The organism is Pedobacter sp. 05T44 (assembly GCF_056395985.1).
This window is the reverse complement of record NZ_JBFTKO010000018.1, coordinates 1-57671: the sequence shown is the minus strand read 5'-3', so window position 1 is coordinate 57671 and position 57671 is coordinate 1. Positions and strand designations below refer to the sequence as shown.

Genomic DNA, 57671 nt, shown 5'->3' with positions numbered 1-57671 from the left:
CGTATCCATCCCTCAAATTTTTGATCGTTACCGCCAGCGACTGTTCATTCTGCCTGGTATCACCACGATAATTGCTGAAATCGCGTTCTCTTTCAATACCCGGAGGAACAACATATGGTATTGGGGTACGTTTTCCATTTTCTTCAATGTTCACTGTGGCTACTTCAATTGTCGAATTATCGGCTCCTATTGGTTGTAACACCGGATCAACAATTACCTGTGCAGGATCGTTATTTGCATTATACTGGCGCCATTCACCTCTTATCAATTGGATCTTTCCAAACCTTAGCACAGTGGTATCGGCATAATTGGTCAGGAACATTCTAATGAAACGAATCGACTTAAAATCCTGGATATTTCCAACCTTTTGCTGGTATTGTGCCAATGGAATTCGGATCTGATACCAGGTAACAGGTTGTGTTTGTCCATTAGCAAGTTTAACCTGCGAGGTCACCTTGTCAGTAACAAAATTTTGTCCAACCATTAAATCTCCCGGACGCATAGATACCTTATATTGAAAATACTCGTCAGACTGGGTCATGTTATTATCTCTGTTGATGTCCTCTCCATCCGGTAAAGAAGTAGAAGCTGAATTCTCTACACCAAAATCTTCCTGAGATTGTTCAGGGGTCTTAGAGTTTCCTTCAGTACCATTATATCTCTGGTAACGTTTTAAAATTCCGGCACCAGCCTGATCGAGTGCATTACTCCGATAATAGGAATAGTCATCTGATGATGGGTCATTTTCTAATTCAGCAGCAGCATCAGGATTTAACTGCCCCTTTATTTGATTAATAAGCGAGGCGAATTTGGCACGTTCATCATTATTCGACAACCCGTCCAGCCCTACATCCTGGGTTCTTCTGGCAGCTGGATCATTGTCAAATGCCTGAACCACCGGTTGCAGCTTAGGTACCCTGCCCCAATTTGTTTCATCAAATTTACTTGGATCTCCATTTGCAGGCAACCCATTTTCTAATGATTTACGTCCGTCTTTCAGAATGTCTTCTGAAATATTTCCAACATTAAAATACAAATCACCTCCGGCAGAATTTGGTTTATAAATATTTGGGTCCATAACCCATAATTCTATAAACTCTATATTCAAAGCCTCAAAATCATTGGTTTCAATTCTTCTGAACAAACCACCCCATCTCGATTTAGGATTATTTAACAGACCATTAGAACCAAATCCTGTTGGTGCATAATTATAAGGTCCTCTCACCGTCGGATAAAAAGCAACATCTAAAGTTGGCAGGGTGATAGATTGACCGGTACTTGTTTCTTTAAAAGGGAAAACCTCCTGCTCTATAATTTCGCGCACATAATGATTCGACAATTCTGTACGGTTGCTTCTTATGCTGGCAGGTAAATTACTCGCATTCCTATTGTAAAAGGTCGGGTCAATATTATAAAATGCAATACGCGCCCTATTGTAGCCGTACGCAAGGTCATTAGTCAAATTTGATTCAGGGAACAGTTGAGGGGTACCCGATAACTGCCATGCTACAGCACTTTTAAGATCTATTATTGATCTCGAGGCTTCAAAATCATCCAGGTAACTTACGCCACCTTTTTGACCTCCAAAGTTAAGCGCATTCGGGTGGCCAGGTAACAATTGGGCAAACTCTCCCGAAAAGGTAATGCTCGAAGGGGCTTTGGTAGAAAGGAAAGGTAATTTATCAACCAGCTTAGTTAAAAACCTTGAGGGTGAACTGTAATTAATATCCAGCCCCCATATGGTATTGGAAATCGGTTCCTCTCCAATGTTTACTTTTGGTGTTAGCGGTTTTTCAGAAAGGTTCATGATTGTACCTCCCAAATTCAGTTTATTATTTACTTTATAGTCCAGCCTTGCCCCAAATAACGACCGCTGCTGCAACCCAAAAAGTTCATTATTTTCTGTTGATATTCTTATCGGCTGGCCTGATATTAAAATTCCCGTATTCAATATCTTCACCCTTCCTCCCTGGTAGTCTACTGTAAAATCCACTCCTTCCTGTAAAGGAATTGTTCCGGCAAAAACCCTCACCGATCCCTCCGGCACATTGATGGCATTTAAGCTAAACTCCGAGGCAATATCAGATTGGTAACTTCCTTTAATGATATACCGGTTCTGTTTGGTAAACAATTGCTGCGCCACAACCTTGGTCGAGTCGTACAATGCAGTGTAAGTGTATTTATCAATAAAAGCTTGTTCGGTTGGTAAAAACTGACTGGCCAGATCTCTTCCAAATGGCTCAACAAGCGGAAAAATTATTCTCCCATTTAATGGATCTATAGTAATGTATCCATTTTTTGTGTTTGAAAGCACGTAGGCCGTATTTCCATTGGTATTATTAATTGTATTGGTATTGTTAAAAGCACTATTGTTCCCAAATGTGTTTGAGGAGTTCTGATTAGAATTTGAATTAAAAGGGTTATTCTCTGCCTGGAAGTCAAAAATCCCATCCGGTTTTGCTTCATCCTGCTGATTTAAACGATCCAAACCCCCTACCTGTATCCATAACTTATCTTTTAGTGGCCGCTTAAATTCATCCAGTTTCTCACCCTCAGTAATAACTGGTCTCTCAATACCTGTTTTCTCGTCTATTCTAAAGATATCCAGCTTAAAGTTTTGTTGACTGATTTGGTATCCACCTATAGAATAAATATTTTTCATCATCAGTCCCCATGTAGGCAGGTTAACTTTAGTCGTTTCATTCTTTAATAACTTTGCGAACAAAACTTTAGGGCTCCCCTGGTCAAATGGAACATCGGTAGTGAACTCACCAACCTGATATTCTACCCCATTGTAAGTATAGCGGTACGCAACGGCAAGCACTTCGTCTGTATTCAGGGAATTATTTAAGGAGATATAACCCAGTTTAGGATGAAAGGTAAACTCTCTTTCAGTTAGTTTTCTGGCATAAGTGAGTTTCGCGTAGTTGTCTGTTCCCTTGCTTTGCTCAAAGAAAGAAATAACTGCATTAGAGTTGGTTTGTCTCGCATCTGCCGGCAACCTATCCAACAAATTATTTGAATGCCTTGGAAACTGAGCATTCTTAAATGCCGAAGGCAGTACTGAGGTTCCTCCGGTCAGGGTAGCATTGTATGGCCTGTTCTCTCCCAAATCCATAAAGGCAAGAACATCTCTGGAATCCTGAGTATTGCCGGCCTTATTGGTAACCCATACTTCTATTTTTGTAATGATAACACCCGAAGTAATGGTAGGCGGATTGGATAGGGCCTTATTGTAATTGTCCCTGAAATACTGGGCAAGGAAATAGTGTTTGTTTGCTTCGTAATTATCTGCACTGATCCTGTATTCGTTTTGCTGTGCACCATTATTAATCTGTATTTCTCTCGACTGCGATTTTTGCTGGGTAAAAACAGTATTTACGTTCAGTTTACCAAACTGCAATTGTGTTTTTATCCCAAATAAGGCTTGTGTTCCGCTAATTAAGGTCGTATTTAAAGGAAGGCTCACATTACCGGCCTCTATTTTCTTTATAATATCATCATCACCACCTGTATAATCCAACTTAATCTGGTTCTCAAAATCRAATTGAGCTTCAGTATTGTAGTTCATATTAACCTTCAGCTTGGTACCGATATTACCAATCACATCCATCTGGATCCGCTGGTTAAAGTCAAAATTACCCTGCACCCTCTGGCGTTCATTAAACAGGGGGTTTTCATTTCTGTTTATTCTACCCAAAAAGGTAAGTTCCGCTTCCCCCCTCGGTTGGATATTGATCGTATTCCCGCCAAATATTTTCTCGAAGGCTTTACTATTGATACTCAAACTAGGAATGATCCCGGTTCTTCTTACATCATTGATCTCCTCATTCGAAAGTGTCCTCCAGTTTTCACGCTTAATTTCACTGCTTATCAACCGCTGATATTCGGCGATGGTTAGGTATTGAGGGGCAGCTATTAACTTATCGCCCACCAGCTGTCTAATAATGTATCTTTTATTTATGGCATCATACTCAACCTCACGTTTCACATTTTCCGGCAAGGGCTTAAAGGAATTTGACGGTGGCCTTATTCCCAGCCGCTGCTTTTCTTTTAACCCGAATAAATTTCTTGACGTATCAGTGGCAGCCCGCCCAACCACTACCTGAGAGACAGCATTTTTTCCCCAAAAGAGTATAACCAAGAGGAGAGATAATATTAGCGTTAATTTGTTTTTCAAGAGTAAAAAAAGTTATAAATTTTTTAGGGCTAGCTTAATCATTTGTTCTACTGATAGATCCTGACCACCCACCTTCACTGCATTATCAATTGCCTTTTCAGATGCAGGTTTAGCAAACCCGAGCATCATTAAAGCCGATAAAGCTTCTTCCTTTACAGTATTGTTTAAAGGGGCCGCAATTAACGACCCCGTTCCTTCCTTCTTTAATTTATCCTGCAACTCAAGCACAAGCCTTTGTGCAGATTTCACACCTATCCCCTTAATACGTTGTATAAGCGGAAGGTCGCCGCTGATAATAGCCGACTGAATTTCATTAGGGGTAATGGATGAAAGCATCATTCTTCCTGTATTTGGTCCTATACCAGATACCGAAATCAGGTGCAGAAATAACCTTCTTTCACCTTCATCAGCAAAACCATACAAAGTATGGGCATCTTCTTTAATATGAAGCCATGTATAGATTTTACATCGCTCCGCATCAGCAAGACTGCTGTATGTGTTTAGAGATATATTAATATGGTAGCCTACGCCACCGGCTTCCACTACAATATACGCGGGGCATTTAAAGGTCAACTTACCATCAATATATGCAAACATATTTTATCTTTTTGAAATTCTTTTTAATAGACCTTTTTTCGGATTTGCTTCTTGTTCTTTAGCCTGTACGTCTAAAACTGCAATGGTTACCATGTTTACAATTTCTCTCACTGAACTGCCAAGCTGTACAATATGTACCGGTTTTTTCAGACCCAGCAAGATCGGGCCAACGGCTTCCGCTTCTCCAAGTTCCTGTAATAACTTATAAGCAATATTACCAGATTCCAGATTAGGAAAAACCAGTGTATTCGCTGGAGCGCCTATTAACCTGCTAAAAGGGAAATTGTCTTTTAACATCTCATTATTAATGGCAAAGTTCCCCTGCATCTCACCGTCCACCATAATATGCGGATATTTCTCGTGTAATATCTTTACAGCTTTCCTAACCTTTTCCGGTACAATACCTTCATTAGAGCCAAAGTTAGAGTATGAAAGTAATGCCACCCTTGGCTGTATGTTAAATTTACTTACAGATCTTTCTAAAAGCAAAGTTAAATCTACCAATTCTTCTGCAGTAGGATCAACATTAACAGTCGTATCTCCGAAAAATACAGGTCCCTTTTTGGTCATCATCATGTACATGCCTGCAACACGGTTTACACCCTCTTCTGTACCAATAACCTGCAAAGCTGGCTTAATTGTCGACACATAATTCTTAGTCAAACCAGAAATCATTGCATCAGCTTCTCCAAACTCAACCATAGAAGCACCAAAATAATTCCGGTCACGCAGAAATTTGGTAGCCTCAATTAAAGTCACCCCTCTTCTTTGTCTCTTCTCATATAATGAGTTCGCATACTTGCTCATGCGCTGCTGCTCTTCAAAAGGGTCAATTATGGTAACGCCCTCTAATTCCAGTGCATTTTCCTCAATTATTTTCTTAATGATTTCCTTGTTTCCAAGCAGAATCGGAATAGCTATATTCTCATCTTTTACAATTTGGGCAGCTTTTAATATTTTATAGTTGTCAGCTTCAGCAAATACAACGCGCTTAGGATCAGATTTAGCCTTATTTGTAATTGCACGCATAATTGCATCATCACCACCCAATCGATGTTTCAATTCCTCAGTATAAGCCTCCCAATCGGTGATCACCTTACGCGCCACACCCGAGTCAATTGCTGCTTTAGCAACTGCAGTAGATACATTCGTCATTAAACGAAGATCCATTGGTTTTGGAATAATATAATCTTTACCGAACTTAATGTTGGTTTCATTGTAAGCCATATTAACCGCCTCAGGTACTGGTTTTTTAGCCAGCTCGGCAATTGCTCTTACTGCAGCGATCTTCATGGGCTCGTTAATAGCAGTAGCCCTCACGTCAAGCGCGCCTCTAAAAATATATGGGAATCCCAAAACATTGTTCACCTGGTTAGGATAGTCAGAACGGCCGGTAGCCATAATGATATCCTTACGGGAATTGAGTGCCAGCTCATAAGCAATTTCCGGGTCTGGATTTGCCATAGCAAACACGATAGGATTTTTTGACATTGATTTCAGCATATCTTCTGTTACACAATTAGCAGATGATAAGCCAATGAACACATCACTATCCTTCATTGCCTCCGCCAGTGTATCTAAATTTCTGGAAGTTGCAAATTCAGCTTTGATTGCATCAAGGTTCTCACGTGTATCACGGATCACACCAGAGCGGTCACACATCACAATATTCTCTTTTTTAGCACCTAAAGAAACATATAAGCGTGAGCAGGAAATGGCAGCAGCACCTGCCCCATTCACTACTATCTTAACCTTATCCATTTTCTTTTTTTGCAGCTCGCATGCATTTAGCAATGCCGCCGCCGAAATAATAGCAGTTCCATGCTGATCATCGTGCATAACCGGAATCTTCATTTCTTCCTTTAAACGACGCTCTATTTCGAAGCACTCAGGTGCCTTAATATCTTCTAAATTTATGCCACCAAAAGTAGGCTCAAGGGCTTTTACGATCTTCACAAAATCATCCACATTAGTGGTGTCCAGTTCCAGATCAAAAACATCAATATCAGCAAATATTTTAAAAAGGAGACCCTTTCCTTCCATTACAGGTTTTCCTGCTTCCGGTCCAATATTACCTAAGCCCAATACAGCAGTACCATTACTAATCACAGCCACTAAATTCCCCTTAGCTGTATATTTATAAACGTCTTCAGTATTTTCAGCAATCTTTAAACATGGCTCTGCAACCCCAGGTGAATAGGCAAGCGCCAGGTCTCTTTGAGAGTTTGTTGGTTTTGTTGGGATAACCTGAATTTTCCCAGGGCGCCCTTGCGAATGGTAATCTAAAGCATCCTGCTTCCTGTTTATTTTAGTCATAAAATTGTCAATTGTAAAGGGTCAAAGTTACAATTMTTTTATTAGGGCTTAAAATAAAAAAAAGGCAATTAAATTACGGATTTCGCGTGTTTAAATGCAATTATGAACAAAATGAACAGGAAAATAAACAAACTGAACGCTAGCTTTTCAGTCGACGGGGGGTGTCATCATCGGTATGTGCACTATACACTTTTATTTTCTGTCCCGGAACAATCGTTAAACTTCTTAATTTATTCCAGACTTTAAGATCCTGAACTTCAACATGATATTTATTGGCAATCTCTCCCAAATTTTGTCCGGGTTTAACTTTATGATAGAAAAAGACCGGTGTTGATTTCGCATTCCTTACCGGTCGACGCTCTTCATTTGAAGCCAGTACCACTTTCATGTTGGTTTCTGTCTCAGGGTTCAGCACCTCGTAGATTCTGGCAAAGTTAGCCAGGCTCACTTTTGGAACAATCACACGCTTCGGCATCGATTCTGTTCCGTTAACGATCTTCTTCTTGTAAGAAGGATTTAACGTGCAAAGCTCCTCTTCATCCATATTCAAAGCGCTAGCTAAAGTAGGGATAGAAATAAAACGATTAACCTGAATAGTATCTGTAATCTTGATATAAGATGGTCGCTGTGAACTAATATGGTGTTTATCTGAACACTTCATTACATACACAGCAGCAATAAACGCAGGCACATAATTTCTTGTTTCGGTTGGCAAAAATCTTCTAAGCTCCCAGAAATCAGTGGAGTTGGCTTTCTGCATGGCCCGCTTCACATTTCCCATTCCACAATTATAAGCGGCAATTGCCAGAAGCCAGTCCCCCAACTCTTCATAGGCATCTCTGAAATAGGCTGCCGCAGCATAACTTGCCTGTATAGGATCCTTTCGGTCGTCAACAAAATTATCCATATTTAAGCCATACTCTCTGGCAGTACCAAACATAAATTGCCATAATCCGGTAGCACCAACTCGTGAAACTGCATGTGGGTTCATAGATGATTCTATGATCGGCAGGTATTTGATCTCCTCCGGGATGTTAAGGCTTTTAAGTGCTCTTTCAAAAATCGGAAAATAGTAGTCAGACATGCCCAGCATTCTGCCCATCATTTCCTTCCTTCCGCTATAGATGTCTATGTACTTCTGTACGTATTCATTGTAAGTAAGCGGAACAGTCTTCTCAATAGAATCTAATCTGTTCTTGTAGTTGTAATTATAGTTATTAAACAGGGGCGTTTCATCAACCTCAGGTACTGAAGCTGTGTCATTCAAAATTAAGCCATGTTGTTGGGCTGATGCTGAAAAGCTAATTAATGCTAAAATGCAATAGGATACGAAGTGTACTTTTATTTTCATAGGCATTTCATTCTGCTTCCAAGGCTTTTCTAAAAAAACCTCCTTAGTTTAAACTATCATTTAAAAATGTTTGGGACAAGGAAAGTAGTTCTTCCTCCCTAAAATGTTTGGTCATCAATTGAATACTTAACGGCAAACCATCATCATTATTGCCCAAAGGTATTGCTACCGCCGGAATCCCGGTTAAAGAGGCCAATACAGTAAATATATCTGCCATGTACATCACCAATGGGTCATCTATATTATCACCAATTTTAAAAGCTGGTGTTGGCGTTACAGGAGTTAAAATCACATCAAACTCCTTAAGCATCTCTTCCATTTTCTCCCTGATCAACCTTCTTACCTGCTGTGCTTTTTGATAATATGCATCATAATATCCGGCACTTAAAACAAAGGTTCCCAACAATATCCTTCTTTTCACCTCTTCCCCAAAACCCTCTGCTCTTGATTTTTTATAGAGTTCATTTAAACTCCCGGCTTCCAGGTTACGGTGACCATAATGCACGCCATCATACCGGGATAAATTAGATGAAGCCTCCGCCGTAGTAAGCACATAATAGGCCGGCACCAGATAGTCCAGCAAATCGAACGACACATAATCTACCGTATGCCCCTGAGCTTTAAATCGCTCAATGGCTTTCAATATCGAATCCTTAATTGCAGGATCCAGTGCTTCGCTTTCCAGGGTTTCCCTGATCACTGCAATTTTCTTTTTTGTCCCATTGCCCAAGGCTGCAGCATAAGCAGGTACTTCTTTTTTAGAAACGGTGCTATCATAATCGTCAGCTCCGGCCAAAACCTCTAACAATACTGCCGCATCACTAACTGAAGATGTAATGGTACCTACCTGATCAAATGATGAAGCATAAGCAATTACACCATATCTCGATATACGGCCGTAAGTTGGCTTAAAACCAATACATCCGCAAAAAGCAGCTGGCTGTCTAACAGAGCCTCCGGTATCAGTGCCTAAGGCCGACAGGCACAAATCTGCCTGAACTGCAACTGCCGATCCTCCTGATGATCCTCCCGAAACCCTTTCAGTATCTGCAGCATTACTTACCGGACCATAATAAGAGGTTTCATTAGACCCGCCCATAGCAAATTCATCACAATTTAACCTGCCAATAATAACAGCATCTTCACTGATCAGTCTTTCCACAACGGTAGCAGAGTAGGGAGATACAAAACCTTCAAGCATCCTGGAAGAAGCAGTAACCATATGGTCTTTATAAGATATATTATCTTTTATACCAATTACCATCCCCGCAAGCTTACCCGCAGTTCCATTATCGATTTTTTTCTGTACAAGCTTCGCCTGCTCAGAAGCCGAATAAAAAAACACCTCATTGAATGCATTGAGGTGTTGATGAGCTTCTATTTGCTTAAAATAATAATCTAACAACTCAGGTAAGCTGAGCTTTTTTTGACCAATAAGAGTTTGTATCTCTGTTAAGGAGCTATACTTCTTCAAATTCAAGAATACATTAAGATTAAAAATTAGGTTCTAAAACCTATAACGGTTTGTTGGTGCGGTTTCTTTCAACCGGTTCATTATCATCAACTCCGTCTTTACCATCTTTAAATTCTTTAATGCCTTTTCCCAGACCTTTCATTAGTTCCGGGATCTTTCTACCTCCAAAAAGCAAAAGTACTATTACAAGAATAACGGCTATTTCCATGCCACCTAACGCGGCTGATATCGTTGTGTTTAACATGATATTTTAGTTAAAGTTTAGTTTTATCTGTTTCTATTTTTGTGTTCTCTGTATCGTTATTCGCAGCAACAAGGTCCTGCTTTTCAAAATCCGATGAACCCCTGCTCTCCTCTACAACCTGTGCTTGTGKCTCCGKAGTAGTTTCAGAAGGATGATGACGATTGGCATTGGTGTCATTAATAACCGATTCGATATCATCAACAATACCTACGGAATTTATGTTACGATGGATTTCTCTTTTAACCCCTTCTGAGGCATCTTTAAAATCTCTGATTCCTTTCCCCAAACCTCTTGCTAGTTCTGGTAATTTTTTACCTCCAAATAACAAAAGTACCACCGCCAGGATGAGCATAATCTCGCCGCCACCCATGTTCAGGAATTCTATTAACGTCCCTCTATACATTTTCTTACTGATTTATAATTAATTAATACAAATATAAACATTTATAATCCACAATATCCTATTTTGCTATCCATGCTTCAGGATTCTGCGCTGCCATCCCTCTTCTGATCTGGAATTGCAGCTGAGGTGTACCTTCGGTTGTACCCACAGTACCTATTGTTTGTTTTGTAGTCACTTCCTGGTCTTTAGATACACTTACCGACTTCAGGTTCTGGTAAACCGTGAAATATTCACCATGTTTAATCAGCACAAAATACCTACCATATTGCTCCATAACCGTAGTAACCTTACCATTAAATACCGCACGTACAGCAGCTCCTTCAGCAGTTTCAATATTTACACCATCGTTGGTATAAGATGCCTGCCCTTCCATATGTCTTCCAAAACGTTCCGTAATTGAACCGGTAGCAACAGGCCATGGCAGTGAGCCACGGTTACTTTCAAATTGTGATGATAGCCTTGCAGCTTCCGGTGTTGCCGTCAGATATCCGCTGTTTGTTTTTGCTTTTGGCGCAGCGGCAGTTGGAGCAGGTTTATTTTCTGCTTTTGCCTTGGCGGCGGCAGCTCTTTCAGCGGCCAAACGCGCCTCTTCTGCCTCTCTTCTTGCTTTCTCTATCTCCCTTGCAATTGCTGCGCGGATATTTCTATCCAGCTGGGCAGATATTTTTTTCCGCGTTGCGATGTCTTGTCTATACTGCTTCTCTTCCCTGCTAAACTTATTCAGTACCTGAGATTGTTCACTCTTATTCTTGCCAAGCTTATTTTTCTCCTGCTCCTGTTCATGCAAAAGATTGCTCTTCTCCTTAAGGTTTCTATCTAAAATCACGATCTTATAATTAAGATCCTTCTGCTTACCCTGTATATAGTCGGCCTGTTTTTTACGGTACTGGCCAAACTGCTGTAAATACTTAATCCGCTTATATGCCTGATTAAAGTCACTTGCCGCAAAAATGAACATCATCTTATCATAAGAGTTCCTGTTCCTTTGCGCAAACCTGATCATACTTGCATATTCTTTTTTAAGCTGCCCCAGCTGTCCTTTTAAATTATGAACAACGTTCGTGTTTTCATGAATCTGATTGTCAAGATTTTTCATCTCCGAATTGATCACAGAGATTTTGCTTTGCATTAAGCCAATTTTGGCATTTAGTGCATTGATCTGGCTTAAAGTAAGCTTTTTGTTCTTTGCTGCTTTATTTGCATTTTTCTGCAACAAATCAATTTCGCGCTGTATGGCTTCTTTTTTTCTTTTCAACTCTGCACTACTTTGTCCGAAAACAACAGAGGCAGATAGTAAAAATAAGAGGAGTAAAAGTAATTTGTTTAGCTTCATTGCATCAAAAGTATAAAAAATCAGTTTATTACCTCATACTTATTTGGAACATTAAACGGAAATTCAAGAGCAAGATTGCTTTCAATTTTCGAAAAGTCCAAATTGATATTAATTCTTTTATCCCCGGCCATAGAGTTAATTTTCAGATTAGTGGGAAAAAGAGCGCCATTAATATTCTGATATTCCCCGTAAACAACCCGCAAAGATCTTCCGGAAGCAATATCATTTAAATTGTTTTCATTAACCTTTAACAAGGTATTAAAAATCACTCTGTAAGCCAGGCCTTCATTTACGCCACTAAGGGTCCAAACGCCGTTTTCCTGTGCTACCAGTGTCTCATCTCTAAAGAAATCTTTAACCGTATTTCCAGAGAAAATAGCTTGTAACAGCTCAAAATTAACCTGTTTATTGGTATAAGTATGTACGTAATTAAAAGGCTTCTTTAAATAAACCCCCTGTAAATTATTTCTGACCTTAATACTATCCGGAGTAATTAATGCCCTTGCCACTTCGATACCTAAAGCGGTAATACTTACCCAGATTTTTTTATTTTTCTCTATCCTGATGTTCATGTTCACATTATTTGTGTTCCCATTGATATCAAGACTAGCCTTTGCTTTAAGCGAAAGCGTACTAAAAGAAATATCCTTCGCTTTTAGCACCGTTATCGTTTCTGATCTCTTGTTGTCAGCCGGAGTTTCCACTACCTTTGGCGGCTTAACAATGGCTTTCTTGGTTTTACAAGCCATTCCCACCGAAACAAGAGCAACAAACAGCAAGCTATTGAATATATTTCTTCTCATTAATCTTCTTATTTAACTTCTCTGAATTACTTCCGGCGCTTTTGGCCTTCTTCCACTGTGCCAATCCCAAATCTTTATCACCCTTCAGAAATAAAACATCACCATAGTACTCTATATATAACGGATTTTCTGCATCCAGTTGCAATGCTGTTTTGATATTTGTTAACGCCAATGCATTTTGGTTGTCATTTTGAAGGGCCAATGCCATGTAATAATATAAAATAGCTTGATTCGGATAAACCGACAAAGCATCATCAGCAGTTTTGATTGCATCCTTATATAAACCAAGCGAAGTCTGTATATTCAACATCTGTTCCCATACTGCATAGAGCTGATCGGTCATCTTTAATACAGATTGGAACTGTGTCAATGCGCCCTGCAGATCTCCTTGCTGATAAAGTACATCACCGTATAAAGCAAAAACTTTAGGATCATCCGTATGAACCTTCGTTGCAATCATTGCCAGTTCAGCAGCAGCATCCACCCTTAACTGATCTTTCTTGCCACCCAAAAGCATCACTACAATTTTAACTTTTTGGTCAACAGGCATCATAGTGTTTCCAAAAGCCTTTTTTAGAGATATCTGTGCTTCTGTATTATTCTTTAAGGCACTATAAACGTCAGCCATCGCCAGATCCACCTCAAAATTATCCGGTTCCAGTTCTTTTGCTTTCTTAAGTACTGCCAAAGCTTCAGCGTTCTGGTTTTTTTGTATCAATACCCCACTTGTATATAGCAAGCCCTTAACATCCTTTACATTTTCAGCTAGGATCTTCTCAACTTCTTTCTTATCAAGCCCGTCATCTTTCCCCATACTCGCGCGCTGCCTGGCTTCGGTTAAAGCATCTGAAGGTCCGAACTTCTTTTCCAGTACATCATACCCTTTCAAAGCGGCGTCTTCTTTACCCGCTAGAAGCAAAGCATTGGATTTATCAAAATAATAAGAGTCTTCATCAGGAGAAAGCGCAATTAACTTATCAAAAACGCCAACCAGATTATCCATATCTCCTTTTCGCTTATAAAGCTCTGCCAATAATTTCCAGAACCAAATGTTATTAGGACTCAGCGCAGTAGCCTTTTTAATGGCCATTTCTGATTCCATCAGTTTATTTTGTCTGAAATTCAACGTAGCAATCTCAAAATAAGCAGCAGAATTGTCAGGATCGATCTTCAACAACTTATCAAAGTTCTCAGCTGCCTTCGGATAATTTTCATTTAGCTTTTCCTTTAAACCTGCAAAGAAKAGTGTTTTTATAGCCATGCTGTCCGTTGCAGAAACCACAGGTTCCTGGGCAAACACCGATGTGCTGCCAGTAAGCAATATCATTAAAAACCACTTACCTCTTCTCATAACAAATTATTTGCCTGTATGCCCGTAACCACCAGCTCCACGCGTTGTATCGCTCAACTCGCCTACCGATTTCCAGCTTACCTTTTCATGTTTTGCAATAACCATTTGGGCTATTCTATCACCATCATTCACCACAAAATCTGTATCAGACAGATTAACCAACAACACTTTCAGTTCACCGCGATAATCTGCGTCAATAGTACCCGGCGAATTCACAATACTGATTCCATGTTTATAAGCGAGGCCACTACGTGGGCGTATCTGCGCTTCATAACCTACAGGAAGTTCAATATGTAAACCTGTTGGAATCAAAATACGTTGTAAAGGTTTAATCGTAATATCAGTTTCTATAAAAGCGCGAATATCCATACCTGCAGCATGTTCAGTTTCATATTGAGGCAATGGATGTCCGGAATTGTTTATAATGTTTATGTTCATTTTTAGTTCTTTTTTAATAGCGCCATCAGTTCTTTTTTCTCCGCATAAAATGCAGCCAAAGCAAACAATATCAGCAACCCATTACCGATAAACATGTTCCTGTTAAACACACTAAATGAGATAAAAACGATTACTATGGCGGCAACAATATAAGCTAAATTCTTTTTTATTTGATAAGGAATGGGATAATTACGCTGTCCCCATAGATAGGACATTACCATCATACCTGCATAAGCGACAAATGAAATCCAGGCTGATGCCATATAGCTATATTTTGGAATAAAGATCCAGTTCAATACGATAGTCAGCACCGCACCGATACCTGATATGTACAAACCATATTTGGTCTGGTCAGACAATTTGTACCAAACCGACAAGTTCATATAAATACCCAAACTAAGGTAACCAAATACCAATGGGGGGACTACTCCCAGTCCAGACCAATAGATGTTTTGAACCACATGATTGTTAACTACGCGAGTTTCCGGCCCTACAATTATCGTAGCCAGAATATTTACGTTGGCCACCAGTGCCACTGCTATAATCACCACCGTAATTACAAAATAATTCATAATCCGCGCGTAGGTCTCTTTAGCATTTTTATTTTTTGAATGATTGAAAAAGAAGGGCTCTGCTCCCAACCTAAAGGCCTGTACAAATATGCTCAGGAATAATGCAATTTTTGCACATAAACCGTAGATGCCCACTTCCTGATCACTGATGCTGGCAGGCAGCATATGCTTAAGCATGGCCTTATCTAGTGCTTCGTTAATGATAAAGGAAATGTTGGCGATCAGTACTGGCCAGCTGTATACAAACATTTCTCTAAACATGCCCAGGTCAAACTTCAGCTTGAGCTGCAAAATCTCTGGTAATAGTAAAAATATGGTACACACGCTCGCAATCACGTTCGATAAAAATACATAACCTACCCATTTGGGTCTGTACCAACTTGCCATCCATTCCCCCCCAGGCAGCTTGTGGCTAATGATCATCGGAATGAGAAATAGGAAGAACACATTAAAGAACACAACGATAAAAATATTCAAACACTTTATTGTTCCAAACCTTATCGGCCTACCTTCGGCACGAATCTTCGCAAAAGGAATTACACAAAAGGCATCCGTTATCAGGATCGTCAGGAAACACTTTACATAGAAAGCATAATCTGCATGATCTTTAACATCTCCAGTCTGCATAAAATCGATAATGCTGTTTAAAAAAAGTAAGGAGAACAACAAAAATACAATAGAGATGGCGATCACTGCCCCAAAAGCATTGTTATAAACCAATTGCCTGTTATCATTCTTTTTCTGCAGATACCTGAAAAAGGTAGTCTCCATCCCAAAAGCCAGTATTGGATTAATAATAGCAGCATATCCATACATGGCCGTAAAAATGCCATTGCCACCAACCGGCAATGCTCTCGCGTAAATGGGCGTTAATGCAAAGGCAATCATCCTGGAAAGGATTGTACTGAGGCCATAAATAGCCGTATCACCAGCAAACTTCTTTAATACCGACATCTACTTCTTAATGATTTCAAAATTCTGATAGTTTTTCACCTCACCGGGTGTAACCGCTACATTTTCAATTTTGGCCCGGTCTGGCCCCTCATTGCACCATTCTACAAAAACTTCAAGTAAAGTATCATCACCCTCTGCTTCCAGATATAATGAACCATCTTTTTCATTCCTTACCATACCTCTAATGCCCATCTGATCAGCAACAGCCTTAGTGGTAGCCCTGAAAGATACCCCTTGCACCTTTCCTGTTATTTTAATATCTATATGTTTCGTTTCCATGTAAACTTTAAACCTTTAACGGTAATCGCTAAATTCTAATGCGCTTAACCTATTTTTTTCTTCTAAAAATTCTGACCAAATACTGTGTAGTATAACTGCTGCCGGCTTAATATCTTGTAGCATGGCCGATACCTGGCCTATTTCCAACTCGCCCTCATCCATATTTCCTTCAAACATACCCAGTTTAGCGCGTGCCTTTCCCAGAAGATGCTTCAATGCCTCAACACTTGCACCTTCCGACTCTGCTTTGGCTACTGCGTCTGCAAATTCATTTTTCAATAACCGTACAGGGACCAGTTTTTTCAGCGTCAGCTTAGTATCTCCCTCCATTGCCTCTACTATCCTATGTTTAAAACTGGGATGAGCTGAAGACTCCTCGGCAACAGCAAATGCCGATCCTATTTGCACCCCTTCGGCACCCAATGCAAAAGCCGCAAGCATTGCCCTGCCACTTCCAATCCCCCCGGCAGCAATCACCGGAACTTTAACCACAGCTTTAACCATGGGGACTAAACACATTGTCGTCGTTTCTTCTCTTCCATTATGCCCACCTGCTTCAAACCCTTCGGCCACAATGGCATCTACTCCGCAAGCCTCTGCTTTTAATGCAAATTTTGTATTGGCAATAACATGCGCCACCGTAATTCCCTTTTCTTTTAAAAACCCCGTCCAGCTGGCAGGATTTCCTGCCGATGTAAATACCACTTTTACCTGTTCAGCAACGATAATATCCATTACCTCCTGCACATTAGGATAAAGTAACGGAACGTTTACCGCAAATGGCTTTGACGTCGCCTTTTTACACTTTTGGATATGCTCCAGCAACACCTCAGGATACATAGACCCGGCGCCAATAATGCCCAACCCGCCTGCATTAGACACTGCAGAAGCCAACCTCCATCCACTACACCAAACCATGCCGGCCTGGATGATTGGATATTGAATACCAAAAAGAGATGCAATTCTATTCTTCATCAAATGCAAAGAAAAGACATTTATCTAAATAAAACTTAAAACAATCTTTCTACTCTTGATCCCAGCATTATTATCCCGCTTATCTCTTCAAAATCAACAAGGTTTATGCCCGGCCTTTTTCCCGGCTCCAGACTACCGTAACGCTGTTCAACCCCTAAAAACTCAGCCCCGTTAATGGTGCCCCATTTTAAAAGATCATCAAAGTCAATTCCAAAATTGATTTGCAGGGTCTGCATCTCTGCAAATATGCTCAGCCTGTTGTTACTGGCTAAACTATCTGTCCCCAGCGTAATTTTAACCCCGGCAGTCCTCAGGATATCTACATCCGGGAGTCTGTTTTCTATATACAAATTCGCATTCGGGCAAAGGCACCAATATAAATTAGGATGATATGCTTCTGCAAATTCAACATCTGCTTTTGAGGTAAAAGTATTATGTACCAACAGTGTTTTCTGTTTACCAGATAACAGTGGTAAAAATGTTTGTAAAGATGTTTTACCAGAGGCTTCATAAAAGTCAATATCCAGGCCCAGAACTTTATACAATTCCAAAAATCCCCCTTCCTTGCGCTCAAAAAATAGGTTTTCATCTTCCGTTTCCTGATTATGAATGCTGAGCAGCTCACTACTGGTTTCACCATTACTACGCAGCTCTTTAAATAACTCAGCCGAAACTGAATATGGGGCATGCGGAACAATTGAGACCTTAAGGGGATCAAACTTCTCCTTAAATTCAAGTGCACGATTTATAGATTCTTTTGCCGTTAAGGGATTAAAACCCATAACTTCCAGGAAAGTATGGTAATAAATAGGGCTTCCAAGCTTGGTTCCCCTTGAAATGATCTGATTCGAAATATCACCAACAGCAACTATTCCATTCTCAAACATTTCCCTGTCCGCTCTCAGCATGGCCAGATCCAGCGCATCTTCATCAGATGTCCTCAATTTCATTATGGCTTGGACAAAACCCAATAACCCGGTACGTGTTTCTATCTGGCCTTTTAGATGCGACAATTCCAAATGGCAATGTGTATTCACAAATCCCGGCACTAATAAGCCCTCATAATGGGTTATGTCCTTTATTTTCTCTTTCCCGGCTTCCTCAGGCGTTAAAACACTGGTTATTGTACCATCAATTTCAACTCCTATCACCCCATTTTTTATTGGGGGGCTAACCACAGGAAATACGTAAGACGCAGATATATAAGAAATCATAACTACAAAGAACGGATAATAAGCGCAGAAATCTATAAATTAGTACCCGCTAAAGCTATTTTATATCAATTTGCAAAACATCAACAAGCCTATAAATGAATCGGATAGACAGACTTTTTGGAATACTTGTCCTACTTCAGACAAAAAAATATGTTACAGCCGACAAAATTTCGGATCAATTTGAGATCAGCATCCGTACCGTTTATCGCGACATTAAAGCACTTACTGAACAGGGAATTCCAATTAGCTTCGAGCAGCCAAAAGGCTACTTCATTGTCCAGGGATACTTTCTCCCACCCGTATCGTTTAATTCTGAAGAAGCCAATGCTTTATTAATTATGGAACGTCTGGTTTCCGGCTTCACCGATCAATCTATTCTTAAACATTATACCACTGCCTTAAATAAGGTCAAAGCGGTATTGCGCAGCAATCAGAAAGAGAAACTGGAACTGCTGAACAACAACATGATACTGCAACTGCCCGATTCAATAAAAAATGAATTTGAATACCTTTCGGCCTTACAAAACGCCATTTCCTCGCAGTGCATCATAGAAATTGCATATACAAACAACAAAGTGCAAACCACTAAAAGGGAGCTGGAACCAATTGGACTCATATTTTATGCATTCAGCTGGCATTTAATCGCATGGTGCCACCTCCGCTGCGAATACCGTGATTTCAAGGTATCCCGAATTGAGTCCGTAAAAAATTTAGAAATCCCATTCCGAAAAACCGAGCACATGCAATTAAGTGAGTATATGAAGCTCCTTCCAGTCAATTATTAAAATAAATTTTCTTTCTCAAAACAGACTGCCATAGGGTTGTCAGTTGCCCTCATTTACTTTGTTCTACAAAACAAAAAACAAAGTTATGAGCAGAATTAAAATGTATTTAAAGGAACTGGAACAAGAGGCTTTAACCACGCGCAAAATGTTGCAAAGAGTGCCAACTGATAAGTTTGAATGGCAGCCACATGAAAAAAGCATGACCATTAAGCGACTGGCCACTCACATTGCGGAACTGCCAACCTGGATTACAATGGCCATCAAAACCGACGAGCTTGACTTCGCCGATAACCCTTATCAACCTGCTGATGTAAATACTACTGAAGAATTACTGGCTTATTTTGAAAGTTCACTGGCCGATGGCAGATCTGAGCTTAAAGAAGAAAACGAAAGTCTTTTAGATAAGGACTGGACCTTAAGAAATGGACAACAGATTTATAGTGTTGAACCTAAAGCAGATGTAATCCGAATGAGTATTAATCAAATTATCCACCATAGGGCTCAACTAGGGGTGTTTTTAAGGCTTCTTAACATCCCAATTCCAGGAAGTTTTGGTCCCAGTGCTGATGAAATGGATTTTTAAAATGATTTGCTTTATTTTAAAATGGGGTCATTTTGTGATCAGAATGACCATGCTTTTCTTCCTAAAATAAGTTGCTTAAAAATATTTTGATAGCATATTTGGTTATAAATTGATTCCTTTGTAAAAAAGAAATCAATTTATAACTCCAATATCCATGTCTGATTCTAGCATCCGATTAAATAAATACATTAGTGAAAGCGGTTTATGCTCCCGTAGAGCGGCCGACAGATATATTGAGCAAGGCAATGTATTTATCAACAGCAAACGGGCTAAGGTTGGCGACAAGGTCATCTTTGGAGACATTGTTACGGTTAACGGACAGACTATTGAACCTAAAGAGGTCGAGAACTCTGTTCTTATTGCTTACAACAAACCTGTTGGCATTACCAGTACTACTGAGGCTGGTGTGAAAAGCAATATTGTTGACCATGTAAATCATAGTGAAAGGGTATTCCCGATCGGGCGTCTGGATAAAGACTCTCAAGGCTTAATCTTCCTTACCAATAACGGCGACCTGGTAAACAAAATACTCAGAGCAGGTAACAATCACGAAAAAGAATACATAGTTACTGTAAATAAACCTATTACTGAATCATTTTTAACCGGCATGGCCAAAGGTGTACCGGTATTGGGCGTAATGACCAAAAAATGTAAAGTAACTCAGGAAAGTCCTTTTGTATTTAAGATCATACTGATTCAAGGGCTAAACCGACAAATCAGACGGATGTGCGAGCATTTTGGTTTTGAAGTAACCAAGCTGGAACGTGTTAGGATCATGAACATCAGTATAAAAGGCATTCCTGTTGGCGAATGGCGCGAGCTCACCCCAGCAGAGCAGACTGAGATATTTAACATGGTTGCAAAATCAAGTTCCGAAAGTGCCGCTCCTAAAAGAGTAAATAAAAAACCTAAAGCCAGGGCAGAAGAAGATTTATCCGAAAATGTAACTCCAAGAAAATCTTCAGGCAAACCTGGAGGCCCTAAAAAACCTAATAGCAAGGCATCGTCAGGTACGGTAAGCAGAGCAGATCGTCCCGCTGGTGGCAAAGGTAAATCAGCACCAAAATCTGCCGGAGGTTTCAAATCCGCTGCTTCAAGTACTGACTGGAACAAAAACAACGGACCAAGCAAAAGACCGGTAAGACCAACAAAAGGCAGATCCGGTGCCCCGGCTGCAAAAACCAGAAGTCCCAAACGCTAATAGTTGCTGGTTTCAGCTACCCTCCGCGTTGAAATGAATTATCAATGACGGGGAAAGAATATTTTTTAGGTAGCTTTGCAACCAAATGCTTACTACAAAGAAAACTGATATACGTTCATTAAACCTGGCGCAGCTGCAACAGCACTTTACCGCCATGAAAGAACCTTCTTACAGGGCCAAACAGGTTTACCAATGGCTTTGGGAAAAATCAGCACGCACATTTGCAGAGATGAGTAATCTTTCCAAAGAGCTTAGAATTAAGCTTGATGAAAATTATGCCATCAACGTAGTGGAGGTTAACAACTCTCAATTCAGTAATGACCATACCATCAAAAATACATTCAGGCTATATGACGGCAACATTGTAGAAGGTGTTTTAATTCCAATGGACGACCGCATGACCGCTTGTGTAAGCTCTCAGGTTGGCTGCAGCTTAACCTGTAAATTCTGTGCAACAGGCTATATGGATCGTAAACGTAACCTCAATGCTGATGAGATTTATGACCAGGTAGTATTAATTGACCAGCAGGCTAAGCAAAATTACAATGCCCCATTGACAAATATCGTTTACATGGGTATGGGTGAGCCCCTGCTTAATTATGCCAATGTATTAAAGTCGATAGAGCGGATCACCGCTCCCGATGGCTTAAATATGTCGTACAAGCGAATCACCGTGTCTACAGCAGGCATCTCTAAAATGATAAAAAAATTGGGTGATGATGGCGTTAAATTCAATCTTGCCCTGTCATTACATGCTGCCAATGATAAAAAGCGCAATGAGATTATGCCTATCAATGAGCACAATACCCTAAAAGCGCTTGAAGAAGCATTAAAATACTATTATTCCAAAACCAAAAACGCAGTAACCTACGAATACATTGTGTTTAATCACTTCAATGATGAAATTGAAGATGCCATGGAACTTGCAAAGTTCTGCAAACATGTTCCCTGCAAGGTTAACCTGATTGAATACAATCCGATTCAGTTTGCTGATTTTGTGAATGCTGAAGGCGATAAAATCGATGCGTTCTCTAATTACCTGAAAAGCCAGGGCATCACCACAAATATCCGACGCAGCCGCGGTAAAGATATTGATGCGGCTTGTGGTCAGCTCGCCGTAAAACAGCAAAATTAATCATCAGGTCCAGCCACTTAAATCCTAAAAAGGGAAAAACTAGCGAATGAACTTAATTAAACATCGCTGTCTTTGCATAATAAATTTATCTAAGTTTGTTAAATGCGTTTGTCTCATCTGTTTTTTGCGTTCCTTTTCCTGGCATTTACGGCCTGCCGTAAATCCGAAGGAATAACTACGGATGCTAAAGCAAAGCTCTCTTTTTCTACCGACACCCTCCTCTTCGATACGGTATTTACTGCTGCAGGATCTACCAATAAACGGATTAGGGTTTATAACCCAAATGTAAAAACGGTTAACATCAGTGAAATCAAACTCGGTGGTGGTGCCGGCTCTAATTTTAGCCTCATCATAAACGGACAATCTGTTAACCAGAAATCCAACCTTCAAATTGACGGTAAAGATTCTATCAGTATCTACGTAAAGGCTACCATTGATGCAAACAACCAAACAGAACCATTTATTGCGCAGGATTCCATTGTGTTCAATACAAATGGGAACCGGCAATCTGTTGCACTTATAGCTTACGGACAAAATGCCGTTTTTTTAAACAACCAAACCATCACGTCAAACACCACTTGGAATAGTGCGCTGCCTTATATCATCTACAAATCTGTAACGGTTGCCCCACAAACTACACTAACAATCCTCCCCGGCACCAAAGTGCTTTTTCATGAAAATTCAGGAATGAATATTAAAGGAAAACTGTTAGCGACCGGCACAGCCACCAATCCCGTTTTATTTTCGGGAGACCGAATGGAAGGCATGTATGCCGAGGAACCCGGACAATGGCATGGTATCCATTTTTATAGCAGCAGTTCCAATTCAAAACTCCATTACACCCAGATCAAAAATGCAGTAATAGGCGTCACTGTCGATTCTCTTTCCACAAATAACACACCCAAACTAGTACTTACCAATAGCATCATAAAGAACATGACCATTGCCGGTCTTGCAGGCTACAATGCTGAATTGGATGCATTTAACAATCTGTTTTACAATGCCGGTCAATATCTTTTGTATGGTGTTTCCGGAGGAAGATATAACCTCAAGCAAAATACATTTGCCGGCTACAATACAAAGTTATCGCGCAGAACACCATGTCTGTATTTCTCTGATGCAGGGAGCGGATATCCCTCAAAAAATTTAAAAATCCTGCTGGTCAATAATATCATTTGGGGAAGCTTAACTGAAGAGTTTCTTGTTGATAAAAAAAGCACTGCAGCTATCGAAACGGAACTGAGCAACAACGCGATTAAAACGATGCTAAAAACCTATGAGGGCAGTTTTAATCTGTTAAATATTGATCCCGGTTTTATAGATCCCATCAAATACAATTTTCTGCTTCAGAACAATAGCGCTGTATTACATAAAGGCCGCGATTTAAGTGCCGACCCTGCTTTTAATCTTTTCTTAAACAAAGACCTTAATAACGGGCCCAGAACATTCCCTTCAGAACTCGGGTGCTACCAGCATAATTAAAAAAAAACACCTCAATTATAACAATTTCAAGATAAGGTCGTTTATGTTAATGAGAGCGTTAATTTAGATGGTAAGGGTCGGTATTCTTAATAGAAATACCGGCCCTTTACTTTTTTCACTTTTTATTGTCAAATAAGTCTTTTATTTTTTGGCAATTAAGAAATAATTCGTTCCTTTGTTACGAGAGCGTTAATTTAAGGGTCGATAATTCCATGCAAATGGACTATCGGCCCTTTATCTTTTACAGCAAATCCAATTCAATTTTACTACTTAGAGAAGTTTATAGCGATAATATTCTTTATTTCTTCCGGCTTAAATGGCTTCAATATATGCCCATTCATCCCGCAAGCTTTGAACTTGCTATTTTCATCCTGAAGTGTAGATGCAGTAAGCGCAATTATAGGAATGGTTTTAAAATACTCATCATCCAGCTCCCTTATAATACTTGTGGTCTCAAACCCATCAATACCTGGCATTTGAATATCCATAAAAATAAGGTCAAAGGTTTTTGTCATTACCTTCTCAATGGCTTCCCTACCATTTCTGGCAAATTCAAGGTCAAATCCCCATTTACTAAGTATGCGGTTTGCAATCAGAATATTAATTTCATTATCATCAACAACCAATATCCTTTTTCCAATAAATGAGGCCGGCGGTTCTACTGATTTAACAAGTCCGGTCTTTTGTGTCGCTTTGCTAAATTGAATATCGAAAGAGAATTCGGTCCCTTTTCCTTCCTTGCTTTTTACTTTAATGTCCGACTTATATAACTTTAGCAGCTTTTTGGTAATGGCCAAACCAAGACCTGTGCCTCCATACTTCCGTGATATATCAGTTTTAGCCTGAGTAAATGTTTCAAAAATGTATGATTGTTTATCCTCAGGAATTCCAATACCATTATCCTTTACCACAAAGCGCATCACCACAGCTTCTTCATTTTCGCTGACAAGCTCAATCTTTAATTCTATCGTCCCATAATCTGTGAACTTAATTGCGTTTCCAAGTAAGTTCATCAGGATCTGATACAATCTGGTCTTATCCCCAAGAATATTCACCGGAATCTGATCATCACATGCCAATGTCAGCTTGTCCCCTTTTTGCGCGGCATTAATTTGTAAGGAGTTCACAATATCGCAGGCCAGGCTTTTAATGTCTAATGGTATAGCTTCCAGTTCCAGATTACCGGTTTCTATTTTTGTAAAATCCAGGATGTCGTTAATAATATGCAAAAGGTTTTCCGCAGAAAATTTAAGCACATTCAGATCTTCCAGCTGCGATGCCTTAGGATCATTATCTATCAGCAAATGGGTCATCCCAATAACTGCATTTAATGGGGTCCTGATCTCGTGGCTCATTACAGAAAGGAACATCTCCTTCGCCTCACTCAGCTGCAACGCCTGCTCTTTAGCCTCGAGCAACTCATGCTCTATTTGCTTACGCTGAGTGATATCCGAGATCAGATCAATCTGACGTTCAAGCGAACCCTTATCATTTATAATTGGGGTATTGGAAACCGAAAGCCAGATAGATTGGCTGTCCTTGGTTTTGGCTTGTACCTCTATCTCATAAGATTCATTTTTCAGTGACTTTGCCCGGGAGCTTAAGATCAGCTCTTTATGCGCTTCGTCTTTAGAAAGCACATCGCCCAGTTCCTTGCCCTTCAGCTCGGCCAAAGAATAACCGGTTAACTTTTTAAGGGATTGGTTTATCCAGGTCGTTTTGCCTTCGGCATCTGAGATGTTAACTCCAGTATTGGTTTTACTGGCTACCAAAGACAGTACCTGCAGTTCTTCTTCTGCCTTTTTCTTTTCAGTAATGTCTATAATGATCTCCACCTCCATATCAACCTTTCCTTTATCATCCAGCACCACTGTATTGTAAATAGACAACCAAATGGGTTGTCCGTCTTTCCTATACGAAAGGAGGTCTACCGTAAAAGACCTGTTTTGTTTGATCAGGAGCCTTGCTTTTTTCAATAGCTCCAAATCCGTTTTGGGGCCAATGATCAAATCACCCAGGCGCTTCCCCTTCAAATCATTGATGGTAAATCCCGTGATCTTTTCAAAGGCATCGTTCACCCAGGTTACATGGTTATTGGCATCGCTGATCACCACCGCATTATTGATCTTACTGGCTACAAAAGACAGCCTTACCAACTCACTCTCTACCCGTTTATTTTCGGTGATGTCTCTTCCATAGGTATACCAGCGTCCCTGGCGGGCCACCATATTCCAGCTCAGCCAACGCAACTGGCCATGCTTGCTCTTTACCCTGAATTCTACATTGAATTCTTTAACCTTTTTCTTTAGTCCTTCTTCAATAATTTCCACCAACCTGCTGATGTCTTCTTTATTGCAAAACTTCCAAATACTTAGTCCTATAGATTCGGGAACCGTATAACCAAGTATACTGGTTACCGCATCATTTATAAACAGGATTTTACCTGAGTAATCTAAAATACAATGAATCTCTGGCGAAACTGTCGAAAGATTTAGCAGTTCCTCAAAACGATTGGTTTTGGCTTCCAGCTCTATTGTTTTTTTTCTTAAAGTAATATGGGTAATGGTTTCATTGGCAAGTGTTACCAAACCATCTTTCTGGTCATTGGTTAAGCATCGTGAGACTACATCAAACACTGCAATAACACCTATTTTAAAACCATTTTCATCCAGAAGTGGTGCGCCTGCATAGAAACGGACACCGGGTTTACCGGTAACCATAGGATGATCTTTAAATCTTTTATCGGTTAAAGTATCCTGTATTTCAAGTATCTCATTTCCTTTAATGGTTTCTGCACTAAAAGACACCTCCTTTGAAACGTCTCCATTGCCGATACCGATAAAGGATTTCAAAAAGAGCCGGCTTTCATCAACCAGAACAATAACCGCAATAGGTGCATTACATATTAAAGTAGCAAGCTTGGTAATATTGTCGAACTTCTCCTCTGAAGGGGTGTCCAAAATATTATACTCATGCAATACTTTAATACGCTCGCTTTCACTGGCAGACGAATCCCGGCTCTTCGATAACATTTAATTTACAACTCCCTTTCTATTTATATAGGGGGAACTTACTTACCAATTCAATTACCTTCTGTTTTACCTGCTTAAGGTTATTTTCGTCCTCAGCGTTGGTAATTACCTGGTCAATCAGATCAACAATAAGTTCCATTTCTTTTTCTTTAAATCCTCTTGTAGTTATAGCAGCAGTTCCTACGCGTATACCCGAAGTAACAAATGGAGATTTATCATCAAAAGGAACCATATTTTTATTTACCGTAATGTCGGCTTTTTCAAGCGCATTTTCAGCAAGCTTCCCTGTGATATTTTTATTTCTTAAATCAATCAGCATCAGGTGGTTATCAGTTCCACCAGAAATAATTCCGTAACCTCTTGATACAAATGCTTTTGCCATTGCCTGTGCATTTGCCTGTACTTGTTTAACGTAGGCTAAATAATCGTCACTCAAAGCTTCACCAAAAGCAATTGCTTTTGCAGCGATAATGTGCTCTAAAGGACCACCTTGTGTACCCGGGAAAACAGCCATATCTAATACTGACGACATCATTCTGATTTCGCCTTTAGGTGTTTTTAAACCAAATGGGTTTTCAAAATCCTTACCCATCATAATCATACCGCCACGTGGGCCACGTAATGTTTTATGTGTAGTTGTGGTAACGATATGGCAATGAGGAAGCGGGTTGGTTAATAATCCGCGGGCAATAAGACCTGCCGGATGAGAAATATCTGCCATTACCAATGCGCCAATTTTATCAGCTACACTGCGTACAAAAGCATAATCCCACTCTCTTGAATAAGCAGAAGCACCAACAATGATTAATTTTGGACGTTCAGCTAAAGCTAATTCTTCAAGTTTAGCATAATCAATTAAACCATCTTCTTTTTTAACTCCGTAAAATAACGGATGATACAATTTTCCTGAAAAGTTAACCGGAGAACCATGAGTTAAGTGACCACCATGAGAAAGATCAAATCCTAAAATCTTATCTCCGGGTTGAATTACCGCAAGCATTACAGCAGCGTTTGCCTGTGCACCAGAATGTGGTTGTACATTCACCCATTCCGCACCAAAAAGTTTCTTTGCGCGTTCAATAGCAATGGTTTCCACCTCATCTACTACCTGGCATCCACCATAATATCTTTTGCCCGGAAGGCCTTCAGCATATTTATTTGTTAAACAAGAACCAGCGGCTTCCATTACCTGTTTGCTTACAAAATTTTCTGAAGCTATCAGTTCAAGTCCATTTTCCTGACGGTCCAATTCCCTGTCAATCAAATMAAAAATTAAAGTATCTCTAGTCATTTATCGAAGTATATTTTTGTAAAATTAGCAATTTTCMTTCTTACTTTGATAACAAAATACCTTACTTTGTATTTCTATTGATAAAACCCCTGCATGGAAGATATTAACGGTCCATTACTACCCAACATAAACTATCCTACTGATTTAAAGCAGTATAAGGAACAAGACCTTGAACAAATTTGCAAGGAACTTCGTCAATATATTATAGATGTGGTTAGTGTAAATGGTGGACATTTTGGTGCCAGTCTTGGCGTTGTTGAGCTTACAGTAGCCTTACATTACGCATTAAACACCCCATACGATAAATTAGTCTGGGACGTTGGACATCAGGCTTACGGACACAAAATTCTTACCGGACGCAGGTCAGTTTTTCATACCAACCGGATATTAAACGGCATTAGCGGCTTCCCAAAAATCAGTGAAAGCGAATATGATACTTTTGGTGTAGGCCACTCTTCTACATCCATCTCAGCAGCTTTGGGCATGGCCGTAGCTTCGCACTATAAAGGAGAAACCGATCGTCAGCACGTTGCAGTGATTGGAGATGGTGCCATGACCGCCGGATTGGCATTCGAAGGATTAAATCATGCCGGTATTGAAAATTCAAACCTGTTAGTGATACTGAACGACAACTGCATGTCTATCGATCCTAACGTTGGTGCACTAAAAGAATATTTAACAAACATTACTACCTCAAAATCTTACAACCGCTTCCGCGATGACATTTCTAATGTGCTTATTAAGCTTTCTGAGCTTGGACCTAATGCGCATAAGTTTGTCAAGAAAATTGAGAAAAGTATAAAAGGTACGCTGCTTAAACAAAGTAATTTGTTCGAAGCGCTGAACTTCAGATATTTCGGCCCGGTTGATGGTCACGATGTGGTCCGCCTAACCCAGGTCATTAAAGATTTAAAAGAGATCCCCGGCCCTAAGCTTTTACATTGTGTAACCGTAAAAGGAAAAGGCTTTGCCCTGGCAGAGAAAGATCAAACAAAGTGGCATGCACCTGGCCTTTTCGATAAAATTACCGGAGAGATAAAAAAATCTGTTCCTGATAAACCACAACCTCCAAAATATCAGGATGTTTTTGGCCATACTTTGGTTGAGCTGGCTGAAGCCAATAAAAAAATTGTAGGTGTAACTCCCGCTATGCCATCCGGATCTTCAATGAACATCATGATGAAGGCAATGCCTGCCCGTGCGTTTGATGTGGGTATTGCAGAACAGCATGCCGTTACTTTTTCCGCAGGATTGGCCACTCAGGGGCTTATTCCATTTTGTAACATCTACTCAAGCTTTATGCAAAGAGCTTATGATCAAGTCATTCATGATGTTGCAATACAAAACTTAAATGTTATTTTTTGTCTGGATCGCGCAGGTTTGGCAGGTGCCGATGGTGCCACACACCATGGTGCTTATGATCTGGCCTATATGCGTTCTATTCCTCACATGACGGTTGCTGCCCCAATGAACGAGGAAGAACTACGTAATTTAATGTATACCGCACAGCAAGACAATATGGGGCCTTTTTCCATACGTTATCCCAGAGGAAACGGCGTTATTGTCGACTGGAAACGTCCGCTAAAAGCATTAGAAGTAGGAAAAGGCAGAAAAATCTGTGACGGCGAAGATGTCGCCATACTTACCATTGGTCACGTGGGTAACTTTGCGGTAGATGCATGCAAAGAATTGAATAGTGAAGGTATACATCCTGCACATTACGACCTTCGCTTTGCCAAACCTTTAGACCAGGCCATGCTTCATGATGTATTTAAAAGATACAAACACATCATAACAATTGAAGATGGGTGTGTGCAAGGTGGCGTGGGGAGTGCAATACTTGAATTCATGGCCGACAATGCCTACAATGCTCAGGTAATCCGTTTAGGTATTCCTGATGACTTTATTGAACATGGTGAGCAGGCCGAATTATGGGCTTTATGTGGTTATGACACAGCAGCAATTATTAATACCGTAAAAAAGATTGCCGTAAGCAGAACTACAAAAACAATGGCCTCCTAATGCCAAATGCCTCAGCGTTAAGGCATCAACCATTTGTAAAGCCAGATCCAGAGTTAATGGATCTGGTCATCAATCATCTTTCTTCCTATCACCCACTTCCCAAAGCACTCGAAAACGAAATTAAAGCATGTTTGTTTGATGTACGGGCTAAAAAAAATGAATACCTGCTTAAGCAGGGCGAAACGAGCGAATACTTATATCTCATCATTAAAGGTTTGGTAGTTGGTTATACCACACTTAAAAATAAAAAACTTACTACTTATATCTGCCTGGAGGGTGAATCTGTTTCAGCTATAAAAGGAATGTACGGCGACGGGCCCTCCGGCGAAAGTATTTACGCTGTAGAGGATTCTCATCTCATCGGCTTGCCCATACATAACCTGCTGCAGTGGCTTCAAACCTCATTTGAGCTGAACATCATCATCAGAAAAATAGTCGAATCCTTTTACAAATCTGCACACCAGCGGTCCAATCTGGTAAGAATGGGGTCAGCCCAGGAGAAATATGAATTCTACCTCAGCACAACAAATCATAATATACAGAGAATTCCCCCTCAATATATTGCTGATCTGCTGGATATAAAGCCCGAAACACTCCATAAGATTTTGAAAAAGGCGAAACAGCCAAATGAGGCTTCAGTACAAACTTATTTTGAGTTAATTGAAGATTACATGAGGGATCAGGAGGCATTTAAACAGCATGGTTTAACCCTGCCCAAGATGGCAGCCGACCTAAGGGTACCCACCCATCAGCTCTCACATGTATTAAATTTTCATTACAAAAAGAGTTTCACTGCCTTTGTAAATCACTACAGGGTTGATTATGTCAGAAGCAAGTTGCAAAACACCTCTGCATGGCAACACCTTACCATAGAGGCTTTAGGAAAAGAAGGTGGCTTCTCCTCAAGAAGTGCCTTTTTCGCTGAGTTTAAGTCACATACCGGTATGACGCCTTCTGAGTATGCCAAGTCCCGACAAAATTAAGTCCTGCATTATAAATCAGGACTTAATTCTCTTTCCTTTCCTTGCCCACCGATAACCTATTGATTATATTTGTTAATAATAAATAAACTTATTTATACCGAATAATTAAGTTCAACGATAATTTTATTGCGTCCAAGAAATGGAAACCTCAGAAATCACCTGGTTAAATGCCAACAAAACCTACAAAAAATGCCCCTATTGCAAACAAGGAGACTTAGATTCGAGAGTTAAAAGAGGCACTTTAGTTAAATCATTTTTATTTTGGCTTGACCTGAAAAGATACGCATGCGGATCATGTGGCCGTAAGGTTTACATGGTTGGCAAAAACGAAAAATAGTACGTCTTATTTGTGGATGTATATTTGCAATTTAAATGATTCCCCTACATCATTCGGTTGTACCAATCCTATCGCCATAACTGTGTAGTACTGCCCCGCTGTTAAAACAGTACTGCTCAAAGTGCTCATGACTGTTCCTTCAGCAGCATTCTTTGTATCAAGAGAATAAGTTCCCGGGGTAATTTCCGTAAAACTGCTAACCGCTTTATAAGATTTGTCAGTAACCAGATTTGTCGTATCATTATTCAAAGACAGATCAAGCGCAGGGGCATCGGGCGATAAGTTTACAAATCTTATAAAAGCCTTTTCAGTGGAATAAGCATCAGGCGTATCTGAAATCAACAGCCCATCCATGTTCTCGTTTTTGTTAATTACAAAAAAAGAATAGGCCTTATTGGTCTCTATTGCTATCGTTTTGCTCAGCAGCGCCGTTAGGTCGCTTTCTGCAGTAAACTTTAGGGTATGGTCTCCTTCAGTCAGGGTAGCATATGGAATTACACCTCCAAATGGCAAAGCGCTCTCAATTACTTTTGTCCCATCCAGATAGGCATTATAAGTAGCCAGGGTAGGCGATGCATTGATAATCGTTAATGAGGAAAGGCCCGTGGTGTCTGCCGCTTCTTTTTTGCAGGAACTGAATAACATGATAGCCAGGGTAATCATCAAAAAAACAAACAATACATCCAGACCTTTATTGGTCTCATTTTTAAAAATATTCATAAGAGTTTATTAAAATTTATAGATTTTTTCCATTAACATATGCCTGCAGCGTATGGCGGTATCCCTCTCCAATGGGTATTTCGGTACCAGCAATAATCACCTGTGTCTTTTGTACAGATTCAATCTTTTCCAGAGAAATGATGTATGATTTATGAATGCGCATAAACCTTCCCGAGCTTAACTTTTCCTCTACCCCCTTCAGCCCCATCCTGGTAATTACCTGTTTGCCATCCTGTATATTGATCCGCACATAATCTTTAAGGCCTTCAATAAAAGTGATGTCCTGCATCCTCACCTTAACAAGGGAATAATTTGCATTTACAAATACATGATCATTTTCCGGTTGAGCCGGTTTAGGCTTTACCTGCCTCACCTGATAAAGTTCTCGTGCTTTTTCAACTGCTTTAAAAAATCTCGAAAACTGCACCGGTTTCACCAGATAATCCACCACATCCAGATTAAATCCGTCTAATGCATGTTCGGGATAAGCAGTCACCATAATCACCATTGGAGGTTGTTTCAACGAGCGCAACAACTCTAAACCGTTTATGCCCGGCATCTGAATATCCAGGAACAGCAGGTCTATCTGTTGCGCCTTTATCAGATCAAATAACTGCATCGGACTGCGGATAGAAGCAACCACATTTAGATAGGGTATTTGCCGTACATTATCTTCCAGCAGCTTCAGCGCCGGGCTTTCATCATCAATTAATATACAATTCATTTATAAGTTGATTTGAAGTTTAGCTACGTAGGTATTATCGGTTTCTTCTATTTTTAATGCATGGTTCTGAGGGTAAATCAGCTCCAGCCGCCTGCGCACATTGGCCAGTCCAATTCCCGAATCCCTTTTATCTGATGTTGATGGCCAGGTTCTTACCGGCGCAATCCCGTTCATTACTTCCATATAAAGCTTACTGKATTCAACGGCAATCGAAACATCTATTATCGGATCAGGAAGCATCCCTATCCCGTGTTTAAAGGCATTTTCTACAAAGGGGATTAAAAACATCGGTTCAATCCTATATTCATCAGTTATCCCCGATAGGTAAAGGTTTACCTGAATATCATCGCCAAACCTTAGTAATTGCAAGTTGATGTAGTTCTTCAGGTATTCTGCTTCTTCTGTAAGTGTGATCTTGCCTTCGTCACTATCATAAAGCATATAGCGCATTAATTGCGACAAACTGATCAGCGAGGGTTCTATCAGTTCCGGTTTCTTTCTCGACATATAAACCAGCGTATTCAGCACATTGAACATAAAATGCGGGCTGATCTGAGAGGATAAAAATTCCAGCTCGGTTTTCAGTTGAATGTTTTCAAGTTCCTTTATATGTTTATCACGAATGACCTTATCCATATAAAGACGGTAACTGAAGCTAACCACAATCACAAAAGTGAAGGGCAATACATTCATGAAGGGTTTCGGATGGGCCATCCGCCGATCCGCAAACCTGGGCATTTCAGGATGCAAAAAGTGATTTGCCAGCATAAACAAAAGCAAGGTCACAACCAGCAGCAGCACATAAAAATACATGCCATTCTTTTTTTCTCTTATCGGATAAATCACAAAACTGTGTACATAGAAAATGATAATGAGCAAAATATTAGAAAGGAACAGGTTTTTAAGCATGTCATTTCTAAATTCTGGCGGGGCGCCTCCAAATCTCGATAGAAATGGCAAACTCAGTACCAGCAACCAAATGAGCAAGGGGGCCATAGCGCTTATTAAGCGCCAGTATTTCGAATTCTTCATTACTGATACACCCGTAATTTTAAACTGTCAGCCTGCATGGAGGTAAAAATGCCCAGCCCATTCACAATGTTGGTATAAGGGTTGGTCAGGTTTAATGAACTGCCGCCATTGTTATTTAAAGCATCGCTATATTCTTTATTGATATGAAACAGCAGCACCCGGTAATTACCCAGGTAATTAAAGGTCATCTGCTGGGTCTGAAAGGACGAAACCTGTCCCAGAATCACTTCGGTGTCTCTGTATGACCCGTTATTTCTCGGATTTGTGCTTGTCCTGCTGGTCTCCGTATTCTTCAGCACTATCATATAATGTCCGCCGGTAGTATTGTTCCAGCTCAGGGTTATCGGAACAAAAGTCGCAGGCGTTGTTCCAAAATCCATTACCGGTACTTTTTGAAGCGAATCAGAAGTCACAAAGCCTGTAGGTTTATCAGGCACCGTAGTTTCTGAGCTGATCGTTTTATTGTTATACTCAAAACTGAGTGAATAGGTCTTATGTTCAGTTATAAAAGTCGTATCACTGTAAACGTAGTTTCCATCGGTACGCTCCGAGAGTTCAACTGTTTTGGCGCCGTCTGATATTTTTAGCTTTAAATCGGTAAGGGGAAAACCCAATGAGATGGTATCATCAAGGTATTTTTGATAATAAACCTTCACAAGGACCGATTTTCCGGGTACCAGGTAACCTTCTACCACGGGTCTGGAATAATCATCATCTAATGTGCTGTCCTTTTTGCAGGAGCATATAAAAAAAGCGGCTAATGCAACGGTAAGTAGGGTAGGTATCTTTATTTCCATTTTAAGCTTAGTGTAATATTAGGGGTGAAACCAAGGTAATTTACATTAGAGGTAAGCACCTGATTGTTTACGATTGAGTATTGTTTATACCAAATGTTTGATCTGTTATAGATGTTGAAGAGCGAAAACCCGATACTCCCGGTTTTACGGCTGTCAATTTTTATCAGATCATAGGTAACCGAAGCATCTAACCTGTGGTAGGCCGGCATGCGGGCCCCGTTTTTCTCGCTAATGGTTAAGAAAGTGTGGCTTCTGCCGGAATAATCATTAACCGTATAGCTGGTCAAGGGCGCAGTATAAGGCTTTCCTGTGGCATAGATCCAGGTTGCAGAAAAGGTCCATTTACCGTTATGATAAACGTTAACCAGCTTAAATTCATGGCCGGTGTCCTGATTTGCAGGGAACTCTCCCCCATACACCTCAAAATTATTTACTGCCTTTGAGAGGGTATAACTCAGCCAGCCGGTGTATTTGCCGTGTGTTTTTTGCAATAAAAACTCAACTCCTTTTGTATAGCCGGTCCCATTGTAAAAATGTTCTTCCAGTGTCCCGGCCGACCCCATCCTCCTGCCGGTTTGTCTTTGCGAATATTCACTCAGGTTATCCAGGCTTTTGTAATAACCCTCTACATCAATCAGGAACTGGTCTGTTTCATAACTAAATCCGGCTATGTAATGCAGGGCAGAGCTTACCGGAATAGTACTTCCGTTAGAAAGCACCCAGAAATCTCTGCTGCCTGCCAGAATATCTTCTTTAATTACCCGGTTTGTAAACTGATAGAATTTTCCGGTTGAGCCTTTAAGTGTAAAGCGATCTGTAAGCGTATAAGTTGCCGAAAACCGGGGTTCCAGATATACTTTTCCCGTAAGGTCATAATAGGTACTGCGCAAACTCGGATTCAACTGCAACTTACTTACGGGATTAATCTCCAGTTCGGCATACCCGCCACTGGTAAGCGCTTTTGTATGCTGGTTAATCAAGGTACTGGTATCATTTAAACTGTTCTGGTAAGAAACATTTTGTCTGGATGCAAATCCGCCAAACAACACCTTTAATTTACCCGCAGCCTGCCATTCCCAGTCAGATTTCAAACTAAAGTCTTTAAGGTTGTTCTTTTCAAATGTCCCTGTCGAGATTTCCTGGTCAACCCCTTCGCTATCCTGAACGGTTATGGTATTGCTGTTGTCTCTGTCACTATGATAGGTCGAATAACTGAGCAACGTATTGGAATATAACCTGGAGTTCCATCGGCTCGACCACTTCAAGCTCGATCCCAGGTTGCCATAAGTTGTTTTATCGGTTGAGCTGATACTACCACCGCCCGACAAGAACGAAGGCAATGCGACATCCCTGCTGTTGTCAAGGTTATCATTTCCCTGGTAAATACTCCACGAAAACCTGTTCTTGTCATCCGGGGCATAGGTATATTTGGCATTCAGGTCATAAAAAGACGACGAGGGTACGGTAGCAGTTGTAGCACCTCCGCCAAAACCTCCGCCTCCGCCACCCGGGGGGCCGCCTCCCATGCGTCCACCCCCTGGTCCGGAAGCAACAGTTGTGCTGCTGTTGAATTTATTGAAGATCTTGTTATATAATGGTCCCTGATAGGAGTGCCTGTAAGCCAGCAACAGCGTTGATTTACTGTTGATCGGTTTTTCCAAAAACACATTCGCACTGAGTAAGCTCAGATCTCCGGCAATATTGGTTTCTTTATTATTCCCTTCTTTGCCTACTATATCGGTAACACTTGATAATCGCCCGCCATATTTTGCGGAGAAACCTCCCTTATACAAAGTCACATCTTTAACGGCATTACTGTTAAATGCACTGAAAAATCCATACAGGTGATCAACCTGGTAAACCGTAAAACCATCAAAAAGCACCAGGTTTTGGTCAGGAGTGCCTCCCCTTACATATGCACCCGATGAAGATTCGTTACTGGCACTAATACCCGGCATGAGCTGAAATGACCTGAGGATATCCTTTTCTCCAATGTTAGGGAGTTCTTCAAGTTTTGACGGAGAAATCTGCAGTACACTTACCCTTCGCTTGTCGGTACTCATCGCGTTGTCTCTTCTTTTATCGGTTATGGTTACCTCATTTAGTGATTTTACCGCCGGAAAAAGTTCTATAATAACTTCTGCTTTAATGTTCGCTTTATTTAATGCGTATACATCCGGGCGGTAACCGATATAGTTTATATCTAGTACACAGGTATCCGAAGGCACGTTTAAAAGTGTAAAATAACCATCGGCATTGGTCGCTGTACTGATACCCGTATGACGAACTTTTACAATTGCCGCAGGCAAAGATTCGCCACTGGCATTGTCTACCACCCTTCCTCTTATTTTAAATGGTTCCATCTTACTGCTTTCTACTTCTTCTGCCTTCAGCAGCGCTGTTTGGTTTAACGGCACTTCTTTAAACACCGGTTTATCACCGGCTATCTTTTTTAAACGGCCCACATCTTCCGGCTTGCGGATGATGTAAATGTTCTGATCCGGATCCAGCCAGTAATACAATTTATTCTCCCGGCAAATCTTTCCCAGCACATCCTTTACCGGTTCATTCAGGTAACGGTCTGTTACCATATAATCTTTAAGCATCTCAGGTTCATAAATGATCCTGGTCTTGCATTTCAACGAAAGGGTATCCAGCATCCTTGCCATAGGCAGGCTGTAAAACCCATCAATTGTGGCCTGCGTTTTTAGCGGGCGCTGCGCCCAGGCACTAATGCTCATGACGCCTGTAAATCCAAGTAACAGTAAAATTCGCTTCATATTCTGGAAGCGAATTTTATAAATTCATATGTTAACAAATGTTAATTGAGATCAACGGGCTAAATTCATAGGTTAAGACTCTATTTTCTGCGACAATTGAGTTCATAAAAAATCACTACTCGTACCTTAACGCTTCTATAGGATCTAATTTTGATGCCTTCAATGCCGGATAATAGCCAAAGAAAATTCCCGTTATCGCACAAACCAAAAAGGAGATTACAATAGAGAATTCAGAAATTACCGTCGGCCAGTTCAACGAAGCCGGAACAATCAGGGCTGCCGAAACGCCCAATACCACACCAATTACCCCGCCGGTTACACTAATCACAATAGCCTCTATCAGGAATTGTAATAAAATATCTATACCCCTTGCACCTATCGACATCCTTAAACCGATTTCCCGGGTACGCTCTGTAACCGAAACATACATAATGTTCATAATTCCTATCCCTCCAATTACCAGCGAGATACTGGCAACAGCGGTTAGCAGCGCAGTCATCATACTGCTTGTAGAATTCATCATCGTCATCAATTCCGCCTGTGTTCTGACCTGAAAGTCATTGTCCTCAGCATCTCGTAAACGGTGCGTTTCTCTAAGTGTACTGGTTATTTCTGCAACCGCAGCGTCCGAAGCAGCTTCACTGGTTGCCGATGCATAGATCTGTCCAAAATAAATGGATGATAAAATCCTTTTCTGAACCGTCGTATACGGGGCAATAATGATATCATCCTGATCCTGGCCAAAGTTACTTGTACCTTTTGGCGTTAGCACGCCTATGACCTGGAATGGGATTTTACCAAACCTGATGATCTTGCCAATCGGATCTTCTCCGTTGGGGAACAGGTTATCAACCACTGTTTTGCCCAGTAAACAGACCTTGGCCGAGGACCTCACGTCTTGCTCGGAAAATATGATCCCTTCTTTAACGGATAGCTTTCTGATATCCAGGTATTCCGGGCTCACTCCCTGAATAGAAGTAGGCCAGTTGGCCGCACCGTTAATGGATTGTCCGCTTGAAGATGCCAGCGGAGAAATTTCTGCAATATTAACAGCATTCTTTTTCAGGGCATCTACATCCTTAATGGTAAGCGTTTTAAGACTGCTGCCCATCATCCTCGCGCCACCGGGTTCATTGCTGTAGGGCATAATGGTAATCATATTCGAACCCATGCTAGCCAGCGAAGCATTGATACTTTGCTTTGAGCCTTCGCCAATAGACATCATCGTAATTACTGATGCCACGCCTATAATAATGCCCAGCATGGTCAACAGTGCACGTAGTTTATTGCGTTGCAGGGCTTTAATTGCCAGTCTGATGAGATTAATAAATTTCATAATTTTCTTCTTAATAATCGTCTGTCGCAGGCAGAGAAGCCAAAGCTTCTTTTGCCCAGCGAATGTGTTTATTCATCGAATCTTTTTGAACCTTTCCGTCCCTTAGCATCACTGTGCGGGTACTAAATGCAGCAATATCCGGCTCGTGGGTAACGAATACAATGGTTTTACCGTTTTGATTCAGCTCCTGCATAAGCGACATGATCTCGTAAGATGTTCGTGTATCCAGGTTTCCGGTAGCCTCATCCGCAAGGATCATAACAGGCTCGTTTACCAATGCCCTAGCAATCGCAACACGCTGCTGCTGTCCGCCCGACAACTGGTTTGGCATATGATCAAACCTTCCATCAAGCTTAACCGCCTGTAAGGCTGCAATAGCGCGCTCTGTCCGTTCTTTGGTACCAATAGTGGGGTTATACAGTAATGGGAGCTCCACATTTTCAAGCGCAGAGGTACGTGGCAATAAGTTGTACGACTGGAAAACAAAGCCAATCTTATGGTTCCTTAATTTTGCCAGTTCGTCTCTGGTCAGCTCTTTTACGTTTACATTATCGAGCATATAAGTTCCCTCTGTAGGCTTATCCAAACAGCCCAGCATATTCAGCAAAGTGGTTTTACCAGACCCGCTGCTCCCCATTATGGTTAAAAACTCGCCCGAATCCACATCAAATGAAACCCCCTTTAAGGCCCTCACCGTTTCGGTACCCATTTTAAACTCACGCTTTACATTTTCTATTTGAAGGATCTTGTTGCTCATCGTCTGTTTCCTCCTGGTCTTTTTGGCATAAATGGACTTGAAGCTGCTGCTGCCGGCATTCCTGCCGAACCGCCCTCCATACCACTGATCACTACATCATTTGCATTCAACCCTTCAAGTACCTCTACATGTGTATTGTCATTCAACCCGGTTTTTATTCTTTTCTGAATAAGCTTTTTGCCTTGTAATACCCACACAAAAGAAGGTTCCATCTTTTCTGTTTCTCCGGTTGGCGCTTTCAGTTGCTTAGTCGCGCTGGTGTCCTTTCTCATCCTGCCTTTACCGCCTTTTCTCCCCATTCCCCTGCCTGGCAATGGCACAATTTCATATTCTTTAAGTAAACTCGAATCCGGATTAAATTTTAAGGCCTGGGCCGAAACCAGCAAAGCATCATTTACCTCTTTGGTGTAAATTATAATGTTCGCAGTCATGCCGGGCTTTAGTTTCTTATCATCATTTGGCGCATCAATCAGTGTGGCGTAGGTAACTACGTTTGCTGATATGGATGGCTGTAACCTGATGTCCTTTACTGTTCCGTTAAAAGTATCGTCTATAAAGGCATCAACGGTAAAAGTTGACCGCTGACCTTTAACTACATTGCCTATATCTGCCTCATCCACCTTTGCCTGAACCTGCATTTTCGTAATGTCTTTGGCAATGGTAAAAATTGTTGGTGTATTAAAGCTCGCCGCAACGGTTTGCCCTATACTAACGCTTCGCCCTAATACTACCCCATCTATTGGAGAATAGATCTGTGTAAAGGAAAGGTTCCTTTCTGCCGATCTCAGCTGTGCCTTTGCATTACTTACATTAGCGGTTGCCACCTGCAAGGTATTTAAAGCCTGATCGTATTCTGCTTTGCTGATTGATCCTGTTTCAAACAATTGCTTCTGGCGACTAAAGTTTGCCTGCTGATAGGTCTGGTTACTTTGAGATTGTGCCAAACTGGCTTTCGCCTGATCAACTGTGGCCTGTATCAGTGTCTTATCCAATTCTGCAAGTAACTGTCCTTTCTTAACGGTTGAGTTAAAATCGGCATATAATGCAGAAATGGTTCCCGATACCTGCGTACCTACGGTAACGGTATCCACCGGCTGCACCGTTCCGGTAGCAGTTACACTTGTTGAAATTGAACCTCTCGAAGGCTGCTCTTTGGTCAGCATTACGGGCTGTTCCTTAGTCCTCAAAAAGAAGTACCATACTAAACCAAGTACAACTATAATGGAGATAATGATTAGAATAATTTTTCTGGACTTCATGACTTATAATTTAATGGGTGTTCCTAAGTAAAACTCATAGATTCTTGCAGCCAGAGCTGCATTATATTTTGCTTGTATGTACGATTGCATGGCCTGTACATATAAATTCCTTTGCTGGTAGAAGTCTACAATATTGGCAACCCCAATCTTTAATTCCTGATTGGCAATACGGTACACTTCCTGGTTAAATTTCAATTGCTCTGCTGCTGATGCGAACTGACCCTGGGAATTCTGCGCATTGATGTAGGCTTTCTCTGTATTCAGGGCCAGCGTGGTCTTTGTGTTTTCCAGAGCTAGTTTAGATTGCGCGATATCAATCTTTGCTTTGGCAACATTGGTTTTATTTTGCCTTTTTGTAAAAATTGGGATGGACAAGGTTAAGCCCGCCTGCTGATAAAAGTTATTATCAAACTGTCTAAAGGCATTGTAGTTTGGGTCTTTCGCATAACTTGTCCCCATGCCTGCACCCAGTGTTAACGAGGGCAGATAACCTGCTTTCGCTTTGGTAAGCCCAAGGTCCGAAATCTGTACACCCAGTTCTGCATTCTTTATTTCCGGGCGGTTTTGCAAAGCATATTGCTGTACGGTGCTCAGATCGGTGATGCTTCCTGTCGAAATTACAGTATCTGGTTTTACTACATCAAAATCTTTAGCATCAGGTAACTGCAACAACTGCTTTAGGGATATTTTATCCTGGCGCTGGGTATTCTGCGAAGTCGTCAGGTTGTATTTATCCGATGCCAGCTGTGCCTCAAACTGTGCCACAACTTTACGGGCCACCGATCCTGCCGCAAACTGGCGTTTTGCCTGTTCAAGCTGAGCCTGGGATGTTTTTACCAAGTCCTCATTGTAAATGATACTCTCCTTATCTACAAGTATACTCAGGTAAGCCTGCGTAATCTGTAAGGTGATGTCGTTTTCATTTTCCAGAATGGCGAAGTTGGCCGACTGGACGGACAAATCTTTTTGCTTTATGTCTGTTTTAAGGTAGCCTCCTTTATATAGCGTCCACGAAGAGCTTAAACCATATGACCCTGAATAATTAAGGCCACCGGAATTCCCATTGGTAGCCATGTTATAATGATTAAAGGATTGCGAAGCCGAGCCATATAGATCAGGCAGCAATGCCGATTCTGCCAGCAACTTATCCTGCTGGGCGCTTTGCTTATCCAGTTGCAAACTCTTAAGCTGAATATTATTTGTCTTTGCGTACTGCAGGCATGCTTCCAGATCCCAGACCGGCGGCAAAACTTTTAATGCGGTATCCTGACTAAAGCCCCGGAGGCTAAAACAGGTGACGGCTAAAAGCAGCAGGATTTTCATTGTTAATTTTGACATATCTCTATATAAAAAACCGTATTAACTGGTCAAATCAACAGCTATTTAGCCTCTAAAAAAAACGCGATAGACCGGCATATCAAACACATCGACGGAGGGCTGTTATGAATCGACGGAAACATTTGCACTTATCTGGATAGGTTCCCTACCTTGTACACACTTAATAATCATTAAATTTTAAACCAATGGTTTCCCTAAAAAGCCGTTCCTATCTTAGCATATTACTCCATATATTTTCATGGATGCTATTTGCTTTCGTGCTTCTTTTTCACCAGCCTTTATCATGGAATATCACATTACCTCCTCAATTCTGGGTTAAGCAGGGCTGTATCCTGGTGATGTTGATCGCTGTATTTTATGTGAACAGCAAAATCCTTGTCCCTCAGCTCCTGCTAAAAAACAAAACACTCACCTTTGTATTGGTTATTCTGGCCATAGCCATTTTAGCCGGCCCCTTCGTAAAGATCATAGATAACGCATTGAATTTACCTGAGTTGATGTCAAAGGCGTTTCGTGAATTAGGAATACCCCGGCCGCCAAAAAGATCAGATAGAATTGATGTTTTCCAGATCATGATGACCTTATTTATGGTAGGTATCAGTACCAGCGTTACCCTGATTCAGAAATGGCAGGCCGATAAACAAAGCAGAGAGGCCCTCGAGAAAGAAAAGATCGGTTCAGAACTGTCCTTTCTAAAAGCACAGATCAATCCTCATTTCTTTTTTAACACCTTAAACAACATTTATGCGTTAACGCACGTGGATGTCGATAAATCCAGAAAAGCGCTACACAAGTTGTCGCGCATGATGCGCTACCTGCTTTACGAAACGCAGTCGGGCATCACCCCACTCAGCAAAGAAGTTTCTTTTATTGTCGATTACATTGAACTCATGAAACTGCGTTTAAACGATACGACTACTGTGGTTTTTGAGGAGCCGACACTTAAGTCCGACCCTCAGATTGCTCCCATGCTGTTCCTTCCCTATATCGAAAATGCCTTTAAATATGGAGTCAGTACAACTGAGCCCTCTACCATATCCATATCCCTCGAATTGCAGGATAAAGAACTAACAATGGTCGTAAAAAACTCCATTTTTAAAAACAATTCGATAACAGCTGATGAATATGGTGGAATTGGCTTAAGCAACACCAAAAGAAGGCTCGAATTGTTATATCCCGGTAAGCATACCTTTAGTGCACATGTCACAGAAGATACCAAAGCATTTATTGTTAACTTAAACCTAACCCTCGATGATACTGAATTGCATAGCAGTTGACGATGAGCCACTGGCGCTTGGTTTGATCTGTAGTTTTATTGAGCAAACGCCTTTCCTAAAATTGGTGGGTAGCTTTTCGAGTGGCATAAAAGCTTTAGAAGCTTTGCACGATCAGCACATAGACCTTATTTTCCTGGACATACAAATGCCCGATCTAACCGGGATCCAACTGGCCAGAACACTGGAAAATAAACCTGGAAACGCAAAACCAAGGGTAATCTTTACCACTGCCTTTAACAATTATGCGATAGAAGGATATAAAGTGGATGCGCTCGATTATCTTTTAAAACCTTATGATTATGAGGAGTTCTTAAAAGCAGCTCACAAGGCCAAAACCTATACCGAGATGTTAACTGCCAAACAACCGACCGCCGATAATGAAGAATACATTTTTTTAAAAGTCGAGTATCAGCTGGTTAGGGTGGCCATAAAAGATATCGTTTACATCGAGGGGTTAAAAGATTATGCAAAGATCCATCTGGCGGGCGAGACCAAACCCCTGTTATCCCTGATTACGCTGAAATCGCTTGAGGATAAACTCCCCACCCGCCTTTTTATGAGGGTACACCGCTCATTTATCATCTCGCTCGATAAAATTGACGCAGTCACCAAAAACACTGTACAGATCGGGGGCATCAATATCACCATCGGAGAACAGTATAAAGAGGCGATGAAGCAATTCCTCAGCAACTGGCTGTGAACTGCCATCCAGGAGCACCACCAATGGGCTGGGCTTCGGAGCGCTTAGGCGCTCCCGGTGGCAACGCTTTATCCTGTTCTTGCATTGCGCAGAATTCAGTCCTGCGAGCCTAACGATATGTTTTTACCCGCTCTTGGTGGTTTCTACGTGGAAAGACGATCCTGCTATAGTGATTTTAATTGGCTGATCGCATATAAAGGAAGATTGCTCAGCCATTCCTCCCGCCTGAAATCAGACATAGAGGTTCGTATGGCAAGTTCTGGACCGTACTTATCTACGTAATTCCGCAAGCTTTTGGCCCTTAGATTTTCTTCCGCTTTTACTTCTATTGGGATAATGTGATGGCCATATTGTACAAGAAAATCGATTTCCGCGGTGGCATTTTCTGCAGACCAATAGTAAACGTTTATTTCTTTTGTTGTTTTCAATTGCTGGAGTACATATTGCTCTGTCAAGGCTCCCTTAAACTCTTCAAATATTGCATTCTCCTCCAGGAGGGTTTTTACATCAATGTCACCCATTGCTGCTAGCAGGCCAACATCGAGCAAAAATAATTTGAAAGCGCTCTGATCTTCATAAGCTTTCAATGGGATCGCAGGTTTACTTGCGCGGGATACTTTATGGATAAGCCCGCAGTCAATCAGCCATGACATAGCCAGTTCATATTCTTTGGCACGGGAGCCATGTTTGATTAATCCGTAGATAAACTTTTTGTTCTCTTTTGCCAATTGAGAAGGAACTGAATTCCATAGCATTCTGATTCTTGGCACAATTTCATGAGGTGCGTGTTTGGAAAAATCCTGCTCATAAGCCTCCAAAATACGTTTTTGTATTGCTCTTACTTCTGTGAAATTTTCCTCTTGTGTAAAAGCAACAACAGCTTCAGGCATGCCGCCCACATAATAATACTGCCTCAGCAGGTCGATATATCTATTTTTATACACCTTAATCAGGCTCCAGTCCTGGCTATTTAACACTTCCACCAGCGCTTGCTGGCCTTTGGCATTAAGAAACTCTATATAGTTCAGCGGATAAAGGTGTAAAAACTCAACTTTTCCAACAGGAAAGGAGGTTTGTCTATTCAAGGCAGCCCCAAGTAATGAACCAGCTGAAATGATATGATATTCCTGCGCATTTTCATAAAAGTATTTCAGTGAGGTCAGCGCTCCAGGCGCCTCCTGTATTTCATCGAATACAATCAGTGTGTTTTCTGGCTGTATCAATATCCCAGTTTCTATTTGTAATGCGGTGATGATTCTGTTGATGTTAAAATCTTCCTCAAAAGACTCCTTTAAGCAGTTTGTTACTTTCGAAATTAACATAAGCAGTTTGTGCATATTCCTGTTTACCAAATGCCTTCATCAACCATGTTTTACCGACCTGCCTTGCTCCACGGATAATCATCGGTTTGCGGTTCTTTTTAGTTTTCCAGGTTAGTAAATCTTCAAATTCATTCCGATACATATTTCCTCCCATTTTTTAAAGCAAGTATACACATATACGTACATGTTATTGATGATCATTACATTTTTTCGAATGAACTTATGATAAACTCAACATTTTACCTAACGAACAAAGGTAATTCACAGCGATTTCTTGAGACAATGTATGCTCAGGAATTTCGCCATTTTTTCAGCAAATGCAAAAACTTAGGTCTGAGGATTCTGTCCAAAAGCTACATAAGACTCGAAGACCAGGAACAGAAACAACATATGGAATAATAAAATGTAGTTTTATAAACCGATCTTATTCTTTGTCTTGATCTCTTTACTAAGCCTGTTAACCTCTTCTATCAGCAAAGGAATCGCCGGATAAACCATATTATGTCCATACCCCTGCAATTCATGCAGAACGGTAGTCTTATTCCCTGCTAATTTCATCATCCTTGCCAGATAGGCATTTTCCTCATACCGGCCCAGCATCTCCATTTCTCTGTCGCCGGTAAGCAATAACATCGGCGGCGCTGTTGGACGAACGTGATACAGCGGGGCATATTCATCAATTATAGGCTGAACATCTTTTATCTTGCGCTCCTGTCTTACGGTAAAGTGGGTAATGGCCTGTCCACTAAAAGGAATCAATCCTGCTATAGCGTCGGCATCTATGTTGTACGCGGCAAGGTATTTTTTATCTAAGGTCAGCATCATCCCAAGGTAAGCTCCAGCCGAATGGCCCGAAACAAAAATCAGTTTATTATTTCCTCCATATTTCGCAATGTTATTAAAGGTCCATGCTACAGATGCTGTTGCATCTTCAATAATATCTTTTACAAGTGCTTTAGGTGAAAGTCTGTACCCTACTGCAATTACAATAAAGCCCTTTTCAAGCAATTCTCTTGGCATTTCTTTGTTGCCTCCGGTCAGGCCACCGCCATGAAACCAGACGATTGTTGAGCTATTGGTTTTATTTTTAGGGTAGTACACATCCAGCTTACACCTTTCCTCAAGATAGGCATCTCCTTTGGTTGATGCCGGGTAATAGCTGATGTCCTTCTTTGTTTCATACGTCGGCTCCTGAGCAAAACCATGGGTGTACCACAACACACCGAACAGCAATAAAATTATTTTTCTCATAATAAGTGTGAGTTAATAATTTTTAATGGTAATCCATAAAAACTTTTGTATCAAATTTGATCGATTTGCTAAAACGCTTTATTTTGTCTTAATTTAGGTTTGCATATAAATGAAGAGGGCACCCTATTCAGATACTGACCAAATGAAACACTTCAAACTTTTTCTCCTCCTTATTCTTACCGTTGCCCTTTCGGGCTATAAAAACCCTGACAAAAAACTCCCTGCCGATTATGTTAACCCCTTTATTGGTGCAAGTACCAGCGCCGATGCTGCCGGCACCTATCATGGTTTAGGTAAAACCTTCCCGGGAGCCACCACTCCATACGGAATGGTTCAGGTAAGCCCCAATACCATTACCGGAGGCGATAACGGTTCGGGMTACAGTAACGAGCATACCTCCATTGAGGGCTTTGCATTTACTCAAATGAGTGGCATAGGCTGGTACGGGGATCTGGGAAATTTCCTGGTGATGCCCACCATCGGAAAACTGCAAACCAACGCAGGCAAACCAGACGACACCAAATCCGGCTACCGTTCCAGTTATGACAAGCAGTCTGAGCAAGCCTCTGCAGGCTATTACTCAGTGATGCTTACAGAAAACCACATCAAAGCAGAAGCAACCGCAGCCAAACGGAGTGGAATGCTACGCTTTACTTTTCCCGCGAGCAAACAATCCCGCATACAAATTGACCTGGCCCGAAGGGTTGGGGGAACCTCTACCCTTCAATACATCAAAGTCGTCAATAAAAATACCATCCAGGGATGGATGAAATGCACTCCTGATGGCGGCGGATGGGGGAATGGTGACGGAAAGGCCGATTATACCGTTTATTTTTACGCAGAGTTCAGTAAGCCTTTAATACAGTATGGCATATGGTCGGCCGATATTCCCGGCGACTGGAAAAGAAAGCTGGAAGACGTTACCAGCGATAAATACCAACAAAAGGTAGCAGAGGCTGCTGTCTTAAACAACATAAATGAAAAAGAAGGAAAGCACCTAGGCTTTTTCACTGAGTTTGAGACCAGCGAAAACGAACAGGTCACCATGAAAAGCGGTATCTCCTTCGTAAGTATGGATGGTGCAAAGATGAACCTCAACACCGATATCCAGGGCTGGGATTTTGACAAAGTAAAAGCCAATGCCAGGAACCTATGGAACCAATCGCTCTCAAAAATAAAAGTCGAAGGCGGCACAGAAGAAGAAAAGACAGTGTTCTACACCGCCCTGTATCACACGCAGATCGATCCACGCACATTTCAGGATGCAGATGGGCAATATTACGGCGGCGATCATAAGGCACATAAAGCAGACGGCTTTACCAAAAGAACCATCTTCAGCGGATGGGATGTATTCAGAAGCCAAATGCCCTTACAAACTGTAATTAACCCCACTGTGGTAACCGATATGGTCAATTCATTGGTTACCCTGGCCGATGAGAAACAGGAAAACTACCTGGAGCGCTGGGAATTTCTCAATGCTTACAGTGGCTGTATGATTGGTAACCCTGCTGTATCGGTAATTGCCGATGCTTACGCCAAAGGCTTAAGAAATTTCAATGTTGCAAAAGCATATGAGCTTTCGGTAAACAGTGTAGAGAAATATGGCAACGGGGAACTGGGATACGCCTTTGAACCTTTCGGCATCTCAAACACCCTCGAATATGCCTATTTTGAATGGTGTGTTTCTAAAATGGCCGAAGCTCTAAAAAAGCCCGGCGATCAGCAAAAGTATTTTAAGCGGTCGCAATCTTACAAAAACATATTTGATCCCGAAAAAGAATGGTTCAGGCCTAAAGATAAAGATGGTAAATGGCAACCCTGGCCCCAGGAAGGCCGGTTAAAACAATGGTATGGATCTGTAGAAGCCAACCCATATCAGCAAGGCTGGTTTGTACCTCAGGATATAGAAGGAATGACCGCTTTAATGGGCGGTAAAGAAAAAGTATTGGCAGACCTGACCAATTTCTTTGAGAAAGTCCCTCAAAACATGATGTGGAACGATTATTACAACCATGCCAATGAACCGGTGCATCATGTGCCCTTTCTGTTTAACAGAGTTGGCGCTCCATGGCTTACTCAAAAATGGACCAGGGCAATCTGTAGCCGTGCCTATCACAACGCTGTGGAAGGATTAGTTGGAAATGAAGACGTAGGACAGATGTCGGCCTGGTACGTATTGGCTGCCAGCGGCTTCCACCCTATTACACCGGGAAGCACCAGATATGAGCTGACCAGCCCGGTTTTCAGCAAAACCCAGATCAGACTCGATCCAAACTTTTATAAAGGCGGGACCTTCACTATTGAGGCTAAGAACAACAGTGCACAGAACATCTACATCCAAAGCGCCAAGCTTAACGGCAAGCCCTATAACAAGGCCTATTTAGATCATCAGGATATCACCCGCGGAGGTAAACTGGAACTGATCATGGGCGCACAACCAAACAAACAATTCGGAACAAAATAACATGAAGAAGTTTTTCCCATACGCCTTAATCGGCTTCCTTTTCCTGCTCCCTACAGAAAAAACCAAGGCTCAGGCTGCTGCCGAAAAATTGCCCGAATGGGCTTTAGGTCCTTTTTTAAGACCTGCTGGTGTAAATCCAATCATTTCACCCAACACCAGCACAACCTTTCTTGATCCGCTTTCAGGTAAATATGTCGACTGGGAATCTAACGACACTTTTAATCCTGCAGCCACTGTAAAAGGAAAAGAAATTGTGGTACTTTACAGAGCCGAAGACAAATCAGGTGTCGGAATTGGCCACAGAACATCCAGACTTGGATACGCATATAGCACAGACGGATTAACCTTTAAAAGAAAGGCTGAACCTGTGTTTTATCCCGGCAACGATAGCCAAAAAGAACTTGAAAATCCGGGTGGATGTGAAGATCCAAGAATCGCCGTAACCAGCGATGGCACTTATGTCATGTTTTACACGCAGTGGAACAAAAAAGTTGCCCGCCTGGGTGTTGCCACTTCTAAAGACCTCATTAAATGGACCAAACACGGGCCCGCATTTGCAAAGGCCTACAATGGTAAGTTTTATAACATGTTCACCAAATCTGCCTCCATCGTTACCCAACTGGTCAATGGAAAACAGGTCATCGCAAAAGTGAATGGAAAATACCTGATGTACTGGGGCGAAAAGTTTCTGAACGCCGCAACCTCCGATGATCTTGTAAACTGGGCACCTGCACTGGATGCAGAAGGAAAGATCAAGGAACTGATCAAACCAAGAAAAAACCATTTCGACAGCGACCTCACAGAAGCCGGTCCTCCGGCCTTGCTAACCGACAAAGGCATACTCGTATTGTACAATGGAAAAAACGCATCTGGTGATAACGCAGATAAAAATTATACGGCCAATACCTATGCAGCCGGACAAGTTCTTTTCGATGCTAAAGATCCTGAAAAGGTAATCGGCCGGCTAGATAAGCCTTTCTTTGTCCCCACAGAATCTTTTGAAAAAAGCGGACAATACCCAGCAGGAACTGTATTTGTAGAAGGGCTTATTTTCCACCAGCAAAAATGGTTTTTATACTATGGATGTGCTGATTCGAGAGTCGCAGTTGCCGTATATCAACCCGCAAAGAGGTAACTTACAGACAGGCAGTAACTGGTACGCCTGGAACTTCCTGGGCTCGTGCTTCTTTTGCAAAAGCCTGATTTAAGCTATCTGTATAAAGGAGCGTTCAGATAAAGCTATTTATCCGCAGCCAAATTAATATGATTTTCATGAGTTTTGGCTGCAGATACTTTTTTATCCGCAGCCAAAACCATATATTTTAGATACATTTTGGCTGCGGATAAAATTGTTTTCATCGTTACATCTCGCCGGTTGAAGATTAATAGTGGCTTGCGCGCTATCCTATTGATCGCCGCTATTTACGAAATCCGTAAAGCTGTTTTAAACGCAGGCATTCTGCTGATGAGGTAATGCCGTCAGAAGAAGTAGCGGCAAAAAGGCTGGATGCCGCTGCACAAACGCCTAACTCCAAACAGGAGCCCATTGCTTGGTTGTGATGAACACCCATTAAAACCCCCGCAGCAAAAGCATCTCCGGCACCTACAGCACCTTCAATCTTACCCTCAGGCAGGTCAATACTTGCCTGGAACAAAGCATCGCCCTGGTGATCCACAGCAATAACACCCGAGGGGAAATGCAGGATAACCCATTTGTTCACTCCCATCCGAATCAATTCGGCAGCGGCCTTGTAACAATTATTAAGCAAGATTTCCCCCTTGTCATCAACCGTCTGTATACCCGATATCATGCCGGCTTCAAATTCATTAACAAAGAGGTAGTCAATGTATTTTAGGGAAGAAGGGATCAACTCTTTAAACCGGTCCGATTTCTCACTAACGATATCAGCCGAAGTGATCAATCCATTTTCCTTTGCACTTTTTAAAACCTTTGCAGCCCGGGTTTCCCCGTCCGTTTCAACTAAGTCCAGCTTATCCAATAACAGCAGATAACCCAAATGAAAGACCTTTGCCGTAGATGAGCTAAAGTCAAAATGCGCCATATCAAGCATGGCATTGGCACCACGCTGATGAAAGAAGGTTCTTTTCCCGGTACCTTTTACGGTCATCACATCTGTATACGAGGTAGCGGTATTTGGCGCTTTTTGAATTCTGGAAGCATCAATTCCAAGGTCTTTGCACTCTTTAATAATATAGTCTCCCCTGTCGTCATCCCCGACCAAACCAAGGCCATATAAAGGAAAACCGGCCTTTAGTTTAGCCATTCCTTTCAAAATATTATAAGCAGATCCGCCATTACTACTGTACTCTGTAAGAATATTAACCAGCTTTTCTTCTTCAGGAAAAGCATCTATCACCTTCACCTGATCTATGATCCAGTTACCGCCAACTAATATTCCATTTTTCATGAGGTTAGTATTCGCTTACCAATTTAATAATTAAGGCTTCATCCTCCTCAATGTCGGTAAATCTGCCGATATTTTCATCCGAAAAGAAATTATCATTTACATCATCATTGGCTGTCGACACCTCTCCGATAATACATTCATCAGATTCGGGATAGAACGCATGCCAAATACCAGGTTCAATGGTAATCCGCTGACCGGGCGGTATTGGTATGATGTCTCCGGAGGTAATGCTGCGGTAACTGCCATTCATTTTCACACTAAAAGTATCTGTATTTTCTTCTATAGCCGGGTCTGCGCTCCATAACTGAACAACCAGAAGCCCTGATCTGCAAATGATATCCTCTTTCTTTTTTTTATGTGTATGACATGGGGTTAGCTGCCCTCTTACCGCATACATTATTTTTTCACAGTACTCTTTCTCTTCGGCTAGGTTTACCAATACCAGTCCGGTAGTTAAAAAAGAATCCAAACCAAAATCAGTAATGTCCCATTTGGGGTTCGGTGGCAAGAACCAGCCATTTCGCGTAAAGCATTCACCCGCATCAATTATTGCTTTATTTATTGCTGATCTTTTCATGCTTATTCGGTTTTAAAGTACGTTATTTTTTCTAGTGTCTGGTTGTTAAACGATCTCAATGCCGCATCAAATATATAGTGACTATTTAATGCTTCCTCTGGGGTAACACAACCAAACCGACCATTTAATAGCCCTGCCCTTTCCGCAATATATGCGGCCAGCATTTGCATAAAGCAATCCGGAAATCCGGGCTCAAAAATAGCACCGGTAATCGTTGTAAATGGCATTCCCTTAAATCCAAGATCAGTCCGCTGCCACCACTGTTCATTACTACGTTTAAAGGTCCATAATGTTTTAATGTCCTTGGTGCTGTATTTTACGCCACCTTCGGTCCCCATTATTTCGATATACCAGGTATTGGTCTCTCCGGGTGCCATGCGCTTCATCTCCAGCGTCATCGGAACAAGGTTGTCGGCTATTTTTACTTCAGTGTTTAGGGTCGCATTGTTCCAGGTATCACATTCAGCCATTCCTCCTTTTCCATCCGGCCGTTGGGTAATGATCTTTTGAAGCTGTGCATATATCCGTTCAGGCTTCCATCCCAGTCTCAATGGAATATGCAGTACATGCATCCCCAAATCACCCATAACGCCTATTTCACCACAAAATGACACTTGCCTCTTCCAGTTAATGGGTTTGTCCGGATCCAGGTCACTTGAGTGCAGAAAGCCGGCTTTAATTTCTATGACTTGTCCTAATCTACCCGACTCCACTTCTTTAACAACCCGCTGAGGCCCCGGCAAAAAGGGCATCTCCGAACTACAGCGCACAAAACGTCCCAGCCTGTCGGCCTGGTTTTTTATCGCTAAAGCAGCTTCCAGATCTACCCCAAATGGTTTTTCGGCCAGTAAATCTTTTCCTGCCGTCAGCACCTCCAGGTAATACTGTTTATGCAAATGATGAGGCAGGGCAACATACACCACATCAATTTCCTCATCGGCCAATAATTCTTTATAGTCGGTGGTCAGCAACTTAACCGAAGGGACATTCCTATACCATGACAATACCTCCTGGTTAACATCACAAACTGCAGTTAGCTCAACCTGCACCGGCAAATCATTTATCGCAAACCAGCGTGCAAAAGAACTTGCCGCCTCCTTGCCCATCAATCCCCCTCCAATAATTCCTATATTAACTTTCTTCATCACATTTATTCCTTTATACCTATTAAAGCAGCCGCCTCCACAGCGCTTGCATCATGATGCACTATGGCCATCAATGCCCTGGTCATGCCTGGGGGATCATGGTGTTGTATTACATTTCGCCCATATACTATCCCTCTGGCGCCCTGCTTCATCAATCCATACGTTCTTTCCAGAATTTCCCGGTCACTTGCTTTACCCCCTCCTCTTACCAGTACGGGTATATTTCCGGCGATCTCTATTATGCGATGGTAATCGTTAACATTATCGGTCGGATCAGCTTTAATAATATCCGCGCCCAGTTCAACACCCTGCCTCACTAAAGAAATAATTTTCTGCGGGTCACCATCTACCATATATCCGCCGGCCTGGGTATTGGGTCTGAATACTAATGGTTCAACCATTAAAGGCATCGCATATCGTTCGCATAAAGGTTTAATTTGAAGGATATTCTGAATGCACTGATCTGTCACTTCAGGTTCTCCGGGTATACTGAACAGGTTTACCACCACACATGCAGCATCCAGCCGAAGGGCTTGTTCCACAGGGTCAGCGATCATTCTGCTAAACAATGCCCGCGGCAGTTCTTTTCCGTAAACATTGGCTACGTCTGTTCTTAAAACCAAAGCTGGTTTCTCCTTGCCGGGGATAGCTTGTAAATATTGTGCCTGCCCTAGGGTAAGCTGTATGGCATCAGGTCCTGCATCAACTAGTATAGAAACAGCTTTCTGGATATTTTCAATGCCACTGAGAAAGGAGTGTTCATTAAAAAACCCATGGTCAATCGCTACATCAAAACAATTTCCTGAATTGCGGTTAAACAATCTGTTTAGTTTGTATGTCTTCATAATTTCATACTTTTATATTTGGTCTGCCCCTCTGTATTAACGATGGGCTAACCAAACATATAAAAAACAACTTGTATATACAAGATGAAGCCAGATAAATTAAGCCCCCTATATAAAAAAGTAACCGATGATTTGAGAGCGCAGATCGAAAAAGGCATGTACCAAAAAGGCGAACTGCTGCCTTCGGAGAACGACCTTTGCAAAACCTATAACACCACAAGGGTTACTGTTAGGCAGGCATTATCAGGACTAACCAATTTAGGCTACATTACCCGCCGGCATGGCAAGGGCAGCATCGTTACCGAACCTAAAGCGGGCTTAGGCATTCTGTCCTTAAGCGGGGTTACCGCCGGTGTAGGCAGCCAAAACCTCAGCACTTCCATTTTGCAAAAGCAGATGAAGCAAGACTGGCCATTGGATTTCTTCTTTCCATTAAATGAAGGAGAACTGAAACATGACTGTATCTACTTTACAAGGCTCCGCCGCATTAATGATATTCCGGTACTCTACGAAGAAACATACCTCAGCAACATCAATCTGCCCGGGTTTATTTCCAGAGAATTAGAAAACCTCTCGCTCTTTAAAATCTTAAGGGAAAGCTACAACATAGAAGTAAAAGAGGGAGAGCAGAAGATCTGGGCCATACTTGGCGATAAAAATATCAGCGAGCTGCTCAACATTAAAAAAAGCCATCCCATCCTGCACATGAAAAGAAAGCTTAAGACCAACATCCAGGACCTCAATATCTATTCTTCTCTGTATTGTAATACCGAAGAACACTTCCTGCAAGATTATTTTTAGTTTCTGCAGCCAGCAGAATTGAGCAGGCTAATTGATTCCTGCTGCTGGTATTTCAGTTAAATGATCAACAATCACACTGTCTGTAAATGCTTTTGCCCCTATCTCATTTAAATGGCCAACATCGTAAAACAGCTTATTTGCATTTGCATTAAACAGTTCCGAATAATTATAACACTTTAAATCATATTTGCTTAAAATGCTGTCAGCAGTTTTCAATGCATTATGTTTATGGATCTTCATTCCTGGCGACACCAAAACATGTAATTTTATATTTTTCGATCTGGTTGCTTTAACAAAATTTTCAAACGCGGTTAACTGATCTTTCGATTCCTTATAATTCGCATTGTCAATGTGTTGCACTGTAGCGCTCTGGGGCATATTCCCCGAAAGCGGCTCGTATCCGCTAAAGTGTTTCTGGCCTATTTCCAAATGATGCTGCACGATTGACATGGGCAAAGAGTTAACCCGGTAAAGGGTTGAAATATGTGCCAGCGAGAATTGCATTTTACTCTGCGTATAAATCATTTCACTGATTTCTTTATTCTTGTTAATATATGGCATCAAAACAGCCGTTAGCTTTTGTTCCTCCTGGTGCTGATACTCAAAATCGTTCAGGTTCAAATCCAGTATCACCACTTTTGGGGTATGATAACTTAAAACAGATTTCAACAAGGTTTCATAATAAAGCATCTTCATGCCATCCCTACCAAGATTATAGCAAGACAGTCCGGTTTTTTCAGTGATCAGTTCGGGGATATAGTGATGGCTGGCCCTGGAATTCCCAAAAATAAGGATGTCTTCATTGGCATCCAGAATCCCATGCGTGGTAACTGCCGAATCGCCTTGTTTTTCATTAAAGAAAAAGTGTTCAATTAATGCACCAAGGGCCCTGTCTGTCACAAATAACAAAACCAGTATGATCAGCCCGTTCCTCAATAGTTTATAAAATGGTTCCATGATTAGAATTGAAAATAGATAAACTGCCCCCCGTTAAACACGCCAAACAGGATGATAAACAACACAATAACCGTATATCCTGCATACCTCACCACTCTGTTTGAGCTATAAAATACTTTAATGATGTCCGAGTGGTATTCGGTAATGTATTCCACAACCAGCAGAAACAAAATCCAGATAAGCGCATATACAAAACCTTCAGGAGTGCCTATAAATAAGCCTTCCCCTTTTAATGTAAATATGCTCTTACAGATGTTAAAGGCTTCCGTTACATTATTGGCCCTGAAAAATATCCAGGCAAAGCAGACCAGCGCGAAGGTGAGCAAAACATGAAAAGCATTAGTTAAAGGACGATAACCCAGAATATTCCTTTCATTGAATTTTTTAAATGAAACACTAAAAATCTGATAGATCCCATGTAATGCCCCCCAGACAATAAAAGTCCAGTTTGCACCATGCCACAGGCCACTTACCATAAATACAATAAAAAGATTAAGGTACCACCGGGGTATCGCCACCTTACTGCCACCCAAAGGGAAATAAAGGTAATCCCTGAACCAGGTGGATAGGGAAATGTGCCATCTCGACCAGAAGTCTTTTATGCTTCCCGCCAGATAAGGCCTCCTGAAGTTGATCATCAGGTTATAGCCCATAACCCTTGCACAGCCTATCGCGATGTCAGAATAACCTGAGAAATCGCAGTAAATCTGAAATGCAAAAAAAACGGTCGCCACAATAAGCGTCAGCCCGCTATGCTGATCCGCATTATTGTATACCGCATCTACATAAATGGATAACMTGTCGGCAATCACCACCTTTTTAAATAAGCCCCATGTAATGAGCTTTAAGCCCTCTACCACATTCGCATAATTAAAATACTGCTTCACATGAAACTGATGAAGGATATTTTGCGGCCGCTCTATCGGTCCGGCCACCAGCTGAGGATAAAACATTACGTATAAAGAGTAGATCCCAAAGTGTTTCTCTGCCTTTTGATTTCCCCGGTAAACTTCAATGGTATAGCTCATCGCCTGGAACGTATGAAAAGAAAGCCCAATGGGCAATAGAATTTCTAAATAAGGTACATGGTTCTGATAACCGATGTTTCCCAGCAAAAACGAGAGGTTATCATTAAGAAAATTGTAATATTTGAAAACGGCCAGCACACCAATGTTTGCCACCAGACTTAAAATAAGGAATTTCTTTTTCTTTTTCCCCTTGGAGTTCTCTATGAGTATCCCGGCAAAATAATCTATAATGATCGTGAAGCCCAGGATCAGGATATACACCGGCACAAAAGTCATGTAAAAATAGCAGCTCGAGGCCAACAGTAATTTCCATCTATGCTGATGTGGCAACAGAAAAAAGGCTGGAGTAACCAGTATAAAAAAGAAAAAGAAGTGGAGAGAGTTAAAGAGCATAATCGTATTTTTTTTTAAAAATTCGAAATTGAACCCTTTCTTTATTCTTCTGTTATGGGATATAGCGCTTAATGAGATTTGGTCGGTTTGGATTCAGTTGAGAATGTAGTATTTAATTTTTGTATAATCAAAAAAAACAGGTAACAACCGACTACACAATTTGAAACAAGCCGTCCTTTAGATTTGACCAGTGGTCTAGAACCTAAAAAACAATTGTTATTAAGTGTTACGCTTAATTCCTCAGCTATACAGAATTTTGTAGGAATAATGCCTAACCACGGCAGCGGCGAATTATCAAGTCGTCAAGGTTTTTATGCCTATTCCTCAGCTATACAGAATTTTGTAGGAATAATGCCTAACCACGGCAGCGGCGAATTATCAAGTCGTCAAGGTTTTTATGCCTA

At 41.2% G+C, this 57671-nt stretch carries 48 protein-coding genes (1 of these 48 running past the window's edge); 13 read left to right on the top strand and 35 right to left on the bottom strand.

Translation table 11 applies throughout. The annotated features are described in order from the left end of the window. From sov to AC1DDK_RS21830, 15 genes are all read right to left on the bottom strand, one after another. On the bottom strand, positions 1 to 4138 hold the 5' portion of the coding sequence (sov, locus tag AC1DDK_RS21900) for a T9SS outer membrane translocon Sov/SprA (RefSeq protein ID WP_448105516.1). 3035 nt of this gene lie to the left of the window's left edge; 4138 of the gene's 7173 nt are visible here — the first part of the coding sequence; its start codon is at positions 4136 to 4138; the stop codon falls past the left edge of the window. A 54-nt stretch (positions 4139 to 4192) separates the two neighbouring features. Continuing rightward, positions 4193 to 4777 carry a Holliday junction branch migration protein RuvA gene (ruvA, locus tag AC1DDK_RS21895; RefSeq protein ID WP_068888257.1) on the bottom strand — a complete coding sequence of 195 codons (585 nt, stop codon included), beginning with the start codon at positions 4775 to 4777 and terminating at the stop codon, positions 4193 to 4195. 3 nt (positions 4778 to 4780) lie between these two features. Further along, entirely contained in the window at positions 4781 to 7093 is a 2313-nt protein-coding gene (locus AC1DDK_RS21890; protein WP_288882725.1) for an NADP-dependent malic enzyme, read from the bottom strand. 139 nt (positions 7094 to 7232) lie between these two features. Next, positions 7233 to 8444 (bottom strand): lytic transglycosylase domain-containing protein, encoded by a 1212-nt coding sequence (locus tag AC1DDK_RS21885; protein WP_172661943.1) that lies wholly within the window; start codon positions 8442 to 8444, stop codon positions 7233 to 7235. 43 nt (positions 8445 to 8487) lie between these two features. Beyond that, complete coding sequence (gene gatA / locus AC1DDK_RS21880; protein WP_172662415.1) at positions 8488 to 9918, bottom strand: Asp-tRNA(Asn)/Glu-tRNA(Gln) amidotransferase subunit GatA; 1431 nt, start codon at positions 9916 to 9918, stop codon at positions 8488 to 8490. Positions 9919 to 9958: 40 nt separating this feature from the next. Next, complete coding sequence (locus tag AC1DDK_RS21875) at positions 9959 to 10162, bottom strand: Sec-independent protein translocase subunit TatA/TatB (protein WP_048903583.1); 204 nt, start codon at positions 10160 to 10162, stop codon at positions 9959 to 9961. A 10-nt stretch (positions 10163 to 10172) separates the two neighbouring features. Beyond that, complete coding sequence (locus AC1DDK_RS21870) at positions 10173 to 10565, bottom strand: Sec-independent protein translocase subunit TatA/TatB (protein WP_477634053.1); 393 nt, start codon at positions 10563 to 10565, stop codon at positions 10173 to 10175. Positions 10566 to 10623: 58 nt separating this feature from the next. After that, positions 10624 to 11898 carry a murein hydrolase activator EnvC family protein gene (locus AC1DDK_RS21865; RefSeq protein ID WP_172661945.1) on the bottom strand — a complete coding sequence of 425 codons (1275 nt, stop codon included), beginning with the start codon at positions 11896 to 11898 and terminating at the stop codon, positions 10624 to 10626. Between the two features lie 20 nt (positions 11899 to 11918). Then, on the bottom strand, positions 11919 to 12701 hold the full coding sequence (gene lolB1 / locus AC1DDK_RS21860; RefSeq protein WP_172661946.1) for a lipoprotein insertase outer membrane protein LolB1: 783 nt from the start codon (positions 12699 to 12701) through the stop codon (positions 11919 to 11921). Continuing rightward, a complete protein-coding gene (locus AC1DDK_RS21855; protein ID WP_172661947.1) occupies positions 12679 to 14052 on the bottom strand; it encodes a tetratricopeptide repeat protein in 1374 nt (457 codons plus the stop codon). The genes lolB1 and AC1DDK_RS21855 overlap by 23 nt, the downstream gene beginning before the upstream one ends. Before the next feature lie 6 nt (positions 14053 to 14058). Beyond that, entirely contained in the window at positions 14059 to 14490 is a 432-nt protein-coding gene (dut, locus tag AC1DDK_RS21850) for a dUTP diphosphatase (RefSeq protein ID WP_172661948.1), read from the bottom strand. Positions 14491 to 14492: 2 nt separating this feature from the next. After that, on the bottom strand, positions 14493 to 16016 hold the full coding sequence (locus AC1DDK_RS21845; protein ID WP_172661949.1) for an oligosaccharide flippase family protein: 1524 nt from the start codon (positions 16014 to 16016) through the stop codon (positions 14493 to 14495). Next, positions 16017 to 16295, bottom strand: a complete 279-nt coding sequence (locus AC1DDK_RS21840; protein WP_172661950.1) for an acylphosphatase — start codon at positions 16293 to 16295, stop codon at positions 16017 to 16019. It abuts the gene before it with no gap. 15 nt (positions 16296 to 16310) lie between these two features. After that, on the bottom strand, positions 16311 to 17270 hold the full coding sequence (locus tag AC1DDK_RS21835; protein ID WP_288882732.1) for an NAD(P)H-dependent flavin oxidoreductase: 960 nt from the start codon (positions 17268 to 17270) through the stop codon (positions 16311 to 16313). Positions 17271 to 17305: 35 nt separating this feature from the next. After that, positions 17306 to 18484 carry an amidohydrolase family protein gene (locus AC1DDK_RS21830; RefSeq protein ID WP_172661952.1) on the bottom strand — a complete coding sequence of 393 codons (1179 nt, stop codon included), beginning with the start codon at positions 18482 to 18484 and terminating at the stop codon, positions 17306 to 17308. A gap of 95 nt (positions 18485 to 18579) precedes the next feature. On the opposite strand from AC1DDK_RS21830, the gene AC1DDK_RS21825 reads away from it, so the two are divergent. From AC1DDK_RS21825 to AC1DDK_RS21805, 5 genes are all read left to right on the top strand, one after another. Next, positions 18580 to 19269 carry a helix-turn-helix transcriptional regulator gene (locus AC1DDK_RS21825; RefSeq protein WP_172661953.1) on the top strand — a complete coding sequence of 230 codons (690 nt, stop codon included), beginning with the start codon at positions 18580 to 18582 and terminating at the stop codon, positions 19267 to 19269. Positions 19270 to 19354: 85 nt separating this feature from the next. Beyond that, positions 19355 to 19852: a DinB family protein gene (locus tag AC1DDK_RS21820; protein WP_172661954.1), complete on the top strand. Its 498-nt coding sequence runs from the start codon at positions 19355 to 19357 to the stop codon at positions 19850 to 19852. Between the two features lie 154 nt (positions 19853 to 20006). Continuing rightward, positions 20007 to 21053, top strand: a complete 1047-nt coding sequence (gene rluF, locus AC1DDK_RS21815) for a 23S rRNA pseudouridine(2604) synthase RluF (RefSeq protein ID WP_288882734.1) — start codon at positions 20007 to 20009, stop codon at positions 21051 to 21053. 85 nt (positions 21054 to 21138) lie between these two features. Continuing rightward, positions 21139 to 22188 carry a dual-specificity RNA methyltransferase RlmN gene (rlmN, locus tag AC1DDK_RS21810; protein WP_288882735.1) on the top strand — a complete coding sequence of 350 codons (1050 nt, stop codon included), beginning with the start codon at positions 21139 to 21141 and terminating at the stop codon, positions 22186 to 22188. A gap of 102 nt (positions 22189 to 22290) precedes the next feature. Next, entirely contained in the window at positions 22291 to 23670 is a 1380-nt protein-coding gene (locus tag AC1DDK_RS21805) for a hypothetical protein (RefSeq protein WP_288882737.1), read from the top strand. 266 nt (positions 23671 to 23936) lie between these two features. On the opposite strand, the gene AC1DDK_RS21800 is transcribed toward AC1DDK_RS21805, so the two are convergent. Continuing rightward, the gene (locus AC1DDK_RS21800) at positions 23937 to 26702 is read right to left on the bottom strand and encodes a PAS domain S-box protein (RefSeq protein ID WP_288882739.1); all 2766 of its coding nucleotides are present in this window, start codon (positions 26700 to 26702) and stop codon (positions 23937 to 23939) included. A 19-nt stretch (positions 26703 to 26721) separates the two neighbouring features. Beyond that, positions 26722 to 27993, bottom strand: coding sequence for a serine hydroxymethyltransferase (glyA, locus tag AC1DDK_RS21795; RefSeq protein ID WP_477634052.1), 1272 nt, complete (start codon positions 27991 to 27993; stop codon positions 26722 to 26724). A gap of 93 nt (positions 27994 to 28086) precedes the next feature. On the opposite strand from glyA, the gene dxs reads away from it, so the two are divergent. After that, positions 28087 to 30015, top strand: coding sequence for a 1-deoxy-D-xylulose-5-phosphate synthase (gene dxs / locus AC1DDK_RS21790; protein ID WP_172661960.1), 1929 nt, complete (start codon positions 28087 to 28089; stop codon positions 30013 to 30015). Then, entirely contained in the window at positions 30015 to 30998 is a 984-nt protein-coding gene (locus AC1DDK_RS21785) for a helix-turn-helix domain-containing protein (protein ID WP_288882743.1), read from the top strand. The genes dxs and AC1DDK_RS21785 overlap by 1 nt, the downstream gene beginning before the upstream one ends. A 343-nt stretch (positions 30999 to 31341) precedes the next feature. Here AC1DDK_RS21785 and AC1DDK_RS21780 read toward each other — a convergent pair whose 3' ends face one another. The 9 genes from AC1DDK_RS21780 to AC1DDK_RS21740 form a co-directional block, all read right to left on the bottom strand. Further along, on the bottom strand, positions 31342 to 32055 hold the full coding sequence (locus AC1DDK_RS21780) for a DUF4397 domain-containing protein (protein WP_337717859.1): 714 nt from the start codon (positions 32053 to 32055) through the stop codon (positions 31342 to 31344). A 16-nt stretch (positions 32056 to 32071) separates the two neighbouring features. After that, positions 32072 to 32779 (bottom strand): LytR/AlgR family response regulator transcription factor, encoded by a 708-nt coding sequence (locus AC1DDK_RS21775; RefSeq protein WP_288882746.1) that lies wholly within the window; start codon positions 32777 to 32779, stop codon positions 32072 to 32074. Then, complete coding sequence (locus AC1DDK_RS21770; RefSeq protein WP_477634051.1) at positions 32780 to 33811, bottom strand: sensor histidine kinase; 1032 nt, start codon at positions 33809 to 33811, stop codon at positions 32780 to 32782. Continuing rightward, a complete protein-coding gene (locus AC1DDK_RS21765) occupies positions 33811 to 34608 on the bottom strand; it encodes a DUF4249 domain-containing protein (RefSeq protein WP_337717857.1) in 798 nt (265 codons plus the stop codon). Before AC1DDK_RS21765 ends, AC1DDK_RS21770 begins: the two co-directional genes overlap by 1 nt. Then, positions 34599 to 37388: a TonB-dependent receptor gene (locus AC1DDK_RS21760; RefSeq protein WP_288882750.1), complete on the bottom strand. Its 2790-nt coding sequence runs from the start codon at positions 37386 to 37388 to the stop codon at positions 34599 to 34601. The genes AC1DDK_RS21765 and AC1DDK_RS21760 overlap by 10 nt, the downstream gene beginning before the upstream one ends. A gap of 115 nt (positions 37389 to 37503) precedes the next feature. Beyond that, the gene (locus AC1DDK_RS21755) at positions 37504 to 38724 is read right to left on the bottom strand and encodes an ABC transporter permease (RefSeq protein ID WP_288882752.1); all 1221 of its coding nucleotides are present in this window, start codon (positions 38722 to 38724) and stop codon (positions 37504 to 37506) included. Between the two features lie 10 nt (positions 38725 to 38734). Beyond that, complete coding sequence (locus tag AC1DDK_RS21750) at positions 38735 to 39481, bottom strand: ABC transporter ATP-binding protein (RefSeq protein ID WP_048903561.1); 747 nt, start codon at positions 39479 to 39481, stop codon at positions 38735 to 38737. Next, complete coding sequence (locus AC1DDK_RS21745; protein WP_288882753.1) at positions 39478 to 40740, bottom strand: efflux RND transporter periplasmic adaptor subunit; 1263 nt, start codon at positions 40738 to 40740, stop codon at positions 39478 to 39480. Before AC1DDK_RS21745 ends, AC1DDK_RS21750 begins: the two co-directional genes overlap by 4 nt. A 3-nt stretch (positions 40741 to 40743) precedes the next feature. Continuing rightward, on the bottom strand, positions 40744 to 42078 hold the full coding sequence (locus tag AC1DDK_RS21740; RefSeq protein ID WP_337717855.1) for a TolC family protein: 1335 nt from the start codon (positions 42076 to 42078) through the stop codon (positions 40744 to 40746). 185 nt (positions 42079 to 42263) lie between these two features. On the opposite strand from AC1DDK_RS21740, the gene AC1DDK_RS21735 reads away from it, so the two are divergent. Together AC1DDK_RS21735 and AC1DDK_RS21730 are read left to right on the top strand one after the other, a co-directional pair. Continuing rightward, positions 42264 to 43355 (top strand): sensor histidine kinase, encoded by a 1092-nt coding sequence (locus tag AC1DDK_RS21735; RefSeq protein WP_337717853.1) that lies wholly within the window; start codon positions 42264 to 42266, stop codon positions 43353 to 43355. Then, positions 43330 to 44055, top strand: coding sequence for a LytR/AlgR family response regulator transcription factor (locus AC1DDK_RS21730; protein WP_288882757.1), 726 nt, complete (start codon positions 43330 to 43332; stop codon positions 44053 to 44055). The genes AC1DDK_RS21735 and AC1DDK_RS21730 overlap by 26 nt, the downstream gene beginning before the upstream one ends. A 164-nt stretch (positions 44056 to 44219) precedes the next feature. On the opposite strand, the gene AC1DDK_RS21725 is transcribed toward AC1DDK_RS21730, so the two are convergent. From AC1DDK_RS21725 to AC1DDK_RS21715, 3 genes are all read right to left on the bottom strand, one after another. Beyond that, positions 44220 to 45377, bottom strand: a complete 1158-nt coding sequence (locus tag AC1DDK_RS21725) for an ATP-binding protein (protein ID WP_337717851.1) — start codon at positions 45375 to 45377, stop codon at positions 44220 to 44222. Continuing rightward, on the bottom strand, positions 45334 to 45531 hold the full coding sequence (locus AC1DDK_RS21720) for an AAA family ATPase (protein WP_288882759.1): 198 nt from the start codon (positions 45529 to 45531) through the stop codon (positions 45334 to 45336). Before AC1DDK_RS21720 ends, AC1DDK_RS21725 begins: the two co-directional genes overlap by 44 nt. Before the next feature lie 257 nt (positions 45532 to 45788). Then, positions 45789 to 46628 carry an alpha/beta hydrolase gene (locus tag AC1DDK_RS21715; protein WP_288882761.1) on the bottom strand — a complete coding sequence of 280 codons (840 nt, stop codon included), beginning with the start codon at positions 46626 to 46628 and terminating at the stop codon, positions 45789 to 45791. Between the two features lie 142 nt (positions 46629 to 46770). On the opposite strand from AC1DDK_RS21715, the gene AC1DDK_RS21710 reads away from it, so the two are divergent. Further along, positions 46771 to 49092, top strand: a complete 2322-nt coding sequence (locus tag AC1DDK_RS21710) for a GH92 family glycosyl hydrolase (RefSeq protein WP_337717849.1) — start codon at positions 46771 to 46773, stop codon at positions 49090 to 49092. 1 nt (position 49093) lies between these two features. Further along, the gene (locus AC1DDK_RS21705) at positions 49094 to 50227 is read left to right on the top strand and encodes a glycoside hydrolase family 130 protein (RefSeq protein ID WP_288882764.1); all 1134 of its coding nucleotides are present in this window, start codon (positions 49094 to 49096) and stop codon (positions 50225 to 50227) included. Positions 50228 to 50510: 283 nt separating this feature from the next. On the opposite strand, the gene AC1DDK_RS21700 is transcribed toward AC1DDK_RS21705, so the two are convergent. From AC1DDK_RS21700 to AC1DDK_RS21685, 4 genes are read right to left on the bottom strand one after another with little or no spacing between them, the layout of a single operon-like run. Continuing rightward, positions 50511 to 51521 carry a carbohydrate kinase family protein gene (locus tag AC1DDK_RS21700; RefSeq protein ID WP_288882765.1) on the bottom strand — a complete coding sequence of 337 codons (1011 nt, stop codon included), beginning with the start codon at positions 51519 to 51521 and terminating at the stop codon, positions 50511 to 50513. Positions 51522 to 51525: 4 nt separating this feature from the next. After that, positions 51526 to 52098 (bottom strand): D-lyxose/D-mannose family sugar isomerase, encoded by a 573-nt coding sequence (locus tag AC1DDK_RS21695; RefSeq protein ID WP_172661976.1) that lies wholly within the window; start codon positions 52096 to 52098, stop codon positions 51526 to 51528. 2 nt (positions 52099 to 52100) lie between these two features. After that, positions 52101 to 53243: a Gfo/Idh/MocA family protein gene (locus AC1DDK_RS21690; RefSeq protein ID WP_337717847.1), complete on the bottom strand. Its 1143-nt coding sequence runs from the start codon at positions 53241 to 53243 to the stop codon at positions 52101 to 52103. 5 nt (positions 53244 to 53248) lie between these two features. Further along, positions 53249 to 54088 (bottom strand): class I fructose-bisphosphate aldolase, encoded by an 840-nt coding sequence (locus tag AC1DDK_RS21685; protein WP_337717845.1) that lies wholly within the window; start codon positions 54086 to 54088, stop codon positions 53249 to 53251. Between the two features lie 84 nt (positions 54089 to 54172). Here AC1DDK_RS21685 and AC1DDK_RS21680 point away from each other — a divergent pair, with 84 nt between their 5' ends. Further along, positions 54173 to 54889, top strand: coding sequence for a GntR family transcriptional regulator (locus tag AC1DDK_RS21680; protein WP_337717843.1), 717 nt, complete (start codon positions 54173 to 54175; stop codon positions 54887 to 54889). Between the two features lie 27 nt (positions 54890 to 54916). On the opposite strand, the gene AC1DDK_RS21675 is transcribed toward AC1DDK_RS21680, so the two are convergent. Beyond that, positions 54917 to 55846 carry a hypothetical protein gene (locus tag AC1DDK_RS21675; protein WP_337717841.1) on the bottom strand — a complete coding sequence of 310 codons (930 nt, stop codon included), beginning with the start codon at positions 55844 to 55846 and terminating at the stop codon, positions 54917 to 54919. Between the two features lie 2 nt (positions 55847 to 55848). Further along, the gene (locus tag AC1DDK_RS21670) at positions 55849 to 57267 is read right to left on the bottom strand and encodes an MBOAT family O-acyltransferase (protein ID WP_477634050.1); all 1419 of its coding nucleotides are present in this window, start codon (positions 57265 to 57267) and stop codon (positions 55849 to 55851) included. 183 nt (positions 57268 to 57450) lie between these two features. On the opposite strand from AC1DDK_RS21670, the gene AC1DDK_RS21665 reads away from it, so the two are divergent. Further along, the coding region (locus tag AC1DDK_RS21665; protein WP_477634049.1) for a hypothetical protein at positions 57451 to 57671 on the top strand (221 nt) is incomplete at its 3' end.

Coding starts and splice junctions, on each gene's coding strand:
- AC1DDK_RS21845 (WP_172661949.1), bottom strand. CDS start 16,016: ATGTCGGTATTAAAGAAGTTTGCTGGTGATACGGCTATTTATGGCCTC.
- AC1DDK_RS21765 (WP_337717857.1), bottom strand. CDS start 34,608: ATGGAAATAAAGATACCTACCCTACTTACCGTTGCATTAGCCGCTTTT.
- AC1DDK_RS21735 (WP_337717853.1), top strand. CDS start 42,264: ATGGTTTCCCTAAAAAGCCGTTCCTATCTTAGCATATTACTCCATATA.
- AC1DDK_RS21690 (WP_337717847.1), bottom strand. CDS start 53,243: ATGAAGAAAGTTAATATAGGAATTATTGGAGGGGGATTGATGGGCAAG.
- AC1DDK_RS21675 (WP_337717841.1), bottom strand. CDS start 55,846: ATGGAACCATTTTATAAACTATTGAGGAACGGGCTGATCATACTGGTT.
- AC1DDK_RS21745 (WP_288882753.1), bottom strand. CDS start 40,740: ATGAAGTCCAGAAAAATTATTCTAATCATTATCTCCATTATAGTTGTA.
- AC1DDK_RS21825 (WP_172661953.1), top strand. CDS start 18,580: ATGAATCGGATAGACAGACTTTTTGGAATACTTGTCCTACTTCAGACA.
- AC1DDK_RS21890 (WP_288882725.1), bottom strand. CDS start 7,093: ATGACTAAAATAAACAGGAAGCAGGATGCTTTAGATTACCATTCGCAA.
- AC1DDK_RS21805 (WP_288882737.1), top strand. CDS start 22,291: ATGCGTTTGTCTCATCTGTTTTTTGCGTTCCTTTTCCTGGCATTTACG.
- AC1DDK_RS21680 (WP_337717843.1), top strand. CDS start 54,173: ATGAAGCCAGATAAATTAAGCCCCCTATATAAAAAAGTAACCGATGAT.
- AC1DDK_RS21685 (WP_337717845.1), bottom strand. CDS start 54,088: ATGAAGACATACAAACTAAACAGATTGTTTAACCGCAATTCAGGAAAT.
- AC1DDK_RS21875 (WP_048903583.1), bottom strand. CDS start 10,162: ATGTTAAACACAACGATATCAGCCGCGTTAGGTGGCATGGAAATAGCC.
- AC1DDK_RS21720 (WP_288882759.1), bottom strand. CDS start 45,531: ATGGGAGGAAATATGTATCGGAATGAATTTGAAGATTTACTAACCTGG.
- AC1DDK_RS21695 (WP_172661976.1), bottom strand. CDS start 52,098: ATGAAAAGATCAGCAATAAATAAAGCAATAATTGATGCGGGTGAATGC.
- AC1DDK_RS21715 (WP_288882761.1), bottom strand. CDS start 46,628: ATGAGAAAAATAATTTTATTGCTGTTCGGTGTGTTGTGGTACACCCAT.
- rluF (WP_288882734.1), top strand. CDS start 20,007: ATGTCTGATTCTAGCATCCGATTAAATAAATACATTAGTGAAAGCGGT.
- dut (WP_172661948.1), bottom strand. CDS start 14,490: ATGAACATAAACATTATAAACAATTCCGGACATCCATTGCCTCAATAT.
- AC1DDK_RS21835 (WP_288882732.1), bottom strand. CDS start 17,270: ATGAAGAATAGAATTGCATCTCTTTTTGGTATTCAATATCCAATCATC.
- AC1DDK_RS21775 (WP_288882746.1), bottom strand. CDS start 32,779: ATGAATTGTATATTAATTGATGATGAAAGCCCGGCGCTGAAGCTGCTG.
- AC1DDK_RS21740 (WP_337717855.1), bottom strand. CDS start 42,078: ATGTCAAAATTAACAATGAAAATCCTGCTGCTTTTAGCCGTCACCTGT.
- AC1DDK_RS21800 (WP_288882739.1), bottom strand. CDS start 26,702: ATGTTATCGAAGAGCCGGGATTCGTCTGCCAGTGAAAGCGAGCGTATT.
- AC1DDK_RS21730 (WP_288882757.1), top strand. CDS start 43,330: ATGATACTGAATTGCATAGCAGTTGACGATGAGCCACTGGCGCTTGGT.
- AC1DDK_RS21780 (WP_337717859.1), bottom strand. CDS start 32,055: ATGAATATTTTTAAAAATGAGACCAATAAAGGTCTGGATGTATTGTTT.
- AC1DDK_RS21725 (WP_337717851.1), bottom strand. CDS start 45,377: ATGTTAATTTCGAAAGTAACAAACTGCTTAAAGGAGTCTTTTGAGGAA.
- AC1DDK_RS21750 (WP_048903561.1), bottom strand. CDS start 39,481: ATGAGCAACAAGATCCTTCAAATAGAAAATGTAAAGCGTGAGTTTAAA.
- AC1DDK_RS21705 (WP_288882764.1), top strand. CDS start 49,094: ATGAAGAAGTTTTTCCCATACGCCTTAATCGGCTTCCTTTTCCTGCTC.
- AC1DDK_RS21885 (WP_172661943.1), bottom strand. CDS start 8,444: ATGAAAATAAAAGTACACTTCGTATCCTATTGCATTTTAGCATTAATT.
- AC1DDK_RS21840 (WP_172661950.1), bottom strand. CDS start 16,295: ATGGAAACGAAACATATAGATATTAAAATAACAGGAAAGGTGCAAGGG.
- dxs (WP_172661960.1), top strand. CDS start 28,087: ATGGAAGATATTAACGGTCCATTACTACCCAACATAAACTATCCTACT.
- AC1DDK_RS21820 (WP_172661954.1), top strand. CDS start 19,355: ATGAGCAGAATTAAAATGTATTTAAAGGAACTGGAACAAGAGGCTTTA.
- AC1DDK_RS21785 (WP_288882743.1), top strand. CDS start 30,015: ATGCCAAATGCCTCAGCGTTAAGGCATCAACCATTTGTAAAGCCAGAT.
- ruvA (WP_068888257.1), bottom strand. CDS start 4,777: ATGTTTGCATATATTGATGGTAAGTTGACCTTTAAATGCCCCGCGTAT.
- AC1DDK_RS21700 (WP_288882765.1), bottom strand. CDS start 51,521: ATGAAAAATGGAATATTAGTTGGCGGTAACTGGATCATAGATCAGGTG.
- lolB1 (WP_172661946.1), bottom strand. CDS start 12,701: ATGAGAAGAAATATATTCAATAGCTTGCTGTTTGTTGCTCTTGTTTCG.
- AC1DDK_RS21830 (WP_172661952.1), bottom strand. CDS start 18,484: ATGATTTCTTATATATCTGCGTCTTACGTATTTCCTGTGGTTAGCCCC.
- AC1DDK_RS21760 (WP_288882750.1), bottom strand. CDS start 37,388: ATGAAGCGAATTTTACTGTTACTTGGATTTACAGGCGTCATGAGCATT.
- AC1DDK_RS21755 (WP_288882752.1), bottom strand. CDS start 38,724: ATGAAATTTATTAATCTCATCAGACTGGCAATTAAAGCCCTGCAACGC.
- AC1DDK_RS21865 (WP_172661945.1), bottom strand. CDS start 11,898: ATGAAGCTAAACAAATTACTTTTACTCCTCTTATTTTTACTATCTGCC.
- rlmN (WP_288882735.1), top strand. CDS start 21,139: ATGCTTACTACAAAGAAAACTGATATACGTTCATTAAACCTGGCGCAG.